General features: G+C 73.4%; 41 protein-coding genes and 3 pseudogenes (1 of these 44 running past the window's edge). 16 read left to right on the plus strand and 28 right to left on the minus strand.

Annotated elements, in window-relative coordinates:
* Window positions 1–1,212: the 3' portion of a cytochrome P450 gene (locus ACFXI4_RS32705; protein WP_384997693.1), read on the plus strand. The gene continues 21 nt to the left of window position 1, outside the view; 1,212 of the gene's 1,233 nt are visible here — the last part of the coding sequence; the start codon falls outside the window, past its left edge; its stop codon occupies window positions 1,210–1,212.
* Window positions 1,213–1,219: 7 nt separating this feature from the next.
* Here the strand turns inward: ACFXI4_RS32705 and ACFXI4_RS32710 are convergent, their stop codons facing one another.
* Together ACFXI4_RS32710 and ACFXI4_RS32715 are read right to left on the minus strand one after the other, a co-directional pair.
* Entirely contained in the window at window positions 1,220–1,735 is a 516-nt protein-coding gene (locus ACFXI4_RS32710; RefSeq protein WP_384997694.1) for an immunity 21 family protein, read from the minus strand.
* 47 nt (window positions 1,736–1,782) lie between these two features.
* Window positions 1,783–2,256, minus strand: coding sequence for a rhodanese-like domain-containing protein (locus tag ACFXI4_RS32715; RefSeq protein ID WP_384997696.1), 474 nt, complete (start codon window positions 2,254–2,256; stop codon window positions 1,783–1,785).
* 134 nt (window positions 2,257–2,390) lie between these two features.
* On the opposite strand from ACFXI4_RS32715, the gene ACFXI4_RS32720 reads away from it, so the two are divergent.
* Window positions 2,391–2,837, plus strand: coding sequence for an Lrp/AsnC family transcriptional regulator (locus tag ACFXI4_RS32720; protein WP_384997698.1), 447 nt, complete (start codon window positions 2,391–2,393; stop codon window positions 2,835–2,837).
* Window positions 2,838–2,850: 13 nt separating this feature from the next.
* On the opposite strand, the gene ACFXI4_RS32725 is transcribed toward ACFXI4_RS32720, so the two are convergent.
* The 5 genes from ACFXI4_RS32725 to ACFXI4_RS32745 form a co-directional block, all read right to left on the minus strand.
* On the minus strand, window positions 2,851–5,841 hold the full coding sequence (locus ACFXI4_RS32725) for an AAA family ATPase (RefSeq protein WP_384997700.1): 2,991 nt from the start codon (window positions 5,839–5,841) through the stop codon (window positions 2,851–2,853).
* 34 nt (window positions 5,842–5,875) lie between these two features.
* Complete coding sequence (locus tag ACFXI4_RS32730; RefSeq protein ID WP_384997702.1) at window positions 5,876–7,039, minus strand: exonuclease SbcCD subunit D; 1,164 nt, start codon at window positions 7,037–7,039, stop codon at window positions 5,876–5,878.
* A 107-nt stretch (window positions 7,040–7,146) separates the two neighbouring features.
* Window positions 7,147–7,773, minus strand: coding sequence for a YigZ family protein (locus ACFXI4_RS32735; protein WP_384997704.1), 627 nt, complete (start codon window positions 7,771–7,773; stop codon window positions 7,147–7,149).
* Window positions 7,774–7,821: 48 nt separating this feature from the next.
* Window positions 7,822–8,364 carry a SixA phosphatase family protein gene (locus ACFXI4_RS32740; protein WP_384997706.1) on the minus strand — a complete coding sequence of 181 codons (543 nt, stop codon included), beginning with the start codon at window positions 8,362–8,364 and terminating at the stop codon, window positions 7,822–7,824.
* Window positions 8,361–9,092 (minus strand): hypothetical protein, encoded by a 732-nt coding sequence (locus ACFXI4_RS32745; RefSeq protein WP_384997707.1) that lies wholly within the window; start codon window positions 9,090–9,092, stop codon window positions 8,361–8,363. The genes ACFXI4_RS32740 and ACFXI4_RS32745 overlap by 4 nt, the downstream gene beginning before the upstream one ends.
* A 199-nt stretch (window positions 9,093–9,291) precedes the next feature.
* Between ACFXI4_RS32745 and ACFXI4_RS32750 the strand changes: the two genes are divergently transcribed.
* From ACFXI4_RS32750 to ACFXI4_RS32760, 3 genes and pseudogenes are all read left to right on the plus strand, one after another.
* Window positions 9,292–9,705 (plus strand): CoA-binding protein, encoded by a 414-nt coding sequence (locus tag ACFXI4_RS32750; protein ID WP_362727658.1) that lies wholly within the window; start codon window positions 9,292–9,294, stop codon window positions 9,703–9,705.
* Window positions 9,706–9,955: 250 nt separating this feature from the next.
* Window positions 9,956–11,592, plus strand: a pseudogene (locus tag ACFXI4_RS32755) (APC family permease).
* A 74-nt stretch (window positions 11,593–11,666) separates the two neighbouring features.
* Window positions 11,667–12,890: a 4-hydroxybenzoate 3-monooxygenase gene (locus tag ACFXI4_RS32760; RefSeq protein ID WP_384997710.1), complete on the plus strand. Its 1,224-nt coding sequence runs from the start codon at window positions 11,667–11,669 to the stop codon at window positions 12,888–12,890.
* Between the two features lie 29 nt (window positions 12,891–12,919).
* On the opposite strand, the gene ACFXI4_RS32765 is transcribed toward ACFXI4_RS32760, so the two are convergent.
* Window positions 12,920–13,297, minus strand: a complete 378-nt coding sequence (locus tag ACFXI4_RS32765; RefSeq protein ID WP_384997712.1) for an ArsR/SmtB family transcription factor — start codon at window positions 13,295–13,297, stop codon at window positions 12,920–12,922.
* Between the two features lie 63 nt (window positions 13,298–13,360).
* On the opposite strand from ACFXI4_RS32765, the gene ACFXI4_RS32770 reads away from it, so the two are divergent.
* A complete protein-coding gene (locus ACFXI4_RS32770; protein ID WP_384997714.1) occupies window positions 13,361–14,464 on the plus strand; it encodes a cation diffusion facilitator family transporter in 1,104 nt (367 codons plus the stop codon).
* Here ACFXI4_RS32770 and ACFXI4_RS32775 read toward each other — a convergent pair.
* Window positions 14,461–15,015 (minus strand): YbaK/EbsC family protein, encoded by a 555-nt coding sequence (locus ACFXI4_RS32775; RefSeq protein ID WP_384997716.1) that lies wholly within the window; start codon window positions 15,013–15,015, stop codon window positions 14,461–14,463. The two genes, ACFXI4_RS32770 and ACFXI4_RS32775, sit on opposite strands and share 4 nt — an antisense overlap.
* 31 nt (window positions 15,016–15,046) lie before the next feature.
* Window positions 15,047–15,619: a helix-turn-helix domain-containing protein gene (locus ACFXI4_RS32780; RefSeq protein WP_384997718.1), complete on the minus strand. Its 573-nt coding sequence runs from the start codon at window positions 15,617–15,619 to the stop codon at window positions 15,047–15,049.
* Window positions 15,620–15,734: 115 nt separating this feature from the next.
* Here ACFXI4_RS32780 and ACFXI4_RS32785 point away from each other — a divergent pair, with 115 nt between their 5' ends.
* Entirely contained in the window at window positions 15,735–16,592 is an 858-nt protein-coding gene (locus ACFXI4_RS32785) for an EamA family transporter (protein ID WP_384997719.1), read from the plus strand.
* 1 nt (window position 16,593) lies between these two features.
* On the opposite strand, the gene ACFXI4_RS32790 is transcribed toward ACFXI4_RS32785, so the two are convergent.
* Entirely contained in the window at window positions 16,594–17,358 is a 765-nt protein-coding gene (locus tag ACFXI4_RS32790; RefSeq protein ID WP_362727896.1) for an acyltransferase, read from the minus strand.
* Between the two features lie 110 nt (window positions 17,359–17,468).
* Here ACFXI4_RS32790 and ACFXI4_RS32795 point away from each other — a divergent pair, with 110 nt between their 5' ends.
* On the plus strand, window positions 17,469–17,996 hold the full coding sequence (locus ACFXI4_RS32795; RefSeq protein ID WP_384997721.1) for a gamma carbonic anhydrase family protein: 528 nt from the start codon (window positions 17,469–17,471) through the stop codon (window positions 17,994–17,996).
* Between the two features lie 88 nt (window positions 17,997–18,084).
* Here the strand turns inward: ACFXI4_RS32795 and ACFXI4_RS32800 are convergent, their stop codons facing one another.
* Window positions 18,085–18,729, minus strand: coding sequence for a DedA family protein (locus ACFXI4_RS32800; RefSeq protein WP_362727900.1), 645 nt, complete (start codon window positions 18,727–18,729; stop codon window positions 18,085–18,087).
* A gap of 218 nt (window positions 18,730–18,947) precedes the next feature.
* Between ACFXI4_RS32800 and ACFXI4_RS32805 the strand changes: the two genes are divergently transcribed.
* The gene (locus ACFXI4_RS32805; RefSeq protein ID WP_384997723.1) at window positions 18,948–19,937 is read left to right on the plus strand and encodes a YbhN family protein; all 990 of its coding nucleotides are present in this window, start codon (window positions 18,948–18,950) and stop codon (window positions 19,935–19,937) included.
* Window positions 19,938–19,941: 4 nt separating this feature from the next.
* On the opposite strand, the gene ACFXI4_RS32810 is transcribed toward ACFXI4_RS32805, so the two are convergent.
* The 8 genes from ACFXI4_RS32810 to ACFXI4_RS32845 all read right to left on the minus strand — a co-directional run bounded on the left by ACFXI4_RS32810 (window position 19,942) and on the right by ACFXI4_RS32845 (window position 37,345).
* The gene (locus tag ACFXI4_RS32810) at window positions 19,942–20,997 is read right to left on the minus strand and encodes a class I SAM-dependent methyltransferase (RefSeq protein WP_384997725.1); all 1,056 of its coding nucleotides are present in this window, start codon (window positions 20,995–20,997) and stop codon (window positions 19,942–19,944) included.
* Complete coding sequence (locus ACFXI4_RS32815) at window positions 20,981–22,171, minus strand: glycosyltransferase (RefSeq protein WP_384997727.1); 1,191 nt, start codon at window positions 22,169–22,171, stop codon at window positions 20,981–20,983. The genes ACFXI4_RS32810 and ACFXI4_RS32815 overlap by 17 nt, the downstream gene beginning before the upstream one ends.
* Window positions 22,168–22,983: an alpha/beta fold hydrolase gene (locus ACFXI4_RS32820; protein WP_384997729.1), complete on the minus strand. Its 816-nt coding sequence runs from the start codon at window positions 22,981–22,983 to the stop codon at window positions 22,168–22,170. The genes ACFXI4_RS32815 and ACFXI4_RS32820 overlap by 4 nt, the downstream gene beginning before the upstream one ends.
* Before the next feature lie 3 nt (window positions 22,984–22,986).
* Entirely contained in the window at window positions 22,987–23,304 is a 318-nt protein-coding gene (locus ACFXI4_RS32825) for an acyl carrier protein (protein ID WP_362725107.1), read from the minus strand.
* Window positions 23,301–27,827: a beta-ketoacyl synthase N-terminal-like domain-containing protein gene (locus ACFXI4_RS32830; RefSeq protein WP_384997731.1), complete on the minus strand. Its 4,527-nt coding sequence runs from the start codon at window positions 27,825–27,827 to the stop codon at window positions 23,301–23,303. Before ACFXI4_RS32830 ends, ACFXI4_RS32825 begins: the two co-directional genes overlap by 4 nt.
* A gap of 1 nt (window position 27,828) precedes the next feature.
* Window positions 27,829–34,605 carry an SDR family NAD(P)-dependent oxidoreductase gene (locus tag ACFXI4_RS32835; protein WP_384997733.1) on the minus strand — a complete coding sequence of 2,259 codons (6,777 nt, stop codon included), beginning with the start codon at window positions 34,603–34,605 and terminating at the stop codon, window positions 27,829–27,831.
* A gap of 579 nt (window positions 34,606–35,184) precedes the next feature.
* A complete protein-coding gene (locus ACFXI4_RS32840) occupies window positions 35,185–35,412 on the minus strand; it encodes a fibronectin type III-like domain-contianing protein (protein WP_384997735.1) in 228 nt (75 codons plus the stop codon).
* A gap of 82 nt (window positions 35,413–35,494) precedes the next feature.
* Window positions 35,495–37,345, minus strand: coding sequence for an RICIN domain-containing protein (locus ACFXI4_RS32845; RefSeq protein WP_384997737.1), 1,851 nt, complete (start codon window positions 37,343–37,345; stop codon window positions 35,495–35,497).
* Between the two features lie 415 nt (window positions 37,346–37,760).
* On the opposite strand from ACFXI4_RS32845, the pseudogene ACFXI4_RS32850 reads away from it, so the two are divergent.
* Window positions 37,761–38,648: pseudogene (locus tag ACFXI4_RS32850) on the plus strand (UTP--glucose-1-phosphate uridylyltransferase).
* A 207-nt stretch (window positions 38,649–38,855) separates the two neighbouring features.
* On the opposite strand, the gene ACFXI4_RS32855 reads toward ACFXI4_RS32850, so the two are convergent.
* Window positions 38,856–39,218: a hypothetical protein gene (locus tag ACFXI4_RS32855; protein ID WP_384997739.1), complete on the minus strand. Its 363-nt coding sequence runs from the start codon at window positions 39,216–39,218 to the stop codon at window positions 38,856–38,858.
* A 118-nt stretch (window positions 39,219–39,336) separates the two neighbouring features.
* Here ACFXI4_RS32855 and ACFXI4_RS32860 point away from each other — a divergent pair, with 118 nt between their 5' ends.
* Both ACFXI4_RS32860 and ACFXI4_RS32865 read left to right on the plus strand, forming a co-directional pair.
* The gene (locus tag ACFXI4_RS32860) at window positions 39,337–40,185 is read left to right on the plus strand and encodes an alpha/beta hydrolase (RefSeq protein WP_384997741.1); all 849 of its coding nucleotides are present in this window, start codon (window positions 39,337–39,339) and stop codon (window positions 40,183–40,185) included.
* Window positions 40,186–40,305: 120 nt separating this feature from the next.
* A pseudogene (locus ACFXI4_RS32865) lies at window positions 40,306–40,788 on the plus strand (alpha/beta fold hydrolase); the annotation flags it as partial.
* A 143-nt stretch (window positions 40,789–40,931) separates the two neighbouring features.
* Here the strand turns inward: ACFXI4_RS32865 and ACFXI4_RS32870 are convergent.
* A complete protein-coding gene (locus tag ACFXI4_RS32870) occupies window positions 40,932–41,369 on the minus strand; it encodes a DUF4442 domain-containing protein (RefSeq protein ID WP_384997768.1) in 438 nt (145 codons plus the stop codon).
* Between the two features lie 156 nt (window positions 41,370–41,525).
* Here ACFXI4_RS32870 and ACFXI4_RS32875 point away from each other — a divergent pair, with 156 nt between their 5' ends.
* Both ACFXI4_RS32875 and ACFXI4_RS32880 read left to right on the plus strand, forming a co-directional pair.
* Complete coding sequence (locus ACFXI4_RS32875; protein ID WP_384997743.1) at window positions 41,526–42,530, plus strand: hypothetical protein; 1,005 nt, start codon at window positions 41,526–41,528, stop codon at window positions 42,528–42,530.
* 69 nt (window positions 42,531–42,599) lie between these two features.
* Window positions 42,600–43,904: an MFS transporter gene (locus tag ACFXI4_RS32880; RefSeq protein ID WP_384997745.1), complete on the plus strand. Its 1,305-nt coding sequence runs from the start codon at window positions 42,600–42,602 to the stop codon at window positions 43,902–43,904.
* Here ACFXI4_RS32880 and ACFXI4_RS32885 read toward each other — a convergent pair.
* Window positions 43,866–44,711: a spermidine synthase gene (locus ACFXI4_RS32885; RefSeq protein WP_384997747.1), complete on the minus strand. Its 846-nt coding sequence runs from the start codon at window positions 44,709–44,711 to the stop codon at window positions 43,866–43,868. The genes ACFXI4_RS32880 and ACFXI4_RS32885 overlap by 39 nt on opposite strands.
* A gap of 46 nt (window positions 44,712–44,757) precedes the next feature.
* Window positions 44,758–45,936 (minus strand): elongation factor Tu, encoded by a 1,179-nt coding sequence (gene tuf, locus ACFXI4_RS32890; protein ID WP_384997749.1) that lies wholly within the window; start codon window positions 45,934–45,936, stop codon window positions 44,758–44,760.
* A 333-nt stretch (window positions 45,937–46,269) separates the two neighbouring features.
* Here tuf and ACFXI4_RS32895 point away from each other — a divergent pair, with 333 nt between their 5' ends.
* On the plus strand, window positions 46,270–47,031 hold the full coding sequence (locus ACFXI4_RS32895; RefSeq protein WP_384997751.1) for a TVP38/TMEM64 family protein: 762 nt from the start codon (window positions 46,270–46,272) through the stop codon (window positions 47,029–47,031).
* 350 nt (window positions 47,032–47,381) lie between these two features.
* Here the strand turns inward: ACFXI4_RS32895 and ACFXI4_RS32900 are convergent, their stop codons facing one another.
* The 4 genes from ACFXI4_RS32900 to ACFXI4_RS32915 all read right to left on the minus strand — a co-directional run bounded on the left by ACFXI4_RS32900 (window position 47,382) and on the right by ACFXI4_RS32915 (window position 51,542).
* Entirely contained in the window at window positions 47,382–48,554 is a 1,173-nt protein-coding gene (locus tag ACFXI4_RS32900; RefSeq protein WP_384997753.1) for a thiolase family protein, read from the minus strand.
* 173 nt (window positions 48,555–48,727) lie between these two features.
* Window positions 48,728–49,456, minus strand: a complete 729-nt coding sequence (locus ACFXI4_RS32905; protein ID WP_384997755.1) for a cupin domain-containing protein — start codon at window positions 49,454–49,456, stop codon at window positions 48,728–48,730.
* Window positions 49,450–50,379, minus strand: a complete 930-nt coding sequence (locus ACFXI4_RS32910; RefSeq protein ID WP_384997757.1) for a PmoA family protein — start codon at window positions 50,377–50,379, stop codon at window positions 49,450–49,452. Before ACFXI4_RS32910 ends, ACFXI4_RS32905 begins: the two co-directional genes overlap by 7 nt.
* On the minus strand, window positions 50,376–51,542 hold the full coding sequence (locus ACFXI4_RS32915) for a Gfo/Idh/MocA family protein (protein WP_384997759.1): 1,167 nt from the start codon (window positions 51,540–51,542) through the stop codon (window positions 50,376–50,378). Before ACFXI4_RS32915 ends, ACFXI4_RS32910 begins: the two co-directional genes overlap by 4 nt.
* 280 nt (window positions 51,543–51,822) lie before the next feature.
* Here ACFXI4_RS32915 and ACFXI4_RS32920 point away from each other — a divergent pair, with 280 nt between their 5' ends.
* On the plus strand, window positions 51,823–52,698 hold the full coding sequence (locus ACFXI4_RS32920; protein WP_384997761.1) for an undecaprenyl-diphosphate phosphatase: 876 nt from the start codon (window positions 51,823–51,825) through the stop codon (window positions 52,696–52,698).
* Window positions 52,699–52,854 lie beyond the last annotated feature (156 nt).

Consider the following 52,854-nt stretch of genomic DNA (forward strand, 5'->3'; position numbering starts at 1 on the left):
TTGCGCCAGATCACCGACTTCGCGAACCGCGCCAACCCGTACCCGGTGTACGAGGAACTCCGCAAGACTCCGGTGCTGCACGAGGAGGACGACGGCCCCTACATCATCAGCTCCTACCACGACATCGAGGCCCTGCTGCACGATCCGCGGATCAGCTCCGACGAGTCCAACGTGACCGTCGGCGGCCACGACGACCTGTCCGGTCCGGAGGCGACCGGGCTGCCGCCGAGCTTCATCCGGCTCGACCCGCCGGAGCACGACCGGCTGCGCAGGATCGCCAACAGCTCGTTCGGGCCGCCGCACCGGCCGCGCCGGATCGACAACATGCGGGGCCAGCTGGAGGAGATCATCACCGGTCTCATCGACGGCCTCGGGGACGCGCGGGAGTTCGACCTGGTCGACCAGATCGCGTACCCCTTCCCGGTCACCGCGATCTGCCGGGTGCTGGGCGTGCCGCGCGAGGACGAGCCCCGTTTCCGTGCCTGGGTCGACCCGATCGTCGCGGGCCTTGACCCCGACAGCCGTACGGCAGCCGAATCCCAGCGCGCCGCGCAGGAGGCCCGGCTGCAGCTCGGCATGTACCTGAACGGGCTGGTGGAGCAGCGCGTGAAGGAACCCCGTGACGACATGCTGTCCGATCTGGTGCACAGCAGCGGTCCGGACGGCGCCATGACGACCATGGAGGTGCTGAGCACCGCGGTGCTGCTGCTCATCGCCGGACATGAGACGACCGTCAACCTGATCACCAACGGCATGCTCACGCTGCTGCGGCACCCGGAGGTCCTGGAGCGGCTGCGCAACGACCCGGGGCTGTCGGTGCGGATCGTGGAGGAACTGCTGCGCTACGAACCCCCGGTGCAGCTCGTGCCGCAGCGCACCTGCATCGCCGACATCGAGGTGCGCGGGGTGACCATCCCGAAGGGTTCGCGCATCTGGCTGGTCCTGGCCGCCGGCAACCGGGACCCGGAGCGGTTCCACGACCCCGACCGCTTCGACCCGGACCGCCAGGACATCCAGCATCTCGGCTTCGGCAGCGGCATCCACAGTTGCTTCGGCGCTCCGCTGGCCCGCATCGAGGCCCAGCTCGCGCTGTCCCAGCTGGCGCGTCGCCTCGACAACCCGCGGCTCGTCGAGGACCCGCCCCCCTACCGCCCGAACGCGGTGCTGCGCGGCCCGCGCCATCTCAACATCGCCATCGACGGCCTGAAGTGACGGCCGGTCAGTTCTCGATCCTGCGCAACCGCACCAGGCCCAGCCAGGTTTCCGGGCCGGGCCTGGTGTAGGCGGCGTGCACCTCGTAGGTGCCGGCCTCCAGCGGGACCCGCAGGTGGTCGCCGCCCTCGGCCTCGCCGCCCGGCCACGCGGAGTCGAACAGGACGACGGGGCCCGGCACCTGCCAGTGGATCCCGTTCTCCCAGACCGCGCTGTCGAGCGCGGCGGGTACCTGGGCCAGGAGCTCGTCCTCGGAGCCGGCGGCGGACCACCGTACGAAGGTGCCGTGGTCCGGCAGGAAGGACGTCGAGGCGGGTTCGTCCCCGAAGACCAGGGCCGCGCTGTCCCCGACCGGGAGCAGTCCGACGTAGCCGTCCACCTCGCAGGCCCGGTCGTAGTCGGTGGCCAGTTCCTCGCTGTCGGCTCCGGCCCAGAACGGCAGGACCGTCTCCGGAACCGCCACGAGCGGGCCGCCGCCCGACTCCACCCACTCCACCGCGCCTGGATCCGCATAACGAGTCATGGGGTGAACCTACACGTACAGCGACGGCACAAGTTCGCCGCCGGGCATCAGCAACCGCAGTCGCCGTCGACGGGTGCGGTCAGCGGGTCCGGGGCCCTGCGCATACGGCCCCGCCAGGTCTCGAACTCGAAGCCCTCACGCGCCCAGTACTCGAACCCGCCGAGCAACTCCTTGACACGGTAGCCGAGTTCGGCCAACGCGAGGGCGGCGCGGGTGGCGCCGTTGCAGCCGGGACCCCAGCAGTACGTCACCACGGGCACCTCCCTGTCGAGGAGCCGGGCCGCCTGTCCGGGGATGAGCGCGGTGGGCAGGTGGACGGCGCCGGGGACGTGGCCCTGGTCCCAGGACTCCGTGGAGCGGCAGTCCAGGACGACGAAGCCGGGGTCGCCGTCCGCGGCCAGGGCGGCGGCCACGTCGGAGACGTCGGCGTGGAAAGCCAGGGCCGCCCGGAAGTGGGCGGCGGCCTCGGCGGGCGCGGCGGGGGCGACACGCAGGACGGGGTTCACGGTGGTGACGGTCATCTGGGGCCTTTCACTGGCCGACGGTGCGGCGGATCTCCATGACCGGAAATCTACGGCCGGTGACCGGTCGCCCTGAAGGCACGATCCCCGGCCCTGCCCTTGTCCGGCCGGGGATTCCCTGCTATCCATCCGCCATGACCGTGTTTTCCCCGGACGCCACCGACTGGCGCATCCTCGAAGTCCTCCAGCGCGAGGGCCGGGCCAGCTTCGCCGAGTTGGCGCGTGCCGTCGCGATGTCCCCGAGCGCGGTGACCGAGCGGGTGCGCCGCCTCGAGGAGGCGGGGGTGATCCAGGGGTACGCGGCCGTGGTCGACCCGGTGCGGCTCGGCCTGCCGGTCCTCGCCTTCGTCCGGCTGCGTTACCCGAACGGCAACTACCGGCCCTTCCACGACCTGGTCGCCGCCACCCCCGAGATCCTGGAGGCGCACCACGTCACCGGGGACGACTGTTTCGTCATCAAGGTCACCGCCCGCTCGATGCGGCACCTGGAGGAGATCACCGGCAGGATCGGCACCCTGGGCTCGGTGACGACCAGCGTCGTCTACTCCTCGCCCCTCCCCCGCCGCGGCATCAGCACCTAGGACGTGTGGCGGCCTAGACCCCGCGCTGGTACAGCGCCGAGCCCGATCTGCCCTTCGTCACCTCCAGTTGGGCATGGATGCGGCGGCGCAGGTCCGGGACATGGCTGACGATGCCCACGCTGCGGTCGCGTTCGCGCAGTGAGTCCAGGACGTCGAGGACCTCGTCCAGGGTCTGGTCGTCGAGGCTGCCGAAGCCCTCGTCGATGAAGAGGGTGTCGAGCCGGACTCCGCCGGCCTCGTCGGTGACCACGTCGGCGAGGCCGAGGGCGAGCGCCAGCGAGGCGAAGAAGGTCTCGCCGCCGGACAGGGTGGCGGTGTCCCGCTCGCGTCCGGTCCAGGCGTCGACCACGTGCAGCCCGAGACCGCTGCGGCCGCGTCCGGTCCGGTCGTCGGAGTGAACCAGGGTGTAGCGGCCGGAGGACATCCGCTGCAGGCGTACGGTCGCGGCGGCGGCGACCTGTTCCAGGCGGGCGGCCAGGACGTACGACTCCAGCCGCATCCGGCGCTCGTTGTCGGCGGAGGTGCCGGCGGTGAGGGCGGCGAGCCGGGCGACCCGCTCGTACTCCTCGCGCAGGGGCCCGAGAAGGCGTACGCCCCCGGTCGCGCGGGCGGACAGCCGGTCGAGTTCCGCGCAGCACCGGTCGGCCAGGTCCCGGGCGGAGGTGGCGTCGCGCAGCCGCCGGGCCGCCGCGGCGGCGTCGCGCTCCGCGGCGGCGAGGTCGGCGGGCGGCCGCTGGGCGGCCGCCGCGGTGTCGGCCTCGGCCAGCACCGCGCGCACCGCCGCCTCCTCGGACTGCCAGTCGTCCAGGCGCCGTTGGAGTTCTCGGTGGGCGGTGTCGCCGAGGAGGGCGGCGGCCGCGTCCTGCGGGGTGCCGAAGCCGGCCCGGAAGGCGGCGTCGGCGAGCCGGGCGTCGGCGTCCTTCAGATGTCCCGCGCTGTCGGCGGCGGTGCGGGCGGCGTCGGCGGCGTCGGTGAGCAGCGCCGCCCGGCGCTCCAGCTGCCCGGCCCGGGCGGCGACGCTGGCGGCGCCTCCCCTGGCCGCCGTCAACTCCTCCTCCAGGGAATTCTGTTCGGAGTCGAGACCGTCCCGCCGGGTCAGCCGGGCGGCGGCCCGGACCTCGGCCTGCTGCCGGCCGGCCAGCCGGCGCTCGCGCTCCTGCTCGGCGAGCCGCAGCTCCTCGTGCGCGGCGTGCAGGTCGGAGGCCGCACGCCGGGCCCGCGCGTACTCCTGCTCCAACTCCTCCAGCTGGGCCTCCAGCCGACCGGTGGGCAGGTCGGAGGCCGCTGCGGTGGCGGCGGCGAGTGCCTCACGGACGGTGCCGAGGCGCCGCTCGTCCTCGGCGCGCTGTTCGTCGGCGCGCTGATGGGCGGCGAGCGCCCGCTCCTCCGCCTCCCGGTCCACGTGCCCCGCGAACTTCCGCGCGGGCGCCGGGTGTTCGGTCGCCCCGCAGACCGCGCAGGGGGCGCCGTCGGTGAGCTCGGCGGCCAGCTCGGCGGCGATGCCGGTCAGCCGCTGTTCCTTGAGGTCGAGCCAGTGGGCCCGCGCGTCCACGGCCCGGCGCGCGGAGGCCAGGGCCCCGCGCTGGGCCTCGTCGGTGTCCCGGCCCAGCTCGTCCCGCAGCCGCGCCGCCTCCAGCTGCCGGCGGGCGGGGTCGAGCTGCACGGCGAGCTGTTCGGCGCGGGTCGCGGCCTCCTGGGCGGAGTCGATCCGGGTCCCCAGCCCGGCGCGCACGGCGTCCCAGTCGGCGAGCCAGCCCGCGGCCTCGCGCAGGACGTCCTCGTCGTCCCGTTCCTGCCGGTCCAGGCGCCCGCGCTCGGCGAGGACCTCGGTGAGCCGTCGCTCGGCCCGGCGCGCGGACTCCAGCCCGCCCAGTTCCTCGGCCGCCCGGCGGGCGGCGGCGGCGAGCCCCGCCGCACCGGCTTCCGCGAAGGTCTCCGGCAGCAGCGCACGCGCGCGTGCCTCGGCGGCTGCCGCCTCGCGGTGCGCGGCCGCGGCGGCCTCCCACAGCTCCAGCGCCGGCGCCACCGTCGCCGCCTGCCGTCCCCGCTCCATCCGCGCCTGCGCCGCACGGCGGTCCCCGGCCCGCTCCTGCAGCCGTGCGGCCCGCTCCCCGGCCTCGGCGAACCGGGCCTGCAACCGGGCGAGTTCGCGGGTGTCGGCCAGGGCACGGTCGGCGGCGAACCGGGCGGACTCGGCCGCGCTGAGGCGGCAGTGGGCGACGGTGAGCCGCTCGCGGGCGGTGCTGCGGGCTACGGCGGCGGCGGCGAGGACGGCCTCGGCGAGTCCGGGCTCGCCCGGGGCCAGCTCCGGCAGCTCCATCGCGTCGCCGGCCTCCTGCTGCATGCGGTGCGCGGCGGTCAGCAGGGCCGAGTCGCCTTCCCGCACCCGGGCCTCGGTCGCCTTGCGGCGCTCGGCGAGGCGCCTCTCGACGTCGGCGAAGCGCTGGGTGTCGAAGAGGCGGCCGAGCAGCTGCCCACGGGCGCCCGCGTCGGCGCGCAGGAAGCGGGCGAAGTCGCCCTGTGGCAGCAGGACGACCTGGCAGAACTGTTCGCGGCTCATACCGAGCAGCTGGCTGATCTCCTCGCCGATCTCCTGGTGGGAGCGGCTGAGGTCCTTCCAGGCACCGCCCGTCGGGTCGTACTCGCGCAGCCAGGTCTGGGCCTTGTCGAGGGTGGTGCCGGAGCCGCGTTTCTTGGGGCGCTCCCAGGGCGGCTGCCGGGTGATCTCCAGCCGGCGTCCGCCGACGGTGAGTTCGAGGCGGATCCCGGTGCGGGTGGCCGGGTCGGCGTGGTCGCTGCGCAGGGAGGTGCCCTGGCCGCTCTGGCGGGCGCCCGGAACGGTGCCGTACAGCGCGTAGCAGACGGCGTCCAGGACGGAGGTCTTCCCGGCGCCGGTCGGACCGTGCAGCAGGAAGAGCCCGGCGGCCGAGAGGGCGTCGAAGTCGACGCACTGGGTGGCGCCGAAGGGGCCGAAGGCGGTGATGTCGAGCCGGTGGAGCCTCACTGGGCGGCCTCCCTGATCCGTCGCGCGAACCTCGTCACCGTGCCGCCTCGCGCACCGCGAGATCGGCGTGCACGGCGTCGAACGCCTCGCCCAGCACGGTCAGTTCCCGCTGGTCGGGGCCCACGCCGCGGACATGGGCGACGAAGTCCTCGGCGATCTGGCGGTCGGTGCGGCCGGCCAGGCGTCGGGCGTAGGTCACGTCGGGGTCGTCCGGGGCGCGGTCGGGGGCGAAGACCAGACTGAGGGTGTGCGGGAAGCGGTCTGTGAGCCGGGCCATCGGGTCGGCGGGGCGGACCGGGTCGGTGAGCGTGGCCTCGATCCAGGCGGACTCGTGGCGGGTCAGGGCGGGGTCGGCGAGCAGGCCGTCGAGCGTGCCGCGGATCCGGGCCAGCGGGCGCGGGACCGGGCAGTCGAGGCGATCGGCGGTGACGGTGCCGTCGGCGGCGAGGTCGACCAGCCACATGCTCTTGCGGTGGTCGGCCTCGGAGAAGGAGTACGCCAGCGGGGACCCGGAGTAGCGGACGCGCTCGGTGAGGGTCTGGCAGCCGTGCAGGTGGCCCAGCGCGACATAGTCGACCCCGTCGAAGACCCCGGCCGGGACGGCGGCCACCCCGCCGACGGTGATGTCCCGCTCGCTGTCGCTGGCCTCGCCGCCGGTGACGAAGGCGTGCGCGAGGACGACGGAGCGCGTGCCGGGCGCGCGGGCGGCGAGGTCGGCGCGGACCCGGTCCATGGCGGCGGCCAGCACCGGCTCGTGTCCGGCCTTCTCCACGGCGAACTCGTCCTTCACCAGCGCCGGTTCGAGGTAGGGCAGGCCGTAGAAGGCGACGTCGCCGAAGGCGTCGGTGAGGACGACGGGCGTTCCGCATGCCGACGGCTCCGTCCGCAGATGTATGCCGGCGCGGTCGATGAGACCGGCGCCGACGCCCAGGCGGCGGGCCGAGTCGTGGTTCCCGGAGATCATCACCGTGGGCACGCCCAGGCCGGCGAGCCGGTGCAGGGCGTCGTCGAACAGCTCGACCGCGGCCAGCGGCGGGACCGCGCGGTCGTACACGTCTCCCGACACGACCACGGCGTCGACGGCGTGCTCGCGCACGGTCGTCACCAGGTGGCCGATGAACTCGGCCTGGGCGCCGAGCATGTTCACCCGGTGGAACGCCCGGCCGAGGTGCCAGTCGGAAGTGTGCAGGAGTCTCATGATCCCCGAGGTTAACCGGCTGGTCTGACATCACGGGCGGTTACTCCCGTATCAGCCCGTCATGAGCCCGACGGATTAGGGATGTTATGTCCGGTTAATTCGGATCGTCACGCGTCCCCGTAGGCCTCCCCGCCCAGTTCGAGGCCCGCCGTGCCCGCGGTCGCGTCGGCGAGCCAGGCGCGGAACGTGTCCACGTCGGCGTCCGGCAGCCCGATCTCGATGGCGACCGTCTCGCCGTAGCGGACGTCACGGACCTCGCGGCCGGTGGCCCGCAGGTCGTTGTGGACCTTGCCGGCCCGCTGGTGGTCGACGGTCACGGTGGCCAGCCGGAAGCGGCGGCGGGTGATCGCACCGAGGCTGTCGAGGGCCTCGCCGACCGCGCCGCCGTACGCGCGGATCAGTCCGCCGGCGCCGAGCTTGACCCCGCCGTAGTAGCGGGTGACGACGGCGACGACGTACCGCATGTCGCGGCGCAGCAGCATCTGGAGCATCGGGACCCCGGCGGTGCCGCCCGGTTCGCCGTCGTCACTGGCCTTCTGGGTGGAGGCGTCGGCGCCGATGACGTACGCCCAGCAGTTGTGGCTGGCGTCGGCGTGCTCCTTGCGGACGCGCGCGACGAACGCTTCGGCCTCCTGCTCGGTGGCCGCCGGGGCGAGGGCGCACAGGAAACGGGAGCGGTTGACCTCGGTCTCGTGGGTGCCCGCGCGGGCGACTGTGCGGTACTCGTCCTGCATCCGCCCAGCCTATGCGGACCCGCGGGCACTGCCCGCCCGAGGTGCGGCCTACCCGCGCCCGCCCCGCGGCACCATCACCTCCGTCAGCAGTGCCGTCCCCGGGGCCAGCGCGGTCCACGACGTCCCGTGCCAGGCCAGGACCGCGATCGCCGATGTCGGGAACTTCTCACGGACCCGCTCGAGGCTGTCGTCCAGGCCGTCCCCGGCCAGCGCCAGGACCAGCTCCTCCAGTCCCGGGTTGTGCCCCACCAGCAGCAGCGTCTCCACCTCGGGCGGGACCTCGTGCACGACCGCCAGGAGGTCGGGTACGCCGGCCGCGTACACCCTGTGGTCGTGGCGCACCGGTGGTGGTGTGCCCCACTGGCCGGCGGCCAGCTCCCAGGTCTGCCTGGCGCGCACCGCGGTGGAGCAGACCGCGAGGTCGGGCAGGCAGTCGGACTCGGCGAGGGCACGGCCGGCGGCGGGCGCGTCACGGCGTCCGCGGGCCGCGAGCGGGCGCAGCCGGTCGGGGACGCCCTCGGGCCAGGAGGACTTGGCGTGCCTCAGCACGACCAGGCGGCGCAGCGGTCCCGCGCCGGCCCGGGCGGTCACGCGGCGCCTCCGAGGTCACGGGTGAGATCGAGGGCGAGCAGCCGGTCGGCGTAGGCGCAGGTCTCGAAGCGGGCGCCGTCGGGGATCTCGGGCTGGTCCTCCATCCAGCGCAGGACGCCGAGCACCGCGGGTACGTCGAGGTCGTCCTCCCAGGCGTCCCGCAGCCGTCCGCGCGCCTTCTCCGGCACCGGCCGCGAGGGACTGCGCGCCCAACGGGCCACCGCCTGCCGGAGCCGGCCGAGCCTGCGGCCGGCCGCGTCGAGGGCGCCGGCGCCGAGGTGGACGGCCGTGCCGCGCGGAGCGTCGAGGAGGGCGAGCCGGAGTGCGGCGGGGTCGGCGAGGCCGCCGAGGACACCGGCGTCGGGGCCGCTCGCGGGGGCGACGGCGAGGGTCACTCCGGCGCCGGGCACGGTCATGCCCGCCGCCGCCACGTGGACGACCTGGGCCTCGCCCAGTCCCGACGCGAGGTCGCGGCCGTCCTCGAAGGGGCGGATGCCGAGGGTGGTGGCGGCGGCGTGCAGCTCGGCCTGGTGACGGTCGGCGGTGAGCAGGGGGAGCACCGGGGTGCCGCCGATCTCCAGGGCGCGCATGAGCAGGTCGGTGGTGAGCAGCACCCGCAGCGCCGTCAGGTCGAACCCGGAGGCATGGACCTCGACCCGGGTCAGGGCGCGGCGGGCGGGGGCGGCGGGGACGGTGTCACCGGTCTTGGCGTCGAGGATGCGGAGCACGGCCCGAGCGTAGGCGGGCTGAGGCCCGTACGCAGGCACCTTGCGCCGATTCCGGTCACCGTGGCGGGACATGCGGGACATGAGCCGCCTTATGCCCCCGCCTGATTCCCCGGCCCGGGCCGGCCCGGGCCGGGGAATCAGGGTCCGGGCGGGCACTGTTGGCCACGACAGATGTTCCCCCGAGCCGAGGAGGCCGACGATGTACGGCGACGATGCGACGATCCGCAGGATCCTGACCGAGACGGGCGACACCTGGGCGGTGGTCGGCCTGTCGTCCAACCGGGAACGCGCGGCGTACGGAGTGGCGCAGGTGCTGCAGCGCTTCGGCAAGCGGGTCGTACCGGTCCACCCCAAGGCGGAGACGGTGCACGGGGAGCAGGGTTACGCCTCGCTCGCGGACATCCCCTTCGCCGTGGACGTGGTGGACGTCTTCGTCAACAGCGAGCTGGCCGGCGCGGTCGCGGACGAGGCGGTGGCGAGGGGGGCGAAGGCCGTGTGGTTCCAGCTCGGGGTGGTCGACGAGGCGGCCTACGACCGGGTGCGGGCCGCGGGTGTGGACATGGTGATGGACCACTGCCCGGCCATCGAAATTCCCAGGCTGAGCCGGAACTGAACCCGAGCCGAGCCGGAACCGAGCCGGATTTGAGGAAGATCTGAGCTTGCTGTCTTACCTTCTTCTCACTTTCCAAAACTGAATACGGACATTCCATGACCCTCGCTGACCTGTGCAAAGGCTTTCGCCAAGACAGGAAAGATCGAGGGTCAAGTTTTGGAAAACACTCTTCAGCCGAAGCGGTGCGCACCCATAGCTTGTGGCCCCTTACTCGTTAAATCTGCGTTCAGAAAATGAGAGGCCACTTGACATGGTGAGTGTCGAGAAAGCCGCCACGGAGGACATGACACCCTCGGGCGGCCTGAGGCGGGACGTCGGCTGATCGGCCTGATGTGGGCCTCCGTGGGGTCGATCATCGGCTCCGGCTGGCTGTACGGCGCCCAGAAGGCCGTCGTGCAGGCCGGTCCCGCGGCGACCATCTCGTGGGTGGTCGGCGCGATAGCGATCGTGCTGCTGGCGCTGGTCCACGCCGAACTGGGCGGCATGTTCCCGGTGGCGGGCGGTACGGCCCGGTACCCGCACTACGCCTTCGGCGGACTGGCCGGCATGTCCTTCGGCTGGTTCTCCTGGCTGCAGGCGGCGACCGTGGCCCCGATCGAGGTCGAGGCCATGATCGGTTACGCCGGTCACTGGAAGTGGGCCCAGCACCTGGAGCACGCCGACGGCACCCTGACGGCGAGCGGCCTGCTGGTGGCCGTGATCCTCATGGCCCTGTTCGTCGGCGTCAACTTCTTCGGCGTCCGGGTGCTCGCGCACACCAACAGCGCCGCGACCTGGTGGAAGATCGCCGTACCGCTGGCCGCGATCTTCATCATCGCCGTCGGCAACTTCCACCCGGCCAACTTCCACTCCGAGGGCTTCGCCCCCATGGGTGCCAAGGGCGTGCTCGCCGCGATCAGCACGAGCGGCATCATCTTCGCGCTGCTCGGCTTCGAGCAGGCCATCCAGCTGGCCGGCGAGAGCCGCAACCCGAAGCGGGACCTGCCGCGCGCCACGCTCGGCTCGGTCGCCATCGGCGCCGTCATCTACGTGCTGCTCCAGGTGGTGTTCATCGCCGCGCTGCCGCACAGCACCTTCGCGCACGGCTGGGCGCACCTCCACTACGCGGGCGACAGCGGTCCCTGGGCCGGCCTCGCGACCCTGGTCGGTCTCGGCTGGCTGGCATGGGTCCTCTACCTCGACGCGATCATCTCCCCCGGCGGCACCGGTCTGATCTACACGACGGCCACCTCCCGGGTCTCCTTCGGTCTGGCGAAGAACGGCTACGCGCCGAAGATCTTCAGCAGGACCGACGCCCGCGGCGTGCCGTGGTTCGGTCTGATCATGTCCTTCGTGACCGGCGTGATCTGCTTCCTGCCGTTCCCCAGCTGGCAGGAGCTGGTCAGCTTCATCACCTCGGCGAGCGTGCTGATGTACGCCGGCGCCCCGCTGGCGTACGGCGTCTTCGCCGACCGGCTGCCGCACTTCGAGCGGCCGTACCGGCTGCCCTTCGGGAAGCTGGTCTCCCCGCTGTCCTTCGTCGTCGCCAACCTGATCATCTACTGGTCGGGCTGGGGCACCCTGTGGCGGCTCGGCATCGCGATCGTGCTCGGCTACGTCCTGCTCGGCGGCTACGGCGTCTACGCCCACCGCAAGGACCTGCCGGACGCCCCCCGGCTGGACTTCAAGGCCGCGCAGTGGCTGCCCGTCTACCTGATCGGCATGGGCCTGATCTCCTGGCAGGGCGGTTTCGGCGGCCAGGGCCACATCGCCCTGTGGTGGGACATCGTGGTGATCGCCGCCTTCTCGGTCGCCATCTACTACTGGGCCAAGGCGACGGCTTCCACGGCCCAGGACATCGAGCGGAGCATCGACGAGGTCGTGGTCACCGACGCCCCGGCGCACTGACCCGCCCCGACCCGCGTGTCCCGTCAGCCACGGCGGCCCTGCCGTGGCTGACGGGACACGGTCATAATGCGGGGGTGACTCACCCCTCCCCCCACCTCAACTCCCCTGCCGAGGAACGCCGTACGGTCGTGGTCGTCGGCGCCGGACCTGCCGGGCTGACCGTCGGGAACATCCTCCGGGCCGCCGCCGTCGACTGTGTGGTCCTGGAGACCGAGAGCAGACCGTTCATCGAGACCCGGCCGAGGGCCGGGGTGATCGAGGAATGGGCGGTGCGCGCCCTCCAGCAGCGCGGCCTGGCCGACACCCTGCTGGCCCGGGCGCAGGTGCACAGCGAGTGCGAGTTCCGGTTCGGCGGCGAGCGTTTCCGGTTCGACTACGCACAACTGACGAATCGTCACCACTACGTCTATCCGCAACCGCTGCTGGTGACGGACCTGGTGCGGGAGTACGCGGACGTCCGCGGCGGGGACATCAGGTTCGGGGTGCGGGACGTCACCCTGCACGACCTGGAGACGGACCGGCCCGCGGTGTCGTACGTCGATCCCGAGAGCGGTCAACGGCACGTACTGCGGTGCGAGTTCGTCGCGGGCTGCGACGGAGCCCGCGGGGTGACACGGGCCGCGGTACCCGACGGGCGGATGCGGATCTCCCGACAGGACTACGGCATCGGGTGGCTGGCGCTGCTCGCCGAGGCGCCGCCCTCCTCGGAGTGCGTGCTGTTCGGCGTCCATCCGAACGGTTTCGCCGGGCACATGGCGCGCAGCGCCGAGCTCACCCGTTACTACCTGCAGTGCCCGCCGGGCGACGACCCGGAGAACTGGTCGCACGACCGGGTCTGGGCCGAACTGCGCGAACGGCTCGGCGCGGAGGGGGCACCGCCTCTCACCGAGGGTCGGCTGGTCGAGAAGCGTGTGCTGGACATGCACAACTACGTGGTCGAACCCATGGTGTTCGGCCGCCTCTTCCTGGCCGGCGACGCGGGGCACCTGACCGCGCCGATCGCCGCGAAGGGCATGAACCTCGCGCTGCACGACGCGTTCCTGCTGGGCGACGCTCTCGCCGCGCACGTCACCAAGGACGACGACGCCGGGCTGGACGGCTACTCGCACGCCAGTCTGCGCCGGGTCTGGGACTACCAGGAGTTCTCCGGGTTCCTGTCCGGCATCTACCACGGGACGGCATCCGGCGACCCGTTCCTCGCGGGCACCAGCCTGGCGCGGCTGCGCAGGCTGTTCACGTCTCCCCCGGCGGCGACGGCCTTCGCCGAGCAGTACCTCGGCTCGGCCGCCGCCTTCTGAACACCGGCCGAAGCCCCTGCCGGAGAAGCTCAGCTCCCTTCTCCGGCAGGGGCTTCGGCGGACGTCTCGGTCAGGCGGTGGTCCGCCACCTTCAGCGCCTCGTCGACCAGCCGGCGCAGGTGACCGTGGCGCAGCGAGTACACCACCCGGCGCCCCTCCTTGCGTGTGCCCACCAGACCGGCCAGCCGGAGCCGGGCCAGATGCTGGCTGACGGCCGGCCGCGCGGCGCCGCACACCTCGGTGAGGGTGCTCACGTCGGCCTCCCCCGCCGTCAGGGCGTGCAGCAGCGTCAGCCGGGTGCGGTCGCCGAGCAGGGCAAGGAGTTCGGCGGCGAGCGCGAACTGCTCCTCGCCCGGGCTGCGCGGATGCGCATGGTGCGCAGGTGACAGGTGCATGCGTGCGCTCATACGCACATAATGGCCTCGGGGGCGTCGCGTGTCCACGTCCCGCGGACCGGAGAGGGGAACCGCATGAGCCACCGGCAGCACCACGAGCACGCACCCGCGAACGACGGCCGGCACCACCCCGAGCAGGCGCACGCCCACGACGGGCACCATCACGGGCACGAGCACCCGCCTTCCTCGCCGGGCGGCCTCCGGCACCGGCTCGGCCATCTCCTCACCCCGCACTCCCACGAGACGGCCGACAAGCTCGACTCCGCCCTGGAGTCCTCGGCGCGGGGGATGCGGGCGCTGTGGGTCTCGCTGGCCGTGCTAGGGGTGACGGCGCTCGCGCAGGCGGTCGTCGTGGTGCTGTCCGGCTCCGTCGCGCTGCTCGGCGACACCGTGCACAACGCCGCCGACGCGCTGACCGCCGTACCGCTCGGCATCGCCTTCCTGCTCGGGTGCCGCGCGGCGAACCGCCGTTACACCTACGGCTATGGGCGGGCCGAGGACCTGGCGGGGATCGCCATCGTGCTGACGATCACCGGGTCGGCCGCGTTCGCCGCCTGGACCGCGGCCGAGCGGCTGCTGGATCCGCGGCCGGTCGCGCACCTTCCGGCGGTGGCGGCGGCCGCGCTGGTCGGCTTCGCCGGGAACGAGTGGGTGGCCCGGTACCGGATCAGGGTGGGCCGGGCGATCGGTTCGGCGGCCCTGGTGGCCGACGGTCTGCACGCCCGGACCGACGGGTTCACCTCGCTGGCCGTGCTGCTGGGGGCGGGCGGCGCCGCACTGGGCTGGCAACTCGCCGACCCGCTGGTGGGGTTGGCGATCACCGCGGCGATCGTGCTGGTGCTGCGGGACGCGGCACGCGAGGTGTTCCGGCGGGTGATGGACGCCGTCGACCCGGAACTGGTGGACCGGGCCGAGCGGGCGCTGCGCGAGGTGCCGGGCGTGCGGGCCGTCGGTGAGCTGCGGCTGCGGTGGATCGGGCACCGACTGCGGGCCGAGGTGGCGATGGTGGTCGACGGCGAGGCGACCGTGCGGCAGGCGCACGCGGTCGCGGTGGCGGCGGAACACGCGCTGCTGCACGCCGTACCCCGGCTGACGGCCGCCCTGGTGCACGCGGACCCGGCCCCCGCACCCGGCGAGCGGGACCCGCACCTGGTCCTGGCCCACCACGTCACTCCCTAGCCGCCCAGCCCCTCCAGCACGACCGCCCCCGGCAGTTCGGCGAACGCCCTGCCGGGCACGAGGAGTTTGCCGCGTCGGCGGCCGCTGCCGACCAGGACGTAGGGCAGGGCGACGACAGCCGGGTCCACCAGCAGGGGCCAGTCCTTGGGGAGTCCGATCGGGGTGATGCCGCCGTACTCCATGCCGGTCTCCCCGGTCGCCAGGTCCATAGGGGCGAAGGAGACCTTGCGGGCGCCGAGTTGACGTCGTACGACACCGTTGACGTCGGCCCTGGTGGTGGACAGGACCAGGCAGGCCGCGAGTGTCGTCTCGCCGCCGCGCCTGCCCGCCACCACCACGCAGTTGGCCGACCGCTCCAGCAGGTCGTGCCCGTAGTGCTCGACGAAGACGCCGGTGTCCGCCCACCGCGGGTCGGTCTCGACGTAGACGACCTGCTCGGCGGGGACGGAGCCGCTCCACCGCCGTACGGCGTCGGCGACCGGCGCGACCAGTTCGCCGAGGCAGTCGGGGGCGGGGGTGGCGGTGTCGAAGTCTCCGATGGGTGCGCGCATGTCCGCACGCTAACAGCCCGGCCGGCCGGGCTCAGGGCACGGGCGGGACGGAGACCGTCATGACCATCTCCATCGGCAGGTCCCCGGTGTTGCCGTACACATGGGCCGTGCCGGCCTCGAAGGAGGCGCTGGCACCGGTCGGCACGCGGTACTCGGCCCCGTCCACCGTGAGGGTCAGTTCACCGGCGGTGACATGGACGATCTCCACGGTGCCGGCCGGGTGCGGTTCCGAGGGGCTGCTCTCGCCCGGCATCAGCCGCCAGTCCCACATCTCCAGCGGGCCGGGGGCCTCGGTGCCGGCGAGGAGCCGGTTGTAGCTGCCGGCCTCGGTGTGCCACAGGCGTACGGCCTTGTCGACGGGGACGATCTGGACCTTGGGGCCCTGCTCGTAGTCGAGCAGTGTGGTGATGCTGATGCCGAGCGCGTCGCCGATCTTGACCACCGTGCCGATACTCGGGTTGGTGCGGGCCTGCTCGATCTGGATGAGCATGCCGCGGCTGACCCCGGCCCGGGCCGCGAGCACGTCGAGGGTGAAGCCCCGCACCGCGCGCCAGTGCTTGACGTTGCGGGCCAGGGACTGGGTCAGCAGGTCGAGGTCCGACACGTTCCGTCCATCGTCGAGAGCATTGCGGTCCAATATTCTGAATGACAGAGTTTAACCAAATGAACTACGGTGGGCTGTACCTGATCGTTCACCGAACTGTACTGCGAGGCGGGCCGTGACAGCATTCTTCGCCCTGACCACCAGTCTCCTGTGGGGACTGGCCGACTTCGGCGGCGGGCTGCTCACGCGACGCGCCCCGGCGCTCACCGTCGTCGTCGTCTCGCAGGGCATCGCCGCGGTGGTCCTCGGCGTGGTCGTGGCCGCCACCGGCGGCTGGAGCGAGGCCGGGCCGCGGCTCTGGTTCGCGTTCGCGGCGGGCCTGGTCGGGCCGGTCGCGCTCTTCTCCTTCTACAAGGCCCTCGCCCTGGGCCCGATGGGCGTGGTCTCCCCGCTGGCCACGCTGAGCGTCGCCGTCCCGGTCGGAGTCGGGCTGATACTCGGCGAGCGCCCGGGGCTGCTCCAGTTCGCGGGGATCGCGGTCGCCGTCGGCGGTGTCGTCCTGGCGGGCGGTCCGCAGTTGCGCGGGGCGCCGGTCCAGCGCCGGACGATCCTGCTCACCCTGGTCTCGGCGGGCGGCTTCGGCACGGTGTTCGCGCTGATCACGGAAGCCTCCACCACGGTCACCGGCCTCTTCCTGGCCCTCTTCGTCCAGCGGCTGACCAGCGTGGCGACGGGCGGTGCGGCGCTGTGGCTCTCGGTGCGCAGGGGCACACCCGCGCTGCCGGACGGCGGCTTCGACTGGTCCACGGTGCCGGCGCTGGGATTCGTCGGTCTCGCCGACGTCGCCGCCAACGGCACCTACTCGGTCGCCGCCCAGCACGGGCCGGTCACCGTCGCCGCGGTGCTCGCCTCGCTCTACCCGGTGGTCACCGCGCTGGCGGCCCGCGGTTTCCTCAGTGAGCGGCTGCGGGCCGTCCAGGCGGCGGGGGCGGGGCTGGCGCTGGTGGGGACGCTGCTGCTGGCCACCGGCTGACTCAGTTCTCGCTCTCCAGCGCGGCGAGTCTCGCCACGCCCTCCTCGTCCAGCTCGGCCAGCGCGCGCAGCTGCTCCGTGGTCGTCCCCGCCGGTATCGGGACCGGAGCGGGCGTGCGCAGCGGCGGCTGCCAGCCGGTCTCGGGGGTCCAGCGGCGTACCACCCGGGCGGGCGCGCCGGCCACCACGGCGTGGTCGGGCACCGTGCCCCGGACCACCGCGCCGGCGGCCACCACCACGTTCCGGCCGATCCGCGCGCCCGGCAGGACCACCGCGCCGGTGCCGATCCAGCAGCCCGGGCCGATCTCCACGGACTCCATGCGGGGCCACTGCCTGCCGATGGGCTCGTGCGGGTCGTCGTAGGAGTGGTTGGTGGAGGTGACGTAGACGTACGGGCCGAAGTAGCAGTCGCTGCCGATGGTGACGGTCGTGTCGGCGATGACATGGCTGCCGCGGCCGAGGACCACTCCGTCGCCGATGCGCAGGATCGGGTCGGGGCCGAGGTCGAGGTCGGGCATCAGGCCCGCGGTGAGGGTGACCTGTTCGCCGACGATGCAGTGGGAGCCGAGGTGGATCCAGGGTTCGCCGAAGACCGTGCCCAGCGGGAAGGCGAGGCGGGTGGCCTCGCCGATCGCGCCGAACCGGAAGCGGCCGGGGTGGTCGGCGGTGACGGACCCCGTGCGCTGCACCCAGGCCCAGCCCGCGTGCACCGCGCTCTGCGCGAGGCGACGGCACCAGGACGAGAACGTGTTCTTGGGCTTCGGCACGGGCTCACGCTACGCGGAGGGGGCCGCCGGCAAGAGGGCGGGCCGCTGTGATCTTCGCCCCAGACGGTGGGTTAGGTTGCCGTGGACGTCGATGACGAGGGGAGACCGTGATGACACGGAAGGCGCTGATCGTGGGGATCGGCGGGCGCGAGCCGAAGATCGAGGACGACGTGTTCGTGGCGCCGACCGCCTCGGTGATCGGTGACGTAACACTGCAGGCGGGGGCGAGCGTCTGGTACGGCGCGGTGCTGCGGGGGGACGTCGAGAGGATCACCGTGGGGGCCCAGGCGAATGTGCAGGACAACGCGACGCTGCACGCCGATCCGGGGTTCGCGGTGCGTGTGGGCGAGCGGGTGTCCATCGGGCACAACGCGGTGGTCCACGGGGCGACGGTCGAGGACGACTGCCTCATCGGGATGGGGGCGACGGTGCTGAACGGGGCCGTGATCGGGGCCGGGTCGCTGGTCGCCGCGCAGGCCCTGGTGCCGCAGGGAATGGTGGTGCCGCCGGGGTCGCTGGTGGCGGGGGTGCCGGCGAAGGTGAAACGGAGCCTGTCGGAGGAGGAGCTTCAGGGAGTGACCCTCAACGGGACGCTGTACGCGGAGCTGGCGAAGGCGCATCGCGAGGCGCACGCATAGGTCTCAAGGCGGGTGCGGCGAGGTGGGACCTGATCGCGCCCGCGCGGCCGAGCCGCACGTCGGCACGGCCCCGCGCCCCCGGGATCGACTACTCGCCGGCGCCCACCGGTTCGGCTTCCTTCTCGGTGACCTGGACCTTCTTCGCCCTGCGCCGCACGATCAGCATGGAGGCGAGGCCGAAGAGTACCGCCGCCGCCAGACCCACGTACGAGAACCTCTTCAGCCAGTCCTCGGCGACGATCCCCACGTAGTAGACGACCGCCGTCGTGCCGCCCGCCCAGCAGATGCCGCCGAGCAGGTTCGCCGTCAGGAACTTCCAGTACGGCATGTGCAGGACGCCCGCCAGCGGGCCCGCGAAGATGCGCAGGAGGGCGATGAAGCGGCCGAAGAAGACCGCCCACATGCCCCACTTCTCGAAGGAGCGCTCGGCGGTGGCCACATGGCCCTCGCTGAAGTGTCTCGGGAACTTCCGGCCCAGCCAGGCCAGCAGCGGGCGGCCGCCCTTGCGGCCGATCGCGTAGCCGATGGAGTCGCCGATCACGGCGCCCGCGGTGGCGCAGGCGCCGAGCACGAACGGGTTGACGCCCGAGTGCTGGGAGGAGAGCAGCGCGGCGGAGACCAGCACGATCTCGCCCGGCAGTGGGATGCCCAGGCTCTCCAGCCCGATGACCAGCGCCACCACGGCGTAGACGGCGATCGCCGGCACCGAGTCGAGCCATTCCTGGACGTGCACCGCCGGATCCTTCCCTGTCGCGTGCTGCGTACCCCTGGAAGGCTACCCGGTCGGCCGGACGGAGCCGTGCCCCCGGCACCGGCCCGCCCCCCGGCCTTCGGTTTTCGGACATCCACCTGTCATACGGGGCGGGAAGGCTCCCCAGCGGTCCCGCATGCCTGCGGTCCCGCTCGCCTGCGGCTCCCCACCGCGGCCCGCCGTGGAAGGACAACGTCCCCGTGTCCTCACTGCCGTCCCTGTCGTCGTCCCGCTCCGACGCGCCCGGGTGTGCCCTGCCGGCACCCTCGACGGCGGGCCGCCCGCTCCGGCTCGCCCTGTGTCTGTCGCCGCTGCTCGTCGCGGCCGTCTGGGGGCTGACCAACCAGTCCCTGCTGTACGAGGGCGCCGGCCGGCTCGCCGGCGCCGAACCCGCCTGGCTGCTGGCCGCGGGCGGTGTCACCTGCCTGACCTGGGTGCTGGCCGCCTGTATGCGGCAGGGTGCCGTGCCCGATCCGCTGCCGCCGGGGCTGCTGCTGGCCTCGCAGTTCGCCGCCGGGGCCGCCAACCACGCGCTGCCCGCCGGGCTGGGCGCCCACGCCGTCACCGTCCGTTTCCTGCGCACCCGGGGCGTCCCCCTGAACCGGGCCACCTCCTCGATCGCGCTGTACTCGGTGGCCAAGTCCGCCGCGAAGACGGTCGTGCTGATCGGGTTCCTGGTGTCCTCGTCCGCCTGGCGGCGGCTGGGCGAGCTGCTGCCCGACGGCGCGGTGCTGATCCCGGTCGCGGCCGTCCTCACCCTGGTGGGCGTGGCGACGGCGGTCGTACGACCGCTGCGGCGGCCGATCACCGGGCTGGTGCGCTCCGCACTCGCCGACGCCCGGACGGTCCATGCCCGGCCCGCCCGGGCGCTGGCCCTGTGGGGCGGGGCCACCGCGCTGCCGCTGGTACAGGCGAGCGCGCTGGCCTGCACGGGGCAGGCGCTCGGGCTCGGGCTGCCCTGGGGCACCGTGGTCTTCGCGTTCCTGGCGGGGGGCACGGCGGGGGGTGCCGTACCGGTACCCGGCGGGGTCGCGGTGGACGCGGCGCTGGTGATCACCCTGGCCGCGTTCGGCTCCCCGGTGGCGGTGGCCACCGCCACCGTGATCGGCTACCGGGTGATCACCGACTGGGTGCCGCTGCTCCCGGGTGCCCTGGTGCTGTCGGCGATGATCCGCGCCAAGGCACTGTGAGGACTCAGTCGCGGCGGGCCACGAGCCGGTAGGCGTTGGAGACACGCAGCCGGTGCGAGAGGGGCCGTACGGCGAACCGGTCCGCGAGCGTGCCCGCGATCAGGGCCGGTATCCCGGCGAGGAGCAGGGCGGCACGTGCCGTCTTCCGCAGGGCGCCCGGCGGACGGGGCAGCCAGGGGGCGTCCTCGCGCGGTGCGGTGTGGTCCAGGGCGAGCCAGACGGCGGCCAGCAGGTCGACGGGGTCGTGCGCCTCGGCGTGCTGTTCGGCGACCACGGTGAAGCCCAGCTCGGTGAGGCGGGTGCGGAGGTTGGCGACGGGGATGAAGTGCAGGTGCTGCGGCTGGAGCCAGGGCAGCCACCAGCGGCCGAGCAGCCTGTCGTAGCGGCTCTGCGGGTCGGGGACCTCGATGAGGAGGTGGCCGCCGGGGCGTACCGCCCGGTGGGCGGCGCGGAGTTCGCTGTCGGGGTCGGTGCTGTGCTCCAGGTAGTGGAACATGCTGACCACGTCGTAGCGGGCGGCGAGGTCGGGGGCCAGCTCCGGGAAGGCGCCCCGGTAGGCGCGCTCCACGCGGCCCTCGCGGGCGGCCAGTTCGACGCCGTCGGTGAAGTCGAGGCCGTCGAAGGCGGTGCCGGGCAGCACCTCGCGGGCGGCCTCGCAGAAGTGGCCGTGGCCGGTGCCGACGTCGAGCCAGTTCTTGGGGGTGGCGTCGTGCGGGAGCACGGACTCGGCACGGCCCCGGTACATCTTGGTACGGCCGCCGAAGGTGCCGCTCATCTTCTCTTCGCCGAGGCCGTCGTAGAAGTCGCGGTAGTAGAACTCCAGGCCGGCGTCGTTCAGGCGCGGGTTCTGGAAGGTGTGCCCGCACTCCTGGCAGCGGTCCAGGAGGAAGCTGCCGGGCTTGTGCTGGAGCAGGTCGGTGGTGCGCAGCCGGGTGGTCAGGCGGCCGGAGGCGCACCAGGGGCAGGTGGTACGGCGGGGTTCGAAGAAGCGGTCGACGCCGTCGGCCAGGTCCCGCTGGTAGGCGGAGCGCACCGCCTCGATCTCACTCTGCTTGCTCATCGGGTCTCCTGAGGTGCGAGTCGACTGCCAGGGCTTCCAGGTGGGTCGCGGCGACCGGTGCACCGCCCGCGGCACGGAACGCGGCGCGGATCCGGGCCGCCGCGGTGCGCGGGCCGGGCTCGTACAGGACGGTGTCGAGGGCCTCGCCCAGCCGCTGGGCGGTGACCCGGCCGAACCGGACGCGGACGCCCGCGCCCGCGTCCACGACCTGCCCGGCGATCACCGGCTGGTCGTCCCGGATGGGGGCGACGACCAGGGGGACGCCGTGCCACAGGGCCTCGCACACGGTGTTGTGCCCGGCGTGGCAGACGACCGCGTCGACCCGCTCCAGCAGCGGGAGCTGGGGCAGCGAGGGCAGGATCAGGATGTCCTTGTCGTCGGTCGCGGGCGGCAGGGTGCCTCCGGGGTCGGCCACCAGCGCCTGGACCCGGTGGGCCCGTTCGCGTACGGCGGCCACGCACTCGGCGAGGAAGCGGCCTCCGATGCCCGCGTTGGCCGTGCCGAGCGAGACGAGGACCCGCTCCCGGCCCGGGTCCAGCCACTCCCAGGGGAAGCCGTCGGCCACCGGCCGTTCCGAGATCGACGGTCCCACATGGCGAACCGTCATGTGCTCGTTCTTCCCCGCCAGTTCGGGGGTGGTGAAGGCGAGCGTCAGCTGCGGCGAGAAGCGCGGGTCGGCCGTGCCCGCCGGGTCGCCGATGCGGTCCCGGAGCTCCGCGAGCCTGGCCCGGAGCCATTCGGCGACCTTGGGGATGCCGTCGTAGGCGCCGCCGAACTCGGCGGAGGTGGTCGCGGAGGTCGCCCAGGGCAGGCCGAGCCGCTCGGCCACCAGGGCACCGGCGAAAGCCTGTTGGTCGGCGACCACGACATCGGGACGGAAGTCGTCGACGGCCGCCCGGACACCGGGTGCCATCGCCTCGGCGAGCGGCACCAGGAACCATTCCCACAGGAACTTCAGCGCCTCCGCGCCGCGCAGGCCGGCGGGGCGCTCGCCCGCGGCCGTGCCCGCGCAGGGGTAGACCCGCGCCTGCGGTCCCGCCAGCCGGCGCAACAGCCCTGCCTCCGGGCAGACCCAGGCCACCCGGTGCCCGCGCGAGCCGAGTTCGGCGGCGACGCCGACGGCCGGGTTGATGTGCCCGACCAGGGGCGGTACGACGAAGAGGAACCCGCTCACCGGACGCCGGCCGCACGCGCCCGGCTGACCGAGTGGATCAGCTCCATGATGTGTCCGCCGACCGCGCCGGCCGCCTCGACCAGCACGGAGTGCTCGTGTCCTGGCAGCACCACCGACCGGTAGTCCGCCAGCAGGTTCTCCTTCAGCGGGACCACGTCCACCAGGTCCGAGTCACCGCCGTACACCCCGAGGACCGGGCAGCGGACGGCGCTGATCTGCTCCTCGGTGAGGACCCGGCTGGCGGGGATGTCCCTGCCGAGGCTGGTCTCGCGGGCCAGACGGGCCGCGCCCCTGGCCAGGCGGGCGGTGTTGTGGCTGCGGTTCGCCGTGATCCAGGCGATGGCGTCCGGCTCGTTGTGCGCGAGTTCGGTGACGACCCGGTGCAGGATGCCGCCGAGCTTGTCGGCCCAGGCGGGGGTGGCGGGCTCGGACTCGATGAGGGTGAGGCTGGCGGCGCGTTCGGGATGGCGGGCCGCGTAGCCGAAGGCGATGGTGCCGCCGTAGGAGTTGCCGACGAGGTGGACCGGGCCGGTGATCGACAGCCGGCCGAGCAGGGCCTCCAGGTCGTCGATGTTGTGGTCGAGGGTGTAGCCGCCGGCCGGCCGGCCGCTGCGGCCGTGCCCGCGCAGGTCGTACATGACCACGTCCAGGCCGGAGGCGGCGAAGGCGGGCGCCACGGTGAAGTAGTAGCTGGCCAGGCTGTCGGTGAGCAGCCCGTGCACCAGGACCACGGTGGCGACCGGGTCACGGCCCTCCCTCGGGCCCATGCGCTGCACGTGCAGCCGGATGTCTCCGGTGTCGACGATCGCCATGGTTCAGCCCGCCTCCGTCGCCTTCAGGCTCCACACGACGAACTCGACCAGCCGTCCGACGGTCAGCCCGATGATCTCGTCGAACTCCATCCCGGCGAGGAACTCGGCGAAGTTGACCCGTTTTCCGTACCGCTCCTCCAGGAGCCCGGCGAGGGTGACCAGGTCGATGCTCTCCAGCTCCAGATCGCGGTTGAAGGTGGTGCTCATACGGATCTCGGCGTCGTCGTCGCCGTACTCCTCCAGGAGGGTGCGGAGCATCCGGGTGAGGTCGGCGAGCACCGCCTCCTCGTCGGCGCGGACTTCGGGCTGGATCGGATTCATCGCGGGTCCTCCTCTGGTTCTGCGGCTGCCGGTCCGGTCGTCCAGGCCACGACGTAGTCGCGGTCCGGCAGTGCGGGGGGATTGCGGACCGGCGCGCAGTGCACCGGATAGGCGCGTTCCAGCCGGCCCGAGACCAGCAGCCGGCTGCCGTCCGGGGCCGCCTCCAGGACCGCGAAGTCCCTCGGGCGGCCGTCGAATCCAGTGCCCTCCGCCTTGGCGACGGCCTCCTTGGCGGCCCAGAACCGGGTGAACCACAGCGCCGTGGAGCCGGTTCCGGACAGCTTGTGCAGCAGGCGCAGTTCGTCCGCGCCCAGGGCGGCCGCCAGGGCGGCCGGGTCACGTCCGGTGACCTCTTCGAGGTCGATGCCCGGCCCGGGCCCGGGCCGGTGCGGCCGTACGATCGCCACGGCCGCCTCGGCCCGGTGCGCGAGCGAGACGTCCAGCGGGGGCAGTGTGCGGCCGTGCACGCCAGTCACGTAGGGGCGGCCCGACTCGTCGTTGTGGACGTGGAGTTCGGCGGGGAAGACCGGGCCCTCGCCGTGCCGCCAGAGCCACTGCCGGACCGCGTCCTTGACGGCGATCCGGCCGAGCAGCCACTGTCTGCGGCCGCGTGGCGCGTGCTCGGCGTACCGCGAACGCTCGGCTCCGCCCAGGGAGTTGCGCATGATCAGTTCACGGGAGGCGAGGTCCGGCCAGCGTTCGTGGACGAGCGCCCAGCCGCCCGGCCGGGCCTCGGAGAGGGTGTTGCGGTCGGGGAAGCGCTCGACGGGGCGGGTGTGCGGGTCGTTGTCGAAGCGCCGGTCCTGCCAGCCCCGGATCCGGGCCCACACCCGGTCCTCGACGGTCAGCTCCACGTCCGCCTCGAGGACGGTGTCGGTGAGCGAGGTGACCCGGACCAGGCAGCCGACCTCGGTGCCGGGTGCGGGATGCGGGCCGTGGAAGCGGATCTCCCGCATGCCCACCGGGAAGACGACGGTCCGCTCGGTGCGGGTGGCCATGATCCAGTAGCCGAGGAGCTGGCCGACGTTGTCGAGGAGTGCTCCCGGGGCGGCGGGCGTGGTGATCACTCCGCGGATGTGCCGGTCGCCGATCGCGGTCAGTTCGGTGACGCCCTGGAACGCCGGGCCGTGGAACATCCAGCGCTCGGCGTAGAGCTGGGCGGCGGTGTGGTCGGGGGTGCGTTCGGGGGCGGGGGCCGCGGTGGGGGCGGCGGACGGGGACGCGTGGCCGGCGGCGAGTTCCACGACCGCGCGGGCGGTGGGACCGAAGGCGGCCGCGACCCGGCCGGGGCCCTCGGGGGTGACGGTGACGAGGACGTCGACGGGGGGCGTGGCGGTGAGCCAGCGGTCGAAGCGGGCGCCGTGCACGGCCACCGCGCGCAGTCCGGTGGCCTCCTCCGCCGCGTCCATCAGGTGCCGGACGATGGTGGTGGCCGGGACGACCGGCCAGCGGTCCTCGATGTCGGGCCAGCCCGGGCGTTGCGGGTGGAAACAGTGGTCGAGCAGGTGGGGCATGGTGTCCGGGGAGACCCGGACGGTGGTGGTGCGGGCCTCGGGGCGCGGTGGGGCGGGCGGGGCCGACGGCAGGGGCGGAACCGGTGGAATCCCCGTGACCGGGGGGACCTGTCTCCGGTGTGCGGTGAGGACGGCGACCGCGGTGTCCGCGGTGTCGCGCAGCAGCGCGTCGAGTTCGGCGGCGGCCGGGAAGCGGGCGGCGAGGTCGTCGAGCGGGGACGGGCCGACGGGCGCGGCCGGCCGGCCCAGCTCGGCGCGGAGCCGGTGCAGGACCGGGCCGTCCAGGGAGACCAGGGCGCCGTCCAGGTCGAGCCGGACGGGCGGACGGTGTCGTACCGCGGTGCTCGCGCCGCCCGCGTCGGGGCCGGCCGGTGCCAGGGCCGGTGCCACGTTCGCGCCCGCCGTCCACAACGCCGTCGCCACCCGCCGGAGTTGGGCGAGCCCGGAGCGGTGCGGGGAGTTGGCGGCGACCGCCAGGTGGTCGCGGTCGCCGAGGGTGTCCGCGATGAGGGAGGCGAGCTGCCCGGGGCCGGTCTGGACGAAGGCGCGGTGCCCGGCGGCGTACAGGGCCTCCACCAGCTGCCGGAACCTGACCGGCTCCAGCAGGTGCCGTACGAACAGCTCGCGCACCTCCGCCTCGGCCTGCGGGAAGGGGGCCGCGGTGGTGCCGGACCAGACCGGGACGACCGGCCGGTGCAGCCGGAAGCGCTCGGCGGCCGCCTTGATGGGCGTCAGGTACGGCTCCAGCATCGGCGTGTGGAACCCGGACCGGAACGGCAGCACCTGGCACAGCACGCCGTCGGCGCGGAAGGCGCGGACGAAGTCGGCCACCGCCCGGTCCGGACCGCAGACCATCGACTGGCCGGGCGCGTTGTCGTGGGAGAGGACGATCCCGGCGTCCGCCCAGTCGTCGTCAAGGGCCGCCAGGACCCGCGCGGCGGGCGCCCCGACAGCGGCGAAGGCGAGGCCCGGCACGGTGACCGAGTCGGGGTCGAACCCTGCCATGAAGGCGTCCACCTGGTCGCCGGAGTAGAGACCGGCGGCCACCATCGCCGTCCACTCGCCGACGCTGTGCCCGGCCACCGCGTCCGGGACCACGCCCATCCGGCGCAGCGCGGTGTCCAGGAGACGCCCCACGCCGACGACACCGAACCCGTGACGGCCCACGTCACCGACCCGTACGTCCCGATCGGCGGGGCCGGTGACGGCGGGGAGGCCGAAATGGGTGGCGATGTCGTCGACGCGGGGAGTGAACTCGCCTTCCAGACCGGGGAAGACGAAGGCCAGTCTGCCGGTGTCCAGGAGCGGTGCGGGGCGGAACCACACGTCGTTGCGGCCCTGCCAGGCTCGGTCCCTGCCGACTGCGCGGCGGGCGAGGGCGAGCCGTTTGGCGGTGGGGCCGACGATGCCCAGCCGGGCCGGACCGGCCTGCGGGTGGGCGCGGTCGGGGGCCAGGCCCGCGCGGAGGACGGCGGAGTCGTCGGCGGCGAGGGCGGCGGCGAGCCGGCCGGGGGTGGGAGCGGCCAGGAGCAGGATCCGCTCGGGCTCGGTGACCGCCATGACGGGCGCGACGGCGGCGGCGCGCCTGCCGGGTGCCTCCTCCAGCACCACATGGGCGTTGATCCCGCCGAACCCGAAGGCGTTCACCCCGGCCCGGCGCACCGGCCGGCCGGAGTCGGTCTCCCAGGGCTCGGCCCGGTCCAGGGTGCGGAAGCGGGTCCGTGCCAGGTCCGGGTGCGGGTCGTCGCAGTGCAGGGTGGGCAGCAGGGTGGCGTGGTGCAGGGCGAGGGCCGCCTTGACCAGGCCGGCGACTCCGGCGGCCGGCATGGTGTGGCCGATCATCGACTTCACGGAGCCCAGCACGGCCCGCTCGGTTCGCTCGCCGCCCGGACCGAACACCTCCGCGAGGGTGGTGAGTTCGGCTCCGTCGCCGGCCGGGGTCGCGGTCCCGTGCGCCTCCAGGAGCCCGACGGAGTGCAAAGCCGTGGGATCCAGACCGGCGGTCCGCCAGGCCTGCCGGACGGCGTGCGCCTGGCCGCCGGGATCGGGGTTGACGAGTGAGGCGGTACGGCCGTCGCTGGCCACGCCCGTGCCCCGGATGACGGCGTAGACACGGTCACCGTCGCGTTCGGCGTCGGCCAGGCGTTTGAGGACGACGACCCCCGTGCCCTCACCGATGAGGATGCCGTCGGCCTCGCGGTGGAAGGGGCGGATGCGCTGGCTCGGGGAGAGCGCGCGCAGCTGGGAGAAGACGCTCCACAGGGTGATGTCGTGGCAGTGGTGCACGCCGCCGGCGAGCATCAGGTCGCAGCGCCCGGCGGTGAGTTCGCTGACCGCCTGGTCGACGGCGACCAGCGAGGACGCGCAGGCCGCGTCCACGGTGTAGGCGGGGCCGCGCAGGTCGAGGCGGTTGGCGATCCGGGAGGCCGCGAGGTTGGGGACCAGGCCGATCGCGGACTCCGGGCTGGCGGGCCCGAGCCGGTCGGTGAACGCCTCCCGCACCCGGGCCAGTTGGCCGGGGGTGAGGTCGGGCACCAACTCTCCCAGGGTACGCACGAGCTGCCCGGCGGTCCGGACCCGCTGGTCGAGCCGGACCAGACCGGGTGTGAGATAGCCGCCGCGGCCCAGCACCACACCGATCCGGTGCCGGTCGGGCAGCCGGTCCGCGCCGCCGGCGTCGGCGATCGCGGCGGCGGCCACGTCGAGGGCGATCAGCTGGTCGGGCTCGGTGCCGTCGACGGAGTTCGGCATGATGCCGTGCCGGGTGACCTCCACCTCGGCCAGGCCGTCCACGAAGCCGCCGCGCCGGCAGTACACCTGGTCGGGGACGGCGGGCCCGGACGCCGAGCCGGGCCGGTAGTAGTCCGCGTCCCAGCGTCCTTCTGGCACCTCGCCGATCGCGTCCACGCCGTCGCGGAGGTTTCTCCAGTACGCGTCGAGGCCCGCGGCGCCGGGCAGCAGCACCGCCATGCCCACGATCGCGACCGGTGTCGGGCGGTCGTCGGTCATGTCACCAGCCCGACGCGGTGTAGACGACGGCACGGACGGACTCCGCGCCCCAGGCCAGCTCCCGCAGCAGCGCGGCGGCGCCCTCGTCGGGGTCGATCAGCCCGACCCCGCGCCGGGCGTACTCACGCCCCAGCTCCGGGCTGACCATGCCGGTGTGGCCACCGGTCGGAGCCCACGGCCCCCAGTGCACGGTCAGCGCCCGGTTGCCGGTGCGGTCCGCCCAGTCGGCGCCGAGGCTCTCCAGGGCGTCGTTGGCGGCGGCGTAGTCGGCCTGGCCCCGGTTGCCGAGGACGGCGGAGACGCTGCCGAACAGCACCGCGAAGCCCGGCCCGTTGGGCAGTTCCTCAAGGGCGGAAAGCAGGGTGGCCGCGCCGCTCGTCTTCGTGCCGAAAACCCGCTGGAAGGACTCCGGGGTCTTCTCGGCGATCAGCCGGTCCTCGATCACCCCGGCCGCGAAGACGACCCCGTCCAGGCGGCCGTGGTCGGCGTGGATCTCCTTGACGGCCTGGAGTGCGGCGTTCCGGTCGCGGAAGTCCACGGCGCGGTAGCGCACCTGAGCGCCGAGCGCGGCGAGTTCGTCCAGCGTGGCGGCGATCTCCCGCTGGGCGAGGATCAGTTCGGCCTCCCGGTTGACCTCGGCGGGCTTGTGTCCGCCCCGGGCGGCGAGGGCCGTGCGGAGTTCGGCGGGGGTCCTGGCGGCGGCGGTGTCCGGGGCCTCGGGGCCGGTGGGCGCGGGTGTCCGGCCGAGCAGTTCGACACGGCAGCGGCAGGCGGCGGCGAGGCCGGCCGCGAACGTGGCGGTGATGCCGCGGGCCCCGCCGACCAGCAGCACCACGGAGTCCCGGTCGAGGCCGAGCGCGGCGGCCTCGGCGGCCCCCTCTCCGCCGGGTCCGGCGCCGGTGCTGCCGAGCGGGCCCAGCGGCACCTCGGTCAGCTCCAGTCCGTGCCGGCCGGCGGCGGTGCGCAGGACGACGGGGGCCGGGGCGGGTGCGAGCAGTTCGGCGAGCAGCGCGTCGGCGACGGCGGCCGGTGCGGTGTCCTCCATGGTCACGACCCGGGCGAGCGTGTCCGGGTATTCCCGGGCGACGGTCCGGAACAGCCCGTGGAGTCCGGCCGAGCGGGTGGCGTCCTCACCCTCGGCGGGCCGGGCGGCCAGCAGCCAGCGCGGACCGCGCGCCAGGGCCGCCCGCAGCACGGGGAAGGCGTTTGGCAGCACGGGAGTGTCACTGCCGGGCAGCGCGCCCAGGTACAGGACGCCGTCCACGGTTCCGTCGGATTCGCCGAGCCGGTGGTCGGGGCCCACGGTCACGGCCTCGGCGCCATGCGCGCGGAGCCGATCCGCCAGTGGGGCGCCGTCCCCGAGGATCACGAACCGGCTGCCGGAGAGCAGGGCGGCCGGATCGGGCACGGTGTCCGGTTCCGGCAGCGCGACGGGGCGCATCTCGAACCGCTTCGGCGCCCCGCCCGGAGGGATCTCCTCGACGGTGCCGGCCGTGGCCGTCTCCTCCTGCCGTCCGGCGGTGCCGACCCGTGCCTTCAGCCAGCCGGAGACGGCGGCGGCCGTCCGCGCCTTGGCCAGTTCCTCCAGCTCGGCGTCGTCGAGGGTCTCCGCCCCGCCGGCGATGCCGAGGCGCTTGGCCAGCTCCCCGGCGATCTCGGCCCGTTTGATGGAGTCGATGCTCAGGTCCGCCTCCAGGTCGAGGTCGGGCTCGATCATGTCGGCGGGGTAGCCGGTGCGCTCGCTGATGATCTCCAGGACGACCCGCTCGACGTCGGTCTCCGCGGCCGCCGGCTCCGGCTGGGGCGCGACGGTATCGGCGGGCGCCGGGGCCGGTACGGGCGCCGGAGCGGCGGCGAGGACGGGCGCGAGCTGCTGCGGCGACACCGGCGCGGCGGGCACCGCCCCCGGCGCGGCCCCGAAGTAGGTGAGCAGCACGTCGCGCTGGGCGGCGATCATCTCGCGGCTGGTGCGCAGGAATTCGGAGATCAGCGCGTCCCGGTCGGCCGGGGCGCCGTGCGGCTGGTTCGTCGTCACAGTCGTCTCCACGACTCGTCGGGCCGGTGCGAGGGCACCGGGCAGGAGGTCTCCGGCGGAGGTGCGCACGAGCTGTCCGTCGACCGTCCAGCCGGGCCGCGGGGGTGCCGGGGTGCGCAGGGCGTCCACCGCGTCACGGCCGCGCAGCAGCCAGGCGGTGCGGACCGGCGCCCCGGCCACGGCCAGCCGGGCGAGCGCGTCGAGCCAGCCGCGCAGTCCGCTGTCGGCGCGGGGTTCGCAGGCCACGGTGGTGTGCGGGCGGTCGCCGAGGATCTGTCCGACGAGCCGGGTCAGGACGGATCCGGGTCCGGCCTCGACGAAGATCCGCGCTCCGGCCTCGTACATCGCCTCGATCTGGGCGGCGAAGGCGACGGGTGAGCCGATCTGGGCGGCGAGTTCGGCGCGTACCGCGCCGGGGTCCGCCGGGTAGGGGGCGGCCGTGCGGTTGGACCACACCGGGAACTCGGGCGGCCGTACGGCCGTCTCCGCGAGGACCTCGGCGAACCGGTGTCCGGCACCGGCGACGACCGGGCTGTGGAAGGCGCAGGCCACCGGAATCCGCTTGGCGCCGAGCCCGCTCTCGCGCAGCCGCCGCACGGCCTGGGTCACTTCTTCGGTGGGGCCCGAAATCACGGTCTGCTTGGGCGAGTTGTGGTTGGCGACCACGACCGAGCCGGGGATCCCGGCGGTGCGCAGCGCGCGCTCGACGTCCTCGGCGGCGCCGGACACGGCGGCCATGGTGCCCGGTTCGTCGCCCGCGGCGGCCAGGATCGCGGTGGCGCGTTCGGTGCTCAGTTCCAGGAGGGTCCCGGGGGTGAGGGCGCCGGCCGCGCCGAGGGCGACGAGTTCGCCGTAGCTGTGTCCGGCGGCCATGTCGGGCCGGATCCCGGCCGCCGCCAGCAGGGCGTGGGCGGCGAGGCCGGTGATGCCGAGGGCGGGCTGGGCGGCCCGGGTGTCGGTGAGGGCGGCCCGGTGGCGCTCACGGGTGGCGTCGTCGAAGGCGGCCGGCGGGTAGAGGGGGCCGGCGTGGGCCCGGCCGAGCTGGAGGTAGTGCTGCAGTTCGGGGAAGGCCACGAGGACGTCGGCGAGCATGCCGGGGCGCTGGCTGCCCTGGCCGGGGAAGAGGAACGCGATCTTGCCGTCGGCGTCCGCCCGCGGGCCGGCCAGGTGAAGGCCGGCGGCCGGGGTGTGCTCGCCCGCGAGGATCCGCCGCAGCTGCCCGGCCAGCTCGTCCGGGTCACGCGCCACCACCGCGGCCCGCACCGGCTCGTGCGAGGCGTCCGCCCGGCGGGCGGCGGCGAGCGCCAGGTCGCGCAGCCGCCAGGACCCCGTCTCGGCGGCCCGCAGGATCTCCTCGACGCCCCGGTGCGCGGCCCTCTCGTCCCGGCCGCGGAACAGGAACAGCTCGGCGGGCCACAGGTCCAGTCCCTGCTCCGGCGGCACCGCGCTGTCGTAGGCGCCGAGCACCACGTGGAAGTTGGTGCCACCGAAGCCGAACGCGCTGACCCCGGCGATCCGTTCCGCCGCCGGAGCGGCCCAGGGCCGGGCCTCGGTGTGGAAGGCGAACGGGCTGTCCTCCTGCTTCCAGGCCGGGTTGGGCCGGTCGAGGTGCAGGGTGGGCGGCTTGACGCCGGTGTGCAGGGCGAGGGTGGTCTTGATCAGTCCGGCGAGTCCGGCGGCGCACTTGGTGTGTCCGATCTGGGACTTGACCGACCCGAGCACACAACCGCCGTTGACCGCGCCCGCCTCGGTGAACACCTCACTGAGGATGGTCAGTTCCGTGCGGTCGCCGACGACGGTCCCGGTGCCGTGCGCCTCCACCAGGCCGACCCGCGCCGGGGACACGCCCGCGTTGCGGTACGCGCGGAGCAGCGCGGCCCGTTGCCCCTCGGGTCGCGGTGCGGTCAGGCCCAGGGAGCGCCCGTCGCTCGACGAACCGAGCCCTTTGATCACGCCGTAGACGCGGTCCCCGTCGCGCTCGGCGTCGGCCAGCCGTTTGAGGACGACGCAGGCCACGCCCTCGCCGAGGGCGATGCCGTCGGCGGAGCCGTCGAAGGCGCGGGAGCGGCCGGTCGGCGAGAGGGCGTGCACGGAGGAGAAGAGGACGTAGTCGTTGATGCCGTTGTGCAGGTCGGCGCCGCCGCACAGCACGACGTCGCTGGTGCCGGCGGTGAGTTCCTTGCAGGCGACGTCGACGGCGGCGAGCGAGGAGGCGCAGGCGGCGTCCACCGTGTAGTTGGCACCGCCCAGGTCCAGGCGGTTGGCGATCCGCCCGGAGATGACGTTGGCGAGCATGCCCGGGAAGGAGTCCTCGGTGAGCCCGGGCAGTTGCGCGTCGAGGCCGTCGGGGACCTTGCCGTAGTAGGAGGGCAGTACGGCCCGCAGGGTGGCGGCGTTGGAGAGGTCGCTGCCGGCCTCGGCGCCGAAGACCACGGAGGTGCGGGAGCGGTCGAACTCCCGTCCCCGGGCGCCGTATCCGGCGTCGTCCAGGGCGCGCCGGGCGGCCTCGAGGGCGAGCAGCTGGACCGGTTCGATGTGGCCGAGGGAGGCGGGCGGGATGCCGTAGCTCAGCGGGTCGAAGGGGATGGCGGGCAGGAAGCCGCCCCACCGGGAGGTGGTGTGGCCGTCGGCGTGGTGGACGGCCGGGTCCCAGCGCTCGGCCGGGACCTCGGTGACCGCGTCGTGTCCGCCGACCACGTTCGCCCAGAAGGTGGCGAGGTCGGGGGCGTGCGGGAACATCCCGGCCATCCCGACGATCGCGATGTCGAGCGGGGCGGGGGCGGGCGGCTCCGCACGCTGTTCGGGTGCCGGACGGCGGCGGGCCAGGTAGTCGGCGGCGCCGTCGGTCACGGCGTGGTGCAGGGCGGCCACGGTGGTCGTCGCCGAGCGCAGCACGGCGACCTCCCCGGCCATGAACATCCCCTCGTTCAGCTGGCGTTGCTCGTCCACAGGTGCGAGCTCACCGCCGTCCGGGCGGTCCACGCCCTTGCTGGCGATACGCAGCCGGCCGACGTTGAGCCGCTCCAGCTCCTCCCACAGCTGCCGGTCCCGCACCCCGTCGGCCCGCAGTTCCGCCTCGCGCTTGTGGTAGCCGTCGGTGAACGGGCTGGGCACGCAGCGCGTGGCGTGGCCGGGCGCGGTCTCCAGCAGTGCTGTCGAGGCGGCGGCCATGACCTGGCGCTGGAACAGCGGCCGGATCGCGCCCCGGTCCACGGCCTCCTCGGTGAACAGGTAGGCGGTGCCCATGAGGAGGCCCACGGCCGCGCCCCGGGCGGTCAGCGGCGCGGCGAGCGCGGCGACCATCGCCGCGGAGCGCTCGTCGTGGATCCCGCCCGCGAAGAACACCTCCAGGCCCTCGGCCTGCGGGAAGTCCTCCAGGACGGCGAGCTGGGCCTCCCACAGCGGGAAGCTCGCGCGCGGTCCGACGTGGCCGCCGCACTCGGAGCCCTCGAAGACGAACCTGCGGGCCCCTGCTTCCAGGAACTGCCGGAGCAGCCCGGGTGAGGGCACATGCAGGAAGGTGCTGATCCCGGCCCGCTCCAGCGCCTCGGCCTGGGCGGGGCGGCCACCCGCGATGATCGCGTGGCTGGGCCGCAGCTCCCGTACGGCGTCGAGCTGGGAGGTCCTGAGTTCCTCGGGGGCGAAGCCGAGCACGCCGACGCCCCAGGGCCGGCCCTCCAGTGCCCTCCTGGCCTCGGTGAGCATCTCCCGGGCGCGGGCGCCGTCGGCCAGGGCCAGGGCCAGGAAGGGCAGCGCCCCGTCGGCGGCGACGGCGGCGGCGAAGGCGGCCCGGTCGCTGACCCGGGTCATCGGGCCCTGGGCGACGGGCAGCCGGGTGCCGAGGGCGCGGCTCATGGCGGAGGCACCGGGCCGTAACGCGTCCGGGGCGACGGCGTCGCCCTCCCGGATCGCTGCCGTCAACTCCCTTACGGTCCGTCGTACATCGCCCCACCGCCCGGCGAACCGGGCGGCGAGGAAGCCATCCTGTCCGACCGGCAGAAGCTGGGTGCGCGGGTCCTCGGCGCCCAGCAGCGCGGCGACCGCGGCCGGGTCGTCGGCGGGTGGGCGCACGGCGTCCGGACCGCGCCGGTGCAGTACCCGGTGGCCGGCCAGGACGGTGGTCTCGGAACCGTCCAGGGAGCGCAGTACGGCTGCCGTCGCCTCGGGCAGCCGGGACTCGGCGAGCAGGGCCAGCTGGCTGTCCAGGACGACTCCGGCCGCGCCGCCGGCCACCGCGGCCGCCGCGGTACGCGGTCCGATGCCTCCGCAGGCCCACACCGGGACGTGCAACTCGGGTGTGCCGAGTAGCTGTTGGAGGAGCACGAAGGTGCTGAGGCCGCCGACCCGGCCGCCGCTCTCGGCCCCCCGGGCGATCAGCCCGTGGGCCCCGGCCGCGACCGCCTCCCGGGCCCCGGGCAGGCCGGTCACCTCGGCCAGTACCCGGACGTGCGGGGGGAGCAGGCCGGCGGACCAGGGCGCGTCGGCGGCCAGGACCACGGTGTCGGGCAGTTCGTCGAGGTCTTCGGGGGTGAGCGCGCAGCCGGGGGCGACCCGCACGCCGTAGGGGGCCCGCGCCGCCCGTTTCAGCCGGGCCAGCGCCTCCCGGGTTCTTCGGTCACCGCGCCCCAGGTCCAGGACACCGAGTCCGCCCGAGGCGCAGACCGCTGCGGTGAGCCGGTGGTCGGGTTCTCCGAACGGGGTGACGCACATGATCAGGTCGACGGCACGCACAGGGAACGTCATGATGCTCCGAATAATCGGGAGGACAGCACGGTGGGGGATGTGTGCGGCGGAGTGCTCGGGGTGAGGCCCCCGGAAAGTAGCGAGTTCATTACTCGCGGGTCAATAACGGAACGGCCCTATCACGCCCGGGGGCATTGATTCGGCCAGTCGGGGAAATTCACCGCAAGAGCCGAAAATCAGAGCAATCCACTGCATCGAAACGGCTTCGGAACCGGTGGAGCGACGCCGCCACACCGCCACAAGTCCGTCAAAGCGTCCGGGTCATTCACCCGGCACTCACCCCGGCGCAACACCCCGTGCGGGCGCGCCCAGCTCTGTAAATTCGAGATGACTTCGGTCCGCTGGCTCGATCCTGGCACACCAAGAACGGGTAACGGCCACTCCGGTACGAAACCTGCACCAACTCTGACCCAAGCCTGACAAAAACCTGTCCCCAAGTGTATTACTTCACATGAAACACACGACGGGGAAAATCCTTGTAAACCCTTGAAGGAATGCGGTCGGAGAGCCTTCGCCCGCCGGCCGCTCATTGACATGGATTCAGTGTTTCAGCCGCTGACCGGGCGCCGGTGCGCAGCCTCAGATCGCCCGACGACGCACCCACCCAGACGGTGCGCGCTCCGGTGCCGAGCGTCCAGCGACGGCGGCCGGCGTCCCACGACGACAGGTGCGCGCGGCGACCCGTACCGTGACGCGGCACCGCTCCCCCGACCGCAGCACCAGCCGCCGGAATCCGCCCAGCACCCGGACCGCCTGGTCGAGTCGGAGACCGGGCGAGCGCGCGAGGTACACCTGCGGCACCGCCACGCCGGGAGGGCCACTTCACACCGTGGCCCTCCTTCGGCCCTCGCGCCGGACCTCCACCGTCCCCGCATGCTGCTGCCACCGGCTAACCGAGCAGGCCCCCCACTCCGCTCACGACACCCGCCACCGTGGCCGGCTCGGACCCCAGGACGTCGTCGGCCGTTCCGGCGAGCGTCGCGACGCACTCCGGCTGCCCCTGCGGCCCGGCGGGGACGACCGGGGCGGAACCGTCGTGGGAGCCGACCTGCGCGACCCGGGTGCCGTACGGCTCCCGCGCAGTACCAGGCGCCTGCGGCGGCGCCGCGGGATCCGGCGGGGGCGCGGAATCCTGCGAGTTCCCGTCGTTCTTCCCGTCGTTCTTCCCGTCGTTCTTCGGCCCTGCCGGCGCGGAGTGCGTGACGTCAGTCGTCACCGGTCCGCCGCCGTCGCCAGACGCCAGCTCCCAGCGCTGGTGAAAGGATCCGTCACGTCGGGCCACGGTCGCCTTCGTGCCGTCCGCGGCCAGCGCGAGGTCCTTGTCCCAGCGCAGCAGGAGCTCACCGCGCACCGTCAGGTCGTACGACACCTCCCCCGCGTGCACCAGGCAGCCCGAGACCACGAGCGTGTGCGCGCCGGGGTCGGCGGCCAGGCAGAGGCCGGGATCCAGGACACTGCGCAGCATGCCGTCGTCCCGGTACGACCACTGCTGGGACCCGGTGTCCGCACACCTGGCGAGCCGCAGGTCCGCGCCGTCCCGCGGCCGGCCGCCGCGCACGTCCAGGCAGAGCCCGGAGCCGAGGCTGCGCAGTCTGCCGTGGGCGATCTCGACAGGCTCGCCCGCGGAGGCCGGGGACGGGGAGGTGGCGGTGGGCGGTTTCCGGCCGGGACCGGACCCGGTGGTGCCGGTGACGGGAGCGCCCCAGGTGGTGGCGCCGGGGTGTGGGACACCGTCGTCGTCGGACCAGCCCTTGCCCACCAGCACGGTGGCGAGCAGCGCGAGGGAGACCAGGCCGGCACCGGCCAGCAGGGCCTTGCGCCGGCCACCCTCGGACACCGTGCGGTGCCGGCCGCCGGGCACCGTGGCGGACACGGGTCCGGTGCCGGCCGGCCAGGCCTCCGCGGCGTCGCGGCCGGCCCGGGCGTCGAGGTAGCGACGGGCGCCCCAGCCGAGCACGGTCTCGGCGAGCAGCACCTCCAGGCCGCCGTCGAAATGGCTGAGCTGTTCGGCGGCGTGCCGGCAGAACCGGCACACCGTCAGGTGCTCTTGCACATCGGGGAGCAGAGCACCACCGCGGCGCATGGGGACGTCGAGGAGCCGGTTGTAGAAACGGCATTCCTTCGAGGGCGCGAGTTCCCGGTGGGCGCGCACCAGACCGACCCGGAATTGTTCGCGTGCCTGGGCGAGGGCGGCTGTCGCGGCGGGGGCGTCGACACCCAACAGACCAGCGGGTATGTTTATGGGTTCGGCTTCTGCCTCGGTATGCCAGAGGAGGCATTGCGAGGCTGCGGGAAGAGACTGGAAAGCGCGTTCCGCGAGTTGCCGCCTTTCGGGGGTGCCCGGCCTCACGGCGCCGAGTCCGCGGCCGCCGGTGGTTCTGCGCAGTTCCGGTACGACCAGGGAAATGGCTTCGTCGGCGGCCCAGGCGCGGACCGTCTCCCGTACGGCCACGAGGAGCTGCGGCCGCAGGGCGCCGCCGACCGCGCCCCCGGTCAGCCGGCCGAGCACCCGCTCGAAGGCGGCGCTGGCGACCAGTTGGGCGACAGGGGTGGCGGAGGCGAGACAGACCACCGCGTAGTCACAGGTGGCACGCCAGTGCCGGGTGAGCAGCAGGGCGACGGCATGGTGCTTGGCCGCGGGCGTTTTGGTGAGCTGGGCGATGAGATCGCGGTCGGACTCCCCCGGAATCAGACCGGGGCGAGGCGGGCAGGGCGGGCGTGGGGGGTAGGGGGATTGCACTGAACCATTTCCTTCCGAGCCGCAGGACGGCATGCGAAATGGCGCCCTGACGGAATGCGGTGCCTGATTGGTGCGTACCTTTTGGAGCCCATAAGGACCGGCCTAACGGCCATGCCGGTCTCTGAACCCTCCCGCGGGGAGGCTCACCTTCGCACACGGGCCTCGCAGGAAACAAGAAGTGGAGGTGACCCGGGTTCAGGGTTCGGTGAATTCAGATGAGTTACCGTCGGTATCGACGAGTGGGTCGGATTCAGCGGGCTCACAGGTTCACCTTGTGCGCGTGACGGCCCCGATGGCGCACGGAATCTCCAACTCCCTCACATTCGCCCACCGTGGGGCGGAGCACGGCCTTCCACGGCCGCCTCCCACGTTTCTCCGGGCCCGCTCTTCATCCCGGCGGGCCGGCATGTGCCGCATGACCGCCCCCCACGCCTCCCCCGCCACCATGTCCTCCCGGCCGGCTCGCAGGGCCGTCGTACCGGCCGCCGGACCGGCACCCGTTTCCTGCCCGCCACCAAGGCGACCCCGAAGGAGATGCTGCCGGTCGCGTCGACAAGCCGGCGATCCAGTACGTCGTCGAGGAGGCCGCCCAGGCCGGGCTAGACGACATCCTCAGGGTCACCGGCCGGCACGAGCGGGCCATCGAGGACCGCTTCGACAACGCCTTCGAGGTGGAGGAGGCGCTCGCCGCCAGGGGCGACACCCTACGCCTGGACGCGGTACGCGATCCCGCGCTGCTCGCCGACATCCACCACATCCGCCAGGGCGACCGCCCGGCCTCGGCCACGCGGTGCCGCGCGCCCAGCACCACGTGGGCGACCAGCCGTTCGCGGTGCTCCTCGGTGACGACCTCATCGACGCGCGCGAGACCCGGTCGACCCGTGACAGGTCCACCTCTACGGCTGCGCCGCCGTCGAGCACACCGGCGAGGAGGGCGTGGTGCGGGTGACCGGCCTGGTGGAGAAGCCGTCCCCCGAGAACGCGCCGAGCACGTACGCGGTCATCGGCCGCTACGTCCTCGGCCCCGGGGTGTTCGGCCTCCTGGAGCGAACCGGGCCCGGCCGGGGCGGCGAGATCCAGTTGACCGACGCGCTCCTGGAACTCGCGGCGGCCGGCACGGTGCGCGGGGTGGTCTTCGACGGACGACGCTGCGACACCGGCGACCTGGCCGACTATCTGCGCACGGTGGTCCGGCTCGCCTGCGAACGGCCGGATCTGGGGCCCGAGTTCACCGCATGGCTGAGAGTTCGTGGCGGACCTGGCAGCCGAGGAGATCGCACGCCGCTCCGGCCGGGGCGCCTGAGCGAGCCACACGAGAGGGGGGCCGCACCGCCGCCGGGACCGGCCGAAGCGCCGGGCCGCCGGGCCCGGGCCGGTGCGGACGAGGCCGTGCCGGTGTGCCGGACCGCCCGGCGCGACGCGATCACGGCGTCGTCGTCCCGCACCCCGCGGGCGGTCGGGGCCGTCTTCGGCAACCCCGGGTCCGGCGAACCGCCCCTCCTCACCGGAGTCATCCCCATGACCCGGTCCTGAAGGAGGGCGCCGCGACCGGTACCGCGGACGGCTTCGCCCAGGCCACGTCCACGGACACGCACACCTCGGCGTCTCGGGCCTCGGCGTGCCGGACACCGACCGCGGCCACGGTCCGGCGGCGCACCGCGCCGAGGTCCTCCACCACCTGAGCGGCCGCATCCGCCAGGGCGCCACGGCGACCGGCCCCCGGCTCGTCGAGATCCTGTGACGCCGACCGGCAGCCCTTCGCGACCAGCGCGACCAGCCACCGGGCAGCTGATCCGAGGAAGCCCCGCTCCGGCGCTCCGGCCTGGCCGTTCCGGGCCCAGGTGCTGACGCGGCGGCATGGGGCTACCGTCATGTGGAGAGCCGGGGACGTGTTCACCGGTGCAGCGGGCTCCCTCTGCCGTCCTGGACCGGTCCTTCCTTCCTGTCGGAACGCGTTCCCTCCGGAGAAGCTGGAACTAGGGAGGCTTCCGATGGCGTCCACCGCATGGCGGCGGAATCTCTCGATGACTCTGACGGCCGTCACGATGGCCGTCACCGGCGTGGCAGCCGCGGCCCCGCCAGGCGGTGCGGCGAGCACCGGGCAGACAGCCGGCCGGCAGACGAAACCCACGATCGTCCTCGTGCACGGCGCATGGGCGGACACGTCGAGTTGGAACGGCGAGGTCACGCTCCTGCGCCGCGCGGGCTACACGGTGCGGGCCATCGGCAACCCGCTGGAGAACCTGACGACCGACGCGCAGACGGTCAAGGACTTCCTCAAGACCATCAAGGGTCCGATCGTCCTGGCCGGGCACTCCTACGGTGGATCGGTGATCACCAACGCCGCACAGGGAGTCGCCAACGTCAAGGCACTCGTCTACGTCGACGCCGCCGCGCCGGCGGTCGGGGAGACCACGGCGCAGCTCAGCGGTCCGACGTCCGTCCTGACCAAGGGATCGCCGTCCGACCTGTACGACGCCGTGCCCTACGCGAACGCACCGTCCAAGGCGTCCGCGCTGTACCTCAAGGAGAACGTGTTCGTCACGAAGTTCGCGAGCAGTGTGCCGCACGACCAGGCGGTCGGCCTGTGGGCCACCCAGCGCGCCGCGACCACGGTGGCCTTCAAGACCCCCTCCAAGTACCAGGCGTGGAAGACGATCCCCTCCTGGTACTTCATCAGCACCGGCGACCAGATCATCACGCCCAGCTCGGAGAAGATGATGGCGCGCCGCGCGAAGGCCAACGTGACCGTCTACAACGGCGGTTCGCACCTCACGCTCGTGTCGGACCCGGCGGCCGTGACGAAAGTGATCCAGTCGGCGGCCTCGTCCGTGCGATGAGGCGGCAGGCGACCGACGCGTCTGGAACCGGCGGCGGGCCTTCGGCCGCGGAATCCGCACCTGCCCGGGACCGTCCGGTCCGTTCGATCCCGCCGGTCAGGGCGGCCTCGCGTAAGGACAGGCCGTTCGAGCCAGACCGCCACCGGTCAGGACATGGACACCTGCGCGGCTGACGTCGTCGCGCTCACCGACGCCCTCGACCTGAAGGAAGCGGTGCACATCGGCCACTCCACGGGCGGCGTAGAGGTCGCCCGCTACGTCACGCGGGCCGAGCCGGGGCGGGTGGCCAAGGGCATCCTCGTCCCGGCTCGGCCCGCCGGTCGTGATCGAGAAGGAGAGCAACTCCGAGGGCCTGTCCGTCGAGAAGTCGCAGGCCCTGATCGGCCGCTGGTGGCTCCAGGGCATGACCGGCGCCGCCAACGCGCACTACGAGTGCGTCGAGACCTTCTCCGAGACCGACTTCACCGAGGACCTCAAGAGGATCGAGGTCCCGGCGCTCGTCACGCACGGCACGGGCGGCTCAAGAGCTACGACGGCTACCCCCACGGCATGCTGTCGACACACCCGGAGGTCCTCAACCCGGGCATCCTGGCCCTCATCGAGGAGCAGCCGGCGGTACGGCGGCGCCGAATCCGCAGGCAGGCCGGCCCCTTCGGCGCTGCCGAAGCCGCTCGGACGGCGGCGTCGACGGCGGGCCTGCCTGCCGCTCGGCCCCGGTCCCGGCCGACGTGAGCGTCGCCGACCGCTCAGCCGTTCAGGCGCAGCGTCCAGATCACCGTCATCTCGCCGGTGACCGCGCCGTCCTCGCGGGTGAGAGTGACGGCGACCGGGAACTCGGGGCGCTTGCCCGCGTCGAGTTCGGCGACGACGTCGGCGATCGGGCGGCCCAGGGTCGCGGTCGCCCTGACCGGGCCCAGAGCCACCTTCTTGTACGCGATCTCGGCGCGGACGGCGAGCGGCACGGCGCGTGAGAGCTGGCCGCCGAAGGCGGCGAGGACGATCGCGCCGCTCGCCGACTCGGCGAGGGTGAACATCGCGCCCGCGTGCGGTCCGCCGATGTGGTTGTGGAAGTCACCCTGGTCCGGCAGGGACAGCACGGCCCGCTCCGGAGTGGTCTCCAGGTACTCCAGGTTGAGGGTCCGCACCATCGGGACCGTGGCGGCGAGCATCTCGCCGATCGACATCTGGTCAGTGCTCATGACGGCAATGTTACTCATGGGTAGCAGAGTCTGAACAGTGCCGGTGCGCAGATCACAGTCCTCCCGGCGGCGGCCCGCGGGCCCGGCGTGCGCGGGTACCAGGGATGTAGGACGTCCCGGGCGGCACTAGGGTTACGGGCCATGTGGCCAGAACAGCAGCCGCCAGGGGGCGAGCAGAACCCGCGGAACAACCCGTACCAGCAACCGGGTTACCAGCAGCCGAATCCGTACCAGCAACCCGGCTACCAGCAGTATCCGCCGCCGGGCGGGTACGGGCAGCAGCCGCCGTGGGGTCAGCCGGGACAGGCCGGCGGGCCACGGCCACCGCAGGGCGGGGGCGGCGGCAACCGGACGAAGCTGGTCGCGGTCATCGCGGCCACGGCCGTCGTGGTGGCGGCCGGGGTGACCGGGTTCCTGGTGCTCGGGGGCAAGAAGGACGACAAGGCGGACAACGGCAAGGACCAGCGGACATCCCAGTCGCCGGCACCGTCGCCGACCGTCTCCGCCTCCGCCTCGGCGGACGACGACCCGCGCGGTGACGAGACCGAGAAGCCGACGGTCGCGGGCTGGAAGACCGTGGTGAACCCGAAGTGGGGCACGGCCTTCGACGTGCCGGCCGACTGGGAGGTGCTCACCCCCGGTACGTCCATCGGCTTCGAGGACAAGGACGGCAAGCCGATCATCACCATGTCGGGGGCCGCCCAGTACAAGTCGAGGTGGTGCACGAGCGACGACGACAAGGACGGCAGGACCGAGGACACCTCTCTCGCTGGGGTCGGCACCAAGGGCGAGAGCGGCGCGAAGAGTGGCGGCGACGCGGCCGTCCGGGAAGTCCCCTGGTGGGTGTACGGCGGCTACACGCAACCGGACAAGAAGAGCCTCGCCTACGACGAGAAGGCCACCGCCTACACCACCGCGTCCGGTCTCAAGGGCGCCTACGCCTGGGCTCGTTCGGCGAACACCCCGCAGAAGGGCAAGTGCGCGAGCGACGGCAAGGCGATCACGTTCGGCTTCGAGAACTCGGCCGGCGACCTGGTGTCCTGGGACTTCTACGGCGCCAAGGGCGTCAAGGGCGAGGTCCCCACGGAGACGATCATGAAGATCCTCAGCACGGTCCGGCTGCACGGCACACCGACCGCGAACTGACCTGGTCAGAGGGTCGGCCGACCGCTTATCGGTTTGGCAGGCCGGACGGTCGGCGGGGATAGTCAGACGGTGACCTCCGACGCCCCCGCCTTCCCCGCCGGCCCGCGCAGACCCGGCTGGGCGGGCCGCAACTACAGTCTGCTGACCGCGGCGGCGGTCGTGACGAGCCTCGGCGCGGGCGGCTCGCTGATCGCCGCCGCCTTCGCGGTCCTGGACGCGGGCGGCGACGGCGGGGACGTCGGCCTGGTGGCCGCCGCCCGGACCCTTCCGCTGGTGCTCTTCCTGCTCATCGGCGGCGCGGTGGCGGACCGGTTCCCCCGCCACCGGGTGATGGTCGCGGCCAACGCCCTCAACTTCCTCTCCCAGGGCGCCTTCGCCGTCCTGGTGCTCGCCGGCGACCCCCGTCTGTGGCAGATGATGCTGCTCACGGCGCTGGGCGGCACCGGCCAGGCCTTCTTCAGCCCGGCGGCCGAGGGCATGCTGATGTCCTCGGTGAGCGGGGAGCAGGCGGGCCGCGCCTTCGCCGTTTTCCGGATCGCGATGCAGGGCGCGGCCCTGGGCGGGGCGGCCCTCGGCGGGGCGCTGGTGGCCGCGGTGGGCCCGGGCTGGGTTCTGGCGGTGGACGCGGCCGCGTTCGCCGTAGCCGCGGCGCTGCGGTCGTTCCTCGACGTCAGCCACATCCCGCCGCGTGCCCCCGGGGAGGGGCTGCTGGCCGACCTCCGGGAGGGCTGGCGGGAGGTCAAGGGGCGCCCCTGGCTGTGGGGCATCGTCGTCCAGTTCTCGATCGCGAACGCGGTGGTCGGTGCGGCCGACGCGGTCTACGGGCCGCTCGTCGCCCGCGACAGCCTGGGCGGACCCGGCCCGTGGGGGCTGGCGCTGGGCGCCTTCGGCGCGGGCACGGTGGCCGGCGCCCTGCTGATGACCCGGTGGAAACCCCGCCGGCCGCTGTTCGCCGGCACTCTCTGCATCTTCCCGCTGGCCCTGCCCTCGGCGGCGCTGGCGGTGCCCGTCCCGGTGGGGATCCTCTACGGGGTGATGTTCGTCTCCGGGACCATGGTCGAGGTCTTCGGCGTCTCCTGGATGACCGTGCTGCACCAGGAGATCCCCGAGGACAAGCTGTCCCGGGTCTCGGCGTACGACTGGTTCGGCTCCGTCTCCCTGCTGCCGCTGGCGACCGCGCTGGCGGGCCCGGCGGAGGACGCCTTCGGCCGGAGTCCGGCGCTGTGGGGGTGCTCCGGCCTGATCGTCGCCGTCACCGCCGCGGTGCTGCTGGTGCCGGACGTCCGCCGTCTCACCCGCCGCACGGTCTCCGTCACCGCCCAGCCGCTGCCGGCGTCATCCGATGCCGAACGCGCCGCCGGGGGGCTCGGGTGACGGCACCGCGTCCGCGTCGCCGACCGGTGCGGCACCGCCGATGAACCGCCGCAGCGCGGGCCCGTGTTCGACGCGCGCCGGAAAGGCGTCGGCGGCCGTGCGCCGGGCCGGCCCTGTCATGTCGACGGGCCGGTGCGAGGCGATGAGCACCGCGTTCCCGAACCGCCGCCCGCGCAGCACCCCCGGCTCCGCGATGACCGCCAGCTCCTCGAACACGGTGGCGAACGTGGCGAGTTGGGAACGCAGGAAGTCGAAGGGCGCGGAGTCCGCGAGGTTGGCCAGGTAGACGCCGTCCTCGCGCAGCACCCGCCGGGCCTCCCGCGCGTAGCCCAGCGAGGTCAGATGCGCGGGGATCCGGGACCCCCCGAAGACGTCGGCGATCAGCACGTCGGCCGAGTCACCGGGAGCGCCCTGCAGCCAGCCCCGGGCGTCGGCGGCGTGCAGGGCGATCCCGGCGTGGTCGGGCAGCGGCAGCTGCTCGGTGACCAGGTCGAGCAGCCCCCGGTCGGCGTCCACGACGTCCTGCCGGGACCCGGGCCGGGTCGCCGCCACGTACCGGGGCAGGGTGAGGGCGCCCCCGCCGAGATGCAGCACGTCCAGGGGCGCCCCGGTCTCCGCCACGGCATCCAGCACGAACCCGAGCCGCCGGGTGTACTCGAACTCCAGATGCGTCGGTTCGTCGAGATCGACGTACGACTGGGGCGCCCCGTCGACGGTCAGCAGCCACGCCCGTTCCCGGTCGACGTCGGGCATGAGCTTGGCGGTGCCGTGATCGGTGACCCGGACGACGGGTATGGCTTCGTTCACCCCTCCATTGTGCGGTGCCCGTGCCCGCCCGGGGGCGCTCGTGACCTCACTCCACCGAGGTCACGGTCCCCGCCCCCACCGTCCTGCCGCCCTCGCGGATGGCGAACCCGAGTCCGGCCTCCAGCGGGACCTCCCGCCCCAGCTCCACCGTCATCTCCACGGTGTCGCCGGGCCGGGCGACCGCCGCCTCACCGAGGTCGACGTCCCCGACCACGTCCGCCGTGCGGATGTAGAACTGCGGGCGGTACCCCGTCGAGACAGGGGTCGTACGGCCCCCTTCGCGCCCCGAGAGCACGTACACCCTTGCCGAGAACCGCCGCGCCGGCACCACACTCCCCGGCGCCGCCACCACGTGCCCGCGTCGCACCGCGTCCCGCGCAACGCCGCGCAGCAGCAGCGCCACGTTGTCGCCGGCCTGCGCCTCGTCCATCGGCTTCCCGAAGGTCTCCAGGCCGGTGACGACGGTCTCGACGTCCGCGCCGAGGACCTCGATCCGGTCGCCGACCCGTACGGTCCCCCGCTCCACGGCACCGGTCACGACGGTTCCGCGCCCGGTGATGGTGAGCACGTTCTCCACCGGCAGCAGGAACGGCGCGTCCAGATACCGCTCGGGCATCGGCACGTACGTGTCCACCGCGTCGAGCAGCGCCTCGATGGACGCCGTCCACCGCGGGTCCCCCTCCAGGGCCTTGAGCCCGGAGACCCGTACGACGGGCACGGAGTCGCCGCCGTACCCCTGCGCGGTGAGGAGTTCACGGACCTCCAGCTCGACGAGGTCGGTGAGCTCCTCGTCGCCCGCGTCGGCCTTGTTGAGCGCGACCACGATGTGGTCGACGCCCACCTGCCGCGCGAGCAGCACGTGTTCGGCGGTCTGCGGCATGATCCCGTCGAGCGCGGAGACCACCAGGATCGCGCCGTCCAGCTGGGCGGCACCGGTGACCATGTTCTTGACGTAGTCGGCATGGCCCGGCATGTCCACGTGGGCGTAATGCCGGGTGTCTGTCTCGTACTCGACGTGCGCGATGTTGATGGTGATGCCGCGGGCGGCCTCCTCCGGGGCCCGGTCGATGCGGTCGAACGAAACGTATTGGGTATTGCTGCCGCTGCCGCGCTCGGCGAGGACCTTGGTGATGGCGGCGGTCAGGGTCGTCTTGCCGTGGTCGACGTGACCCATCGTGCCGATGTTGAGATGCGGTTTGGTGCGGACGTATGCCGTCTTGGGCATGGCGCTACCTCGAAGCCTGAACTGCGGTGGAGCGTCTCGTCAGCGCGGGACGCGGGGACCCCCAAGGACCGCCGACCCTCCCCCTGCGGGGTCCGCCGGACGTTCCGGGGAGGGTCAGCTTCGGGCGCCGTCTGCAGCGGCCGCCACAACGGGCACGGCAGCCTTCGGCGCATCCGCGGTTGCGGATGCTGCGAGGAGGAAGGCGTACCGGAACATGACGCAGATCATTGCCGATGCGTCGCCGCACGTCGAACGGTTTTCCGTGGTACCGGTTTCGCCCAATGGACAGGGACCGTACGGCGATCACACATCTGCTTCGGCTACTGTCACCGAATGCTCGATGCCAACCGCTCTGGCACCGCCACGGCCGATCCCCCGGCCGCCGCCAAGGAGCTGACCATTGTCGTGTCCGGTCCGGTGAGCTTTGCCGCCCGCTGCACAAGAGTGCTGCTGTCGCCGTGGTCCCGGCTGGCCCTGCTCGTCGCCCTGCTGGCGGCGGCCGGGTCGTCGGTGCTGCTCTTCGAGCCGCAGAAGCTGCTGACGCAGGGCTGGCCGCCCCAGGTCGAGGGCACCACCGCGGTGGTGGTCTTCGCCGTGGTGTACGGCCTGATCACGGTGGCGTTCGTGCCACGGCCGTTCCTGAACCTCGCGGCCGGCGCGCTGTTCGGCTCGGCGCTGGGCATGGGCGCGGCCATGGCGGGCACCCTGCTCGGGGCCTGGATCTCCTTCGCGCTCGGCCGCCTCCTCGGCCAGGACGCGCTGCGCCCGCTGCTGCGCGGCCGGCTGCTGAACGCCGCGGACAACCAGTTCAGCAAGCACGGCTTCCGCTCGATGCTGGCGGTACGGCTGTTCCCCGGCGTCCCCTTCTGGGCCGCGAACTACGCGGCGTCCGTCTCCCGGATGCGCTACGCGCCGTTCCTGCTGGCGACGGGGCTGGGCTCGATCCCGAACGTCGCCGCGTACGTGGTGGCCGGCGCCCGGGCCTCGACCCCGACGTCCCCGGTCTTCCTGATCTCGGTGGCCGCGATCGTGGTCCCGGCCCTGGCGGGCGCGGTGGTGGCCTGGCGCAAGCGCCACCACCTACGCGCCGGATAGGCCGCGCCCCGAAAGGGGCGCGGGGGCGCGGGAGCGGCGCGACGAGCCACGACGAGGCCGCACTCGCGAGACGGCGCGGTACCCGTCCCGGAAGGCGCCCGGCCCCAGGGCCTGTCCGGCGGATCACGCCGCGGGCACGGGGCCCGTCACGCCCTTCCCCGAGGAGGACCCCGCAGGGGGACCCCAGCGGGGTTGTCGTCGGCTCTCGACGTCCCCCAGCCGGCCGGAAGGTGCCCCCACCGCGCTGCCGCCCTCCTCCGCCTTGCAGCCGGCCGCACCAGACCCCGCGCACCGGCGCTGACGAGGCACAGTCGACTTCCCCCGGCCTGATCCGCCGGACGGGACAGGCCCTACCGCAGCGCCTCCAGAATCATCGCGTTCGCCAGCCCGCCCGCCTCGCACATGGTCTGCAGCCCGAAGCGAGCGCCGCGCTCCCGCATCGCGTGCACCAGTGTGGTGGTCAGCCGGGTCCCGCTGGCCCCCAGCGGATGCCCCAGCGCGATCGCCCCACCGTGCACGTTGACCTTGGCCAGATCCGCCCCGGTCTCCTGCTGCCAGGCGAGCACCACGCTGGAGAACGCCTCGTTCACCTCGAAGAGGTCGATGTCGCCGAGGCCCAGCCCGGCCTTGCGCAGCACCTTCTCGGTGGCCGGGATCACGCCGGTCAGCATCAGCAGCGGATCGGAGCCGGTCACGGCGAACGCGTGCAGGCGGGCCAGCGGCCGCAGCCCGAGCCGCTCGGCGGTCTCGGCGGCCATGATCAGCACGGCGGAGGCACCGTCGTTGACCGGGCTGGCGTTGCCCGCCGTGACACTCCAGTCGATCTGCGGGAATCGCTCGGCGAACCCGGGGTCGTAGTAGGCGGGCTTGAGTCCTGCGAGGACCTCGGCGGTGGTGCCGGGCCGCACGGACTCGTCCCTGCCGACGCCTTCCAGCCCCGCCACCTCGGCGTCGAACAGCCCCGCGTCCCAGGCGGCCGCCGCCTTGAGGTGCGAGGAGACGGCGAACGCGTCCATCTCCGCCCGGCTGATCGACCACTTCGCCGCGATGAGCTCGGCGCTGATGCCCTGCGGAACCAGGCCCTCCGGGTAGCGGGCGGCGACTCCGGGACCGAACGGGTCCTTGCCGGGCGGCACGTTGGACCACATCGGCACCCGGCTCATCGACTCGACACCGCAGGCCACGACGGCGTCGTAGGCCCCGGACATGACTCCCTGCGCCGCGAAGTGCACGGCCTGCTGGGAGGAGCCGCACTGGCGGTCGACGGTGGTGGCGGGGACGGTCTCCGGGAAGCCCGCCGAGAGCACGGCGTACCGGGTGGTGTTCATGGCCTGCTCACCGACCTGGTCGACGGTGCCGCCGATCACGTCGTCGATCAGGGCGGGGTCGACACCGGAGCGCTCGACCAGCGTGCGCAGGGTGTGGGCGAGGAGTTCGACGGGGTGGACGTGCGCCAGGGACCCGTTCGGCTTGCCCTTCCCGACGGGGGTGCGTACGGCCTCGACAATGACTGCGTCACGCATCTGGGGACCTCGATTGCCAGTCTTCGATTACCGGTAAGTAGGAAATCCGAACTCACCATAGCTCCGTGAGTAGGAAAATCCAACCGTCTAGGAAGCGGCGCCGCCGTCCGGGCGCGCACACGCCGCAGGGCGCGGACGGTCCGGAGACCGTCCGCGCCCTGCGGCCCTGCGTCCTACTGACCCTGCCGGTACACGTCCAGTCGGCCGCACATCCCGAACCGTCCCTCCTCATAGGGCTGTTCGGCGTGCACGACGGCGTCGGCGAGGTGGCCGGCATCGCCCCGTTCGAGGCGGTCGAGCTGCTCCCCGGTGGCCGCGGCGGCGGCCCGGGCACCGCGCTCCCAGCGGGCGCGCCACTCGGCGAGCCGGGGCCGTACGAGGGCAGCGGCGGCCCGGTGGAAGGCGGCCAGCGGCTCCGGGCCGGTGGCCTCGCGCAGCGCCCGGTAGCCCTCCAGGGCCAGATCACGGCGGGCACGGGCGATCCGCTCCCGCTCGGCTTCCGGCGCGTCCGCGGGAACGGTGGTCACCGAGGCGTAGGTCTCCGGGTCGGCCAGACAGCGCGGCGGCAGCGTCAGCACCGCGTCCCCGGCCTCCGGGAGGCCGCCGTTCTGCATCAGCACGGTGATGCGCAGGTCGCCCTCGTTGACGAGGCGGTGCACGGTGCCCGGCGTGAACCAGGCGACGGTGCCTGGGGTGAGAGGCGTGACCAGGTACCCGGAGGTGGTGAGCGTCTGCACCGCGCCCCGGCCGCCGGTGACCACGTACCCCTCCGAACAGGCCAGGTGCACGTGCGGGGTTCCGCCGCGCACCCCGTCGGCTGCCGGCCAGTCGTACACGCACAGACGCGAGACCGCGACCCCGCCCGGCAGTCCCGCGAACCCGGTTTCCCCGCCGCTCACCATGGATGCGCCTCCAGGTACCCGGCGATGTCCGCGCGTTCCCGGGCGCCGTTCGCGATCACGACCCGGTAGCGGCGCCTGAGGGTGTCCCCCGGGGCCAGTTCGAGTTCGTCGTGGAAGGCCCAGGAGGGGGCGATGCCGGCGAACGGGTCGTTGCGCACGAACCAGTGCGCCGGGTGGGTGCCGCCCGCACCCGACTGGTCGTTCTCCGGGGCGTGTTCGAAGACGACGGTGGCATGGCCGTCGGTACCGTCGTGCTCGCCGGACAGCGCCAGCCAGGACGACTGGGAGCCCATCAGCTTGGGGCCCTCGCCCTCGGGGCCGATGATGCGGCCGCCCCGGAAGGCCCGCGGGCCGCGCCAGAACAGGCCGGTGTAGCCCGCCTGTTCGCGTCCCGCGGTGGTCGGGCTGCCGAACCGGAGCGGCTCGTCACGGACGTTGGTGACGGCACTGGACCAGGTGAGTGCCCAGACACCGGACGCGGGGTCGACGTGGGGGACCTCGATGCGCCGCCGCTCCTCGGCCCACAGCGTCCCCTCGTACGGGTGCCAGGTCAGCCGCTCCGCGACGACCAGCCGGCCGTCCGCCGAGGACAGCTCGTCGAAACCGGCATGCCGCATCGATCCGACCCGCTCCGGCAGGACGAGGTAACCCTCGCCGTGGACATAGGAGTTGCCGCCCCACAGGTTGGCGCCGGACAGGTGCGAGGCGGTCAGCGAGAGGCCCTTGTGCCAGCGGTGGTCGTTGGGCCGGTAGTCGGTGACGACGTCCCCGGCGAGCGTGCGGATCGGGTGCAGATAGGGCTTGGGCGCCTCCCAGGCCGCCTCGGGCCGGTAGACGTAGGCGAAGAGCTGCACCCCGCCGACCGGCTCGGTCACGGCGATCCGGTCGCCGTGGGTGTGCGTGATCCGCAGTTCGCCGCTCACGCGGACTCCTCCTCGCGCTCGCCCGGCGCCCAGCCCGGGGCGTCCCCGTGCAGGGCCGTGTAATAGGGATCACCGGGACCGATCTCGCCCGCACGTACGGTGGTGCCGGTGAACGCCGACCTGTAGAGCGCGGTGATCAGCTCCAGGCTGGTGCGCCCGTCCGCGCCGCTGCTCCGCGGCCGCTCCCCGGCGCGCATGGCCGCGATCAGCTCGCGCAGCTGGGCGAGGTGCGAGCTGGGCACGTCCGGCCCGAAGTCCCGCCAGGCCGCCGCCTCCTCTGCGGGGACGCCCGGAGCCGCAGTGACGCGCCAGTCCGCGTTGGAGTGGCCGTAGAGGTGGGTCAGTTCGACGGTGGCGCGCTCGCAGTCGATGCGGATCCGGCTGACCTCGTCCGGGCTGAGCACGCTGTTGACGACGGTCGCCAGAGCGCCGTTCGCGAACCGGACCAGGGCGGTGGAGACGTCCTCGGTCTCCACGTCGTGCACCAGCCGGGCGGCCATGCCCCGCACCTCGCTCCACGGCCCCAGCAGGTCGAGGAGCAGGTCCATCTGGTGGATGCCGTGGCCCATCGCCGGACCGCCGCCCTCGGTCGCCCAGCGGCCCCGCCAGGGCACGGCGTAGTAAGCGGTGTCCCGGTACCAGGTGGTCTGGCAGTGGGCGACCAGCGGACGGCCCAGCGCCCCCTGCGCCAGCAGCCGGCGCACATGGGTGGCGGCGGAGCCGAACCGGTGCTGGAAGACGATCGAGGCGTACGGGCCGCCGTCGGCACCCTCCGCCGCCTCGATCGCGTCGAAGTCGGCGAGTGACGGCACCGGCGGCTTCTCGCACCACACCCAGGCACCCGCCCGCAGCGCGGCCACCGTCTGGTCCCGGTGCAGGGTCGGCGGGGTGCCGATGGTGACCAGGTCGGGCCGCTGCTCGGCGAGCATCCGGTCCAGGTCGGTGTAGGCGTGCGGGATGCCGGCCTCGGCGCGGAAGGCCTCGACGGCCATGGCATCGATGTCAACGGCGGCGACGACCTCGGTCTCGCCCTCCGCGGCCAGCCGGGCGAGCGCGGGCAGGTGCGAACCGCGTCCGATGGCACCGGCGCCGACGACGGCGGCCCGGATACGGCGGCCGGCGAAGGGGGCTCCAGGAAGGGGGGCATGGGGCGTGCGGGGCATGGACGTGATCAGCACTCCTCGGGGCGGGACCGGCGATGGGCGCGAACCGTCGCCCGACGTGCGCCGCACCCGCACCCCGATGTGCAGGAGCAAGCGCTTTCTCCTGGGGAAACGTAAGCGTCGGTGCCCGGGCCGGTCAACACCCCGTCGCCCCTGTCACCCGCCGAACCCCTGTGTCCACGCTGTCGTCGCCGCCCGCTACGCTGCCGTTGCACACGGATGATCACGCGCGCCCGCGCGCCCGCCAGCCGCTCTCTCACCCCTGGGACGCCGTACCTTCATGTCTTGGTTTGAATCGCTGATCCTCGGACTCGTCCAGGGGCTGACCGAGTTCCTGCCCGTCTCCTCCAGTGCGCATCTGCGGCTGACCGCGGCCTTCTCCGGCTGGAAGGACCCGGGCGCGGCCTTCACGGCGATCACCCAGATCGGCACGGAGACCGCGGTCCTCATCTATTTCCGCAAGGACATCGGGCGAATCGTCTCGGCCTGGTTCAGGTCGCTGTTCGACAAGACGATGCGACGCGACCACGACGCCAAGATGGGCTGGCTGGTGATCGTCGGTTCGATTCCGATCGGCCTGCTGGGTGTGACGCTCAAGGACCAGATCGAGGGCCCGTTCCGCGACCTGCGGATCACCGCGACCATGCTCATCGTCGTGGGCGTCGTCATCGGCGTCGCCGACCGGCTGGCCGCCCGTGACGAGACGGGTGGCCGGCACCGGGCACCGAAGCAGCGCAAGACGCTGGAGAACCTGAGCGTGAAGGACGGCCTGGTCTACGGACTCTGCCAGGCCTGCGCCCTGATCCCCGGCGTCTCCCGTTCCGGCGCCACCATCAGCGGCGGCCTGTTCATGGGGTACCGGCGCGAGGCGGCGGCCCGCTACTCCTTCCTGCTCGCCATCCCGGCGGTGCTGGCCTCCGGCGCCTTCGAGGTCAAGGACTCGGTGAGCGAGGGCCATGTGGCCTGGGGGCCGACCCTGTTCGCCACCGTGATCGCGTTCGCCTCCGGATACGCGGTCATCGCGTGGTTCATGAAGTGGATCTCCAACAAGAGCTTCATGCCGTTCGTCTGGTACCGCATCGCCCTCGGGGTCGTGATCATCGCCCTGGTCTCGGCGGACGTGCTCAGCCCGCACGCGGCGGAGTCGGCGGGCTAGGTGTTCTGTCCCGGGAGGTTGTGGACGGTGACAGGGCTCACGGCTGACTGATCTTGAAATAGGTGAGGGCCTTCTGGCTCGGTGTGGATTGCGACGTCTACACCTGACCGAAAGGCCCTCGTGTCCCACCGTAATGCACCCCTGACCGAGACCGGA

The organism is Streptomyces sp. NPDC059224, from assembly GCF_042754285.1.
GTDB lineage: Bacteria > Actinomycetota > Actinomycetes > Streptomycetales > Streptomycetaceae > Streptomyces.

Bases quoted from the DNA above. Each gene is read 5' to 3' on its own strand.
- ACFXI4_RS32710 (WP_384997694.1), bottom strand. From the start codon at position 1,735: ATGACTCGTTATGCGGATCCAGGCGCGGTGGAGTGGGTGGAGTCGGGC.
- ACFXI4_RS32715 (WP_384997696.1), bottom strand. From the start codon at position 2,256: ATGACCGTCACCACCGTGAACCCCGTCCTGCGTGTCGCCCCCGCCGCG.
- ACFXI4_RS32720 (WP_384997698.1), top strand. From the start codon at position 2,391: ATGACCGTGTTTTCCCCGGACGCCACCGACTGGCGCATCCTCGAAGTC.
- ACFXI4_RS32730 (WP_384997702.1), bottom strand. From the start codon at position 7,039: ATGAGACTCCTGCACACTTCCGACTGGCACCTCGGCCGGGCGTTCCAC.
- ACFXI4_RS32735 (WP_384997704.1), bottom strand. From the start codon at position 7,773: ATGCAGGACGAGTACCGCACAGTCGCCCGCGCGGGCACCCACGAGACC.
- ACFXI4_RS32750 (WP_362727658.1), top strand. From the start codon at position 9,292: ATGTACGGCGACGATGCGACGATCCGCAGGATCCTGACCGAGACGGGC.
- ACFXI4_RS32765 (WP_384997712.1), bottom strand. From the start codon at position 13,297: ATGAGCGCACGCATGCACCTGTCACCTGCGCACCATGCGCATCCGCGC.
- ACFXI4_RS32770 (WP_384997714.1), top strand. From the start codon at position 13,361: ATGAGCCACCGGCAGCACCACGAGCACGCACCCGCGAACGACGGCCGG.
- ACFXI4_RS32775 (WP_384997716.1), bottom strand. From the start codon at position 15,015: ATGCGCGCACCCATCGGAGACTTCGACACCGCCACCCCCGCCCCCGAC.
- ACFXI4_RS32795 (WP_384997721.1), top strand. From the start codon at position 17,469: ATGACACGGAAGGCGCTGATCGTGGGGATCGGCGGGCGCGAGCCGAAG.
- ACFXI4_RS32810 (WP_384997725.1), bottom strand. From the start codon at position 20,997: ATGAGCAAGCAGAGTGAGATCGAGGCGGTGCGCTCCGCCTACCAGCGG.
- ACFXI4_RS32820 (WP_384997729.1), bottom strand. From the start codon at position 22,983: ATGGCGATCGTCGACACCGGAGACATCCGGCTGCACGTGCAGCGCATG.
- ACFXI4_RS32825 (WP_362725107.1), bottom strand. From the start codon at position 23,304: ATGAATCCGATCCAGCCCGAAGTCCGCGCCGACGAGGAGGCGGTGCTC.
- ACFXI4_RS32830 (WP_384997731.1), bottom strand. From the start codon at position 27,827: ATGACCGACGACCGCCCGACACCGGTCGCGATCGTGGGCATGGCGGTG.
- ACFXI4_RS32835 (WP_384997733.1), bottom strand. From the start codon at position 34,605: ATGACGTTCCCTGTGCGTGCCGTCGACCTGATCATGTGCGTCACCCCG.
- ACFXI4_RS32855 (WP_384997739.1), bottom strand. From the start codon at position 39,218: ATGACGGTAGCCCCATGCCGCCGCGTCAGCACCTGGGCCCGGAACGGC.
- ACFXI4_RS32860 (WP_384997741.1), top strand. From the start codon at position 39,337: ATGGCGTCCACCGCATGGCGGCGGAATCTCTCGATGACTCTGACGGCC.
- ACFXI4_RS32870 (WP_384997768.1), bottom strand. From the start codon at position 41,369: ATGTCGATCGGCGAGATGCTCGCCGCCACGGTCCCGATGGTGCGGACC.
- ACFXI4_RS32875 (WP_384997743.1), top strand. From the start codon at position 41,526: ATGTGGCCAGAACAGCAGCCGCCAGGGGGCGAGCAGAACCCGCGGAAC.
- tuf (WP_384997749.1), bottom strand. From the start codon at position 45,936: ATGCCCAAGACGGCATACGTCCGCACCAAACCGCATCTCAACATCGGC.
- ACFXI4_RS32895 (WP_384997751.1), top strand. From the start codon at position 46,270: ATGCTCGATGCCAACCGCTCTGGCACCGCCACGGCCGATCCCCCGGCC.
- ACFXI4_RS32900 (WP_384997753.1), bottom strand. From the start codon at position 48,554: ATGCGTGACGCAGTCATTGTCGAGGCCGTACGCACCCCCGTCGGGAAG.
- ACFXI4_RS32905 (WP_384997755.1), bottom strand. From the start codon at position 49,456: ATGGTGAGCGGCGGGGAAACCGGGTTCGCGGGACTGCCGGGCGGGGTC.
- ACFXI4_RS32915 (WP_384997759.1), bottom strand. From the start codon at position 51,542: ATGCCCCGCACGCCCCATGCCCCCCTTCCTGGAGCCCCCTTCGCCGGC.
- ACFXI4_RS32920 (WP_384997761.1), top strand. From the start codon at position 51,823: ATGTCTTGGTTTGAATCGCTGATCCTCGGACTCGTCCAGGGGCTGACC.